Source organism: Arthrobacter sp. SW1, assembly GCF_001766675.1.
In the GTDB taxonomy this organism is placed as follows: Bacteria; Actinomycetota; Actinomycetes; order Actinomycetales; family Micrococcaceae; genus Arthrobacter.
In genome coordinates, this window is the sequence record NZ_MJLT01000001.1 from 1 (window position 1) to 55,081 (window position 55,081).

60 protein-coding genes, 1 tRNA gene and 1 pseudogene (1 of these 62 cut by a window edge) are annotated in these 55,081 nt (G+C 63.6%); 16 read left to right on the forward strand and 46 right to left on the reverse strand.

What is annotated here, in order from left to right; genetic code table 11:
* Positions 1 to 588: zinc-binding dehydrogenase (locus BIU82_RS00005; RefSeq protein ID WP_253182622.1), on the forward strand; the 588-nt coding region annotated here is incomplete at its 5' end.
* A 49-nt stretch (positions 589 to 637) separates the two neighbouring features.
* On the opposite strand, the gene BIU82_RS00010 is transcribed toward BIU82_RS00005, so the two are convergent.
* From BIU82_RS00010 to BIU82_RS00025, 4 genes are read right to left on the reverse strand one after another with little or no spacing between them, the layout of a single operon-like run.
* Positions 638 to 1,354 (reverse strand): thioredoxin domain-containing protein, encoded by a 717-nt coding sequence (locus BIU82_RS00010; protein WP_070347424.1) that lies wholly within the window; start codon positions 1,352 to 1,354, stop codon positions 638 to 640.
* Positions 1,351 to 2,586, reverse strand: coding sequence for an MFS transporter (locus BIU82_RS00015; RefSeq protein ID WP_253182623.1), 1,236 nt, complete (start codon positions 2,584 to 2,586; stop codon positions 1,351 to 1,353). The genes BIU82_RS00010 and BIU82_RS00015 overlap by 4 nt, the downstream gene beginning before the upstream one ends.
* A 22-nt stretch (positions 2,587 to 2,608) precedes the next feature.
* Positions 2,609 to 3,709 (reverse strand): NAD(P)/FAD-dependent oxidoreductase, encoded by a 1,101-nt coding sequence (locus BIU82_RS00020; protein WP_070347426.1) that lies wholly within the window; start codon positions 3,707 to 3,709, stop codon positions 2,609 to 2,611.
* Positions 3,706 to 4,734, reverse strand: coding sequence for an alcohol dehydrogenase catalytic domain-containing protein (locus BIU82_RS00025; RefSeq protein WP_216098981.1), 1,029 nt, complete (start codon positions 4,732 to 4,734; stop codon positions 3,706 to 3,708). Before BIU82_RS00025 ends, BIU82_RS00020 begins: the two co-directional genes overlap by 4 nt.
* A 128-nt stretch (positions 4,735 to 4,862) precedes the next feature.
* Here BIU82_RS00025 and BIU82_RS00030 point away from each other — a divergent pair, with 128 nt between their 5' ends.
* Positions 4,863 to 5,744, forward strand: coding sequence for a LysR family transcriptional regulator (locus BIU82_RS00030; protein WP_070347427.1), 882 nt, complete (start codon positions 4,863 to 4,865; stop codon positions 5,742 to 5,744).
* Positions 5,745 to 5,837: 93 nt separating this feature from the next.
* On the opposite strand, the gene BIU82_RS00035 is transcribed toward BIU82_RS00030, so the two are convergent.
* The 6 genes from BIU82_RS00035 to BIU82_RS00060 all read right to left on the reverse strand — a co-directional run bounded on the left by BIU82_RS00035 (position 5,838) and on the right by BIU82_RS00060 (position 11,298).
* Entirely contained in the window at positions 5,838 to 6,209 is a 372-nt protein-coding gene (locus tag BIU82_RS00035; RefSeq protein ID WP_070347428.1) for a carboxymuconolactone decarboxylase family protein, read from the reverse strand.
* Between the two features lie 22 nt (positions 6,210 to 6,231).
* Complete coding sequence (locus tag BIU82_RS00040; protein ID WP_070347429.1) at positions 6,232 to 6,519, reverse strand: hypothetical protein; 288 nt, start codon at positions 6,517 to 6,519, stop codon at positions 6,232 to 6,234.
* A gap of 134 nt (positions 6,520 to 6,653) precedes the next feature.
* Positions 6,654 to 7,739 (reverse strand): branched-chain amino acid aminotransferase, encoded by a 1,086-nt coding sequence (locus tag BIU82_RS00045; protein ID WP_070347430.1) that lies wholly within the window; start codon positions 7,737 to 7,739, stop codon positions 6,654 to 6,656.
* Positions 7,740 to 7,839: 100 nt separating this feature from the next.
* Entirely contained in the window at positions 7,840 to 9,330 is a 1,491-nt protein-coding gene (locus BIU82_RS00050; RefSeq protein ID WP_070347431.1) for an amino acid permease, read from the reverse strand.
* 251 nt (positions 9,331 to 9,581) lie between these two features.
* On the reverse strand, positions 9,582 to 10,046 hold the full coding sequence (locus tag BIU82_RS00055; protein WP_070347432.1) for a RidA family protein: 465 nt from the start codon (positions 10,044 to 10,046) through the stop codon (positions 9,582 to 9,584).
* Positions 10,047 to 10,059: 13 nt separating this feature from the next.
* Positions 10,060 to 11,298, reverse strand: a complete 1,239-nt coding sequence (locus tag BIU82_RS00060) for a MalY/PatB family protein (protein ID WP_070347433.1) — start codon at positions 11,296 to 11,298, stop codon at positions 10,060 to 10,062.
* Positions 11,299 to 11,412: 114 nt separating this feature from the next.
* Between BIU82_RS00060 and BIU82_RS00065 the strand changes: the two genes are divergently transcribed.
* The gene (locus BIU82_RS00065; RefSeq protein ID WP_070347434.1) at positions 11,413 to 11,916 is read left to right on the forward strand and encodes an Lrp/AsnC family transcriptional regulator; all 504 of its coding nucleotides are present in this window, start codon (positions 11,413 to 11,415) and stop codon (positions 11,914 to 11,916) included.
* Positions 11,917 to 12,007: 91 nt separating this feature from the next.
* Here the strand turns inward: BIU82_RS00065 and BIU82_RS00070 are convergent, their stop codons facing one another.
* From BIU82_RS00070 to BIU82_RS00085, 4 genes are read right to left on the reverse strand one after another with little or no spacing between them, the layout of a single operon-like run.
* Complete coding sequence (locus BIU82_RS00070; protein WP_070347435.1) at positions 12,008 to 12,922, reverse strand: LysR substrate-binding domain-containing protein; 915 nt, start codon at positions 12,920 to 12,922, stop codon at positions 12,008 to 12,010.
* Between the two features lie 46 nt (positions 12,923 to 12,968).
* Positions 12,969 to 13,457 carry a RidA family protein gene (locus BIU82_RS00075; protein WP_070347436.1) on the reverse strand — a complete coding sequence of 163 codons (489 nt, stop codon included), beginning with the start codon at positions 13,455 to 13,457 and terminating at the stop codon, positions 12,969 to 12,971.
* 9 nt (positions 13,458 to 13,466) lie between these two features.
* On the reverse strand, positions 13,467 to 14,642 hold the full coding sequence (locus BIU82_RS00080) for an ArgE/DapE family deacylase (RefSeq protein WP_070347437.1): 1,176 nt from the start codon (positions 14,640 to 14,642) through the stop codon (positions 13,467 to 13,469).
* Between the two features lie 13 nt (positions 14,643 to 14,655).
* Positions 14,656 to 15,792: a diaminopropionate ammonia-lyase gene (locus tag BIU82_RS00085; RefSeq protein WP_070347438.1), complete on the reverse strand. Its 1,137-nt coding sequence runs from the start codon at positions 15,790 to 15,792 to the stop codon at positions 14,656 to 14,658.
* A gap of 280 nt (positions 15,793 to 16,072) precedes the next feature.
* Here BIU82_RS00085 and BIU82_RS00090 point away from each other — a divergent pair, with 280 nt between their 5' ends.
* Entirely contained in the window at positions 16,073 to 17,539 is a 1,467-nt protein-coding gene (locus BIU82_RS00090) for an amino acid permease (protein WP_070347439.1), read from the forward strand.
* Positions 17,540 to 17,625: 86 nt separating this feature from the next.
* Here BIU82_RS00090 and BIU82_RS00095 read toward each other — a convergent pair whose 3' ends face one another.
* Positions 17,626 to 18,546, reverse strand: a complete 921-nt coding sequence (locus BIU82_RS00095) for a LysR family transcriptional regulator (RefSeq protein ID WP_070347440.1) — start codon at positions 18,544 to 18,546, stop codon at positions 17,626 to 17,628.
* Positions 18,547 to 18,671: 125 nt separating this feature from the next.
* Here BIU82_RS00095 and BIU82_RS00100 point away from each other — a divergent pair, with 125 nt between their 5' ends.
* The gene (locus BIU82_RS00100) at positions 18,672 to 19,952 is read left to right on the forward strand and encodes a M20 family metallo-hydrolase (protein ID WP_083292117.1); all 1,281 of its coding nucleotides are present in this window, start codon (positions 18,672 to 18,674) and stop codon (positions 19,950 to 19,952) included.
* A gap of 102 nt (positions 19,953 to 20,054) precedes the next feature.
* Here the strand turns inward: BIU82_RS00100 and BIU82_RS00105 are convergent, their stop codons facing one another.
* The 16 genes from BIU82_RS00105 to BIU82_RS00180 form a co-directional block, all read right to left on the reverse strand.
* Entirely contained in the window at positions 20,055 to 20,483 is a 429-nt protein-coding gene (locus BIU82_RS00105) for a universal stress protein (RefSeq protein WP_070347441.1), read from the reverse strand.
* 29 nt (positions 20,484 to 20,512) lie between these two features.
* Positions 20,513 to 20,758, reverse strand: coding sequence for a hypothetical protein (locus BIU82_RS00110; RefSeq protein ID WP_070347442.1), 246 nt, complete (start codon positions 20,756 to 20,758; stop codon positions 20,513 to 20,515).
* A gap of 26 nt (positions 20,759 to 20,784) precedes the next feature.
* Positions 20,785 to 21,534, reverse strand: a complete 750-nt coding sequence (locus BIU82_RS00115) for an SDR family oxidoreductase (protein ID WP_070347443.1) — start codon at positions 21,532 to 21,534, stop codon at positions 20,785 to 20,787.
* Entirely contained in the window at positions 21,531 to 22,316 is a 786-nt protein-coding gene (locus BIU82_RS00120; RefSeq protein WP_216098982.1) for an SDR family NAD(P)-dependent oxidoreductase, read from the reverse strand. The genes BIU82_RS00115 and BIU82_RS00120 overlap by 4 nt, the downstream gene beginning before the upstream one ends.
* The gene (locus tag BIU82_RS00125) at positions 22,313 to 23,809 is read right to left on the reverse strand and encodes a gamma-aminobutyraldehyde dehydrogenase (protein WP_216098983.1); all 1,497 of its coding nucleotides are present in this window, start codon (positions 23,807 to 23,809) and stop codon (positions 22,313 to 22,315) included. The genes BIU82_RS00120 and BIU82_RS00125 overlap by 4 nt, the downstream gene beginning before the upstream one ends.
* A gap of 98 nt (positions 23,810 to 23,907) precedes the next feature.
* On the reverse strand, positions 23,908 to 24,975 hold the full coding sequence (locus BIU82_RS00130; RefSeq protein ID WP_070347444.1) for a proline racemase family protein: 1,068 nt from the start codon (positions 24,973 to 24,975) through the stop codon (positions 23,908 to 23,910).
* 2 nt (positions 24,976 to 24,977) lie between these two features.
* Entirely contained in the window at positions 24,978 to 25,889 is a 912-nt protein-coding gene (locus BIU82_RS00135; RefSeq protein ID WP_070347445.1) for a dihydrodipicolinate synthase family protein, read from the reverse strand.
* 58 nt (positions 25,890 to 25,947) lie between these two features.
* Entirely contained in the window at positions 25,948 to 27,213 is a 1,266-nt protein-coding gene (locus BIU82_RS00140; protein WP_070347446.1) for an FAD-dependent oxidoreductase, read from the reverse strand.
* Between the two features lie 45 nt (positions 27,214 to 27,258).
* Positions 27,259 to 28,092 carry an amino acid ABC transporter ATP-binding protein gene (locus BIU82_RS00145; RefSeq protein WP_083292120.1) on the reverse strand — a complete coding sequence of 278 codons (834 nt, stop codon included), beginning with the start codon at positions 28,090 to 28,092 and terminating at the stop codon, positions 27,259 to 27,261.
* A complete protein-coding gene (locus BIU82_RS00150) occupies positions 28,089 to 28,826 on the reverse strand; it encodes an amino acid ABC transporter permease (protein WP_070347447.1) in 738 nt (245 codons plus the stop codon). Before BIU82_RS00150 ends, BIU82_RS00145 begins: the two co-directional genes overlap by 4 nt.
* Positions 28,827 to 28,846: 20 nt before the next feature.
* A complete protein-coding gene (locus BIU82_RS00155; protein ID WP_070347448.1) occupies positions 28,847 to 29,692 on the reverse strand; it encodes a transporter substrate-binding domain-containing protein in 846 nt (281 codons plus the stop codon).
* A gap of 230 nt (positions 29,693 to 29,922) precedes the next feature.
* Complete coding sequence (locus BIU82_RS00160; RefSeq protein WP_070347449.1) at positions 29,923 to 30,519, reverse strand: short chain dehydrogenase; 597 nt, start codon at positions 30,517 to 30,519, stop codon at positions 29,923 to 29,925.
* Entirely contained in the window at positions 30,516 to 31,220 is a 705-nt protein-coding gene (locus BIU82_RS00165) for a GntR family transcriptional regulator (RefSeq protein WP_070347450.1), read from the reverse strand. The genes BIU82_RS00160 and BIU82_RS00165 overlap by 4 nt, the downstream gene beginning before the upstream one ends.
* 484 nt (positions 31,221 to 31,704) lie before the next feature.
* Positions 31,705 to 32,265 (reverse strand): hypothetical protein, encoded by a 561-nt coding sequence (locus BIU82_RS00170; protein ID WP_139146444.1) that lies wholly within the window; start codon positions 32,263 to 32,265, stop codon positions 31,705 to 31,707.
* 35 nt (positions 32,266 to 32,300) lie between these two features.
* A complete protein-coding gene (locus tag BIU82_RS00175; protein ID WP_139146445.1) occupies positions 32,301 to 35,312 on the reverse strand; it encodes a type IV secretion system protein in 3,012 nt (1,003 codons plus the stop codon).
* 55 nt (positions 35,313 to 35,367) lie between these two features.
* Positions 35,368 to 36,345: a hypothetical protein gene (locus BIU82_RS00180; protein WP_070347453.1), complete on the reverse strand. Its 978-nt coding sequence runs from the start codon at positions 36,343 to 36,345 to the stop codon at positions 35,368 to 35,370.
* Between the two features lie 235 nt (positions 36,346 to 36,580).
* Here BIU82_RS00180 and BIU82_RS19195 point away from each other — a divergent pair, with 235 nt between their 5' ends.
* Entirely contained in the window at positions 36,581 to 36,805 is a 225-nt protein-coding gene (locus BIU82_RS19195) for a helix-turn-helix transcriptional regulator (protein WP_074466383.1), read from the forward strand.
* A 46-nt stretch (positions 36,806 to 36,851) separates the two neighbouring features.
* On the opposite strand, the gene BIU82_RS00185 is transcribed toward BIU82_RS19195, so the two are convergent.
* Positions 36,852 to 37,052 (reverse strand): hypothetical protein, encoded by a 201-nt coding sequence (locus tag BIU82_RS00185; protein WP_070347454.1) that lies wholly within the window; start codon positions 37,050 to 37,052, stop codon positions 36,852 to 36,854.
* Positions 37,053 to 37,059: 7 nt separating this feature from the next.
* Positions 37,060 to 37,227 (reverse strand): hypothetical protein, encoded by a 168-nt coding sequence (locus BIU82_RS19785; protein ID WP_171906456.1) that lies wholly within the window; start codon positions 37,225 to 37,227, stop codon positions 37,060 to 37,062.
* A 184-nt stretch (positions 37,228 to 37,411) separates the two neighbouring features.
* Between BIU82_RS19785 and BIU82_RS00190 the strand changes: the two genes are divergently transcribed.
* Positions 37,412 to 37,627, forward strand: a complete 216-nt coding sequence (locus BIU82_RS00190; RefSeq protein ID WP_070347455.1) for a helix-turn-helix transcriptional regulator — start codon at positions 37,412 to 37,414, stop codon at positions 37,625 to 37,627.
* Between the two features lie 49 nt (positions 37,628 to 37,676).
* On the opposite strand, the gene BIU82_RS00195 is transcribed toward BIU82_RS00190, so the two are convergent.
* The 5 genes from BIU82_RS00195 to BIU82_RS19545 all read right to left on the reverse strand — a co-directional run bounded on the left by BIU82_RS00195 (position 37,677) and on the right by BIU82_RS19545 (position 40,541).
* Complete coding sequence (locus tag BIU82_RS00195; RefSeq protein ID WP_070347456.1) at positions 37,677 to 38,144, reverse strand: hypothetical protein; 468 nt, start codon at positions 38,142 to 38,144, stop codon at positions 37,677 to 37,679.
* Positions 38,144 to 38,620, reverse strand: a complete 477-nt coding sequence (locus BIU82_RS19540; protein ID WP_139146446.1) for a hypothetical protein — start codon at positions 38,618 to 38,620, stop codon at positions 38,144 to 38,146. Before BIU82_RS19540 ends, BIU82_RS00195 begins: the two co-directional genes overlap by 1 nt.
* Before the next feature lie 206 nt (positions 38,621 to 38,826).
* Positions 38,827 to 39,165, reverse strand: a complete 339-nt coding sequence (locus tag BIU82_RS00200; protein ID WP_070347457.1) for an Lsr2 family protein — start codon at positions 39,163 to 39,165, stop codon at positions 38,827 to 38,829.
* A gap of 321 nt (positions 39,166 to 39,486) precedes the next feature.
* A complete protein-coding gene (locus BIU82_RS20280; RefSeq protein ID WP_074466384.1) occupies positions 39,487 to 39,810 on the reverse strand; it encodes a histone-like nucleoid-structuring protein Lsr2 in 324 nt (107 codons plus the stop codon).
* On the reverse strand, positions 39,708 to 40,541 hold the full coding sequence (locus BIU82_RS19545) for a hypothetical protein (RefSeq protein WP_070347458.1): 834 nt from the start codon (positions 40,539 to 40,541) through the stop codon (positions 39,708 to 39,710). The genes BIU82_RS20280 and BIU82_RS19545 overlap by 103 nt, the downstream gene beginning before the upstream one ends.
* Positions 40,542 to 40,643: 102 nt before the next feature.
* On the opposite strand from BIU82_RS19545, the gene BIU82_RS00210 reads away from it, so the two are divergent.
* From BIU82_RS00210 to BIU82_RS20285, 9 genes and pseudogenes are all read left to right on the forward strand, one after another.
* Positions 40,644 to 40,949, forward strand: coding sequence for a hypothetical protein (locus BIU82_RS00210; protein WP_070347459.1), 306 nt, complete (start codon positions 40,644 to 40,646; stop codon positions 40,947 to 40,949).
* Positions 40,950 to 41,013: 64 nt separating this feature from the next.
* The gene (locus BIU82_RS00215; RefSeq protein WP_070347460.1) at positions 41,014 to 41,217 is read left to right on the forward strand and encodes a hypothetical protein; all 204 of its coding nucleotides are present in this window, start codon (positions 41,014 to 41,016) and stop codon (positions 41,215 to 41,217) included.
* Positions 41,204 to 41,395: a hypothetical protein gene (locus BIU82_RS00220; RefSeq protein WP_070347461.1), complete on the forward strand. Its 192-nt coding sequence runs from the start codon at positions 41,204 to 41,206 to the stop codon at positions 41,393 to 41,395. Before BIU82_RS00215 ends, BIU82_RS00220 begins: the two co-directional genes overlap by 14 nt.
* Before the next feature lie 437 nt (positions 41,396 to 41,832).
* Positions 41,833 to 42,468, forward strand: coding sequence for an MT-A70 family methyltransferase (locus BIU82_RS00230; protein WP_070347463.1), 636 nt, complete (start codon positions 41,833 to 41,835; stop codon positions 42,466 to 42,468).
* Positions 42,469 to 43,631: 1,163 nt separating this feature from the next.
* Positions 43,632 to 45,032 carry a type IV secretory system conjugative DNA transfer family protein gene (locus BIU82_RS19790; protein WP_290439140.1) on the forward strand — a complete coding sequence of 467 codons (1,401 nt, stop codon included), beginning with the start codon at positions 43,632 to 43,634 and terminating at the stop codon, positions 45,030 to 45,032.
* A gap of 157 nt (positions 45,033 to 45,189) precedes the next feature.
* Entirely contained in the window at positions 45,190 to 46,002 is an 813-nt protein-coding gene (locus tag BIU82_RS00245) for a replication-relaxation family protein (RefSeq protein WP_070347466.1), read from the forward strand.
* A 63-nt stretch (positions 46,003 to 46,065) separates the two neighbouring features.
* Positions 46,066 to 46,854, forward strand: a complete 789-nt coding sequence (locus tag BIU82_RS00250) for a hypothetical protein (RefSeq protein ID WP_070347467.1) — start codon at positions 46,066 to 46,068, stop codon at positions 46,852 to 46,854.
* 15 nt (positions 46,855 to 46,869) lie between these two features.
* Positions 46,870 to 47,706 (forward strand): hypothetical protein, encoded by an 837-nt coding sequence (locus tag BIU82_RS00255; RefSeq protein WP_070347468.1) that lies wholly within the window; start codon positions 46,870 to 46,872, stop codon positions 47,704 to 47,706.
* A gap of 140 nt (positions 47,707 to 47,846) precedes the next feature.
* Positions 47,847 to 48,869, forward strand: a pseudogene (locus BIU82_RS20285) (recombinase family protein); the annotation flags it as partial.
* A gap of 303 nt (positions 48,870 to 49,172) precedes the next feature.
* Here BIU82_RS20285 and BIU82_RS00270 read toward each other — a convergent pair.
* From BIU82_RS00270 to proB, 8 genes are all read right to left on the reverse strand, one after another.
* Positions 49,173 to 49,415 carry a hypothetical protein gene (locus BIU82_RS00270; RefSeq protein ID WP_139146447.1) on the reverse strand — a complete coding sequence of 81 codons (243 nt, stop codon included), beginning with the start codon at positions 49,413 to 49,415 and terminating at the stop codon, positions 49,173 to 49,175.
* 115 nt (positions 49,416 to 49,530) lie between these two features.
* A tRNA-Ala gene (locus BIU82_RS00275) sits at positions 49,531 to 49,606 on the reverse strand.
* Positions 49,607 to 49,751: 145 nt separating this feature from the next.
* On the reverse strand, positions 49,752 to 50,150 hold the full coding sequence (rsfS, locus tag BIU82_RS00280) for a ribosome silencing factor (RefSeq protein WP_070347472.1): 399 nt from the start codon (positions 50,148 to 50,150) through the stop codon (positions 49,752 to 49,754).
* 57 nt (positions 50,151 to 50,207) lie between these two features.
* The gene (locus tag BIU82_RS00285) at positions 50,208 to 51,542 is read right to left on the reverse strand and encodes a hypothetical protein (protein ID WP_070347473.1); all 1,335 of its coding nucleotides are present in this window, start codon (positions 51,540 to 51,542) and stop codon (positions 50,208 to 50,210) included.
* 8 nt (positions 51,543 to 51,550) lie between these two features.
* Positions 51,551 to 52,222 carry a nicotinate-nucleotide adenylyltransferase gene (gene nadD, locus BIU82_RS00290; RefSeq protein WP_290439144.1) on the reverse strand — a complete coding sequence of 224 codons (672 nt, stop codon included), beginning with the start codon at positions 52,220 to 52,222 and terminating at the stop codon, positions 51,551 to 51,553.
* Position 52,223: 1 nt separating this feature from the next.
* Positions 52,224 to 52,463 carry a hypothetical protein gene (locus BIU82_RS00295; protein WP_070347475.1) on the reverse strand — a complete coding sequence of 80 codons (240 nt, stop codon included), beginning with the start codon at positions 52,461 to 52,463 and terminating at the stop codon, positions 52,224 to 52,226.
* A gap of 124 nt (positions 52,464 to 52,587) precedes the next feature.
* Positions 52,588 to 53,934 carry a glutamate-5-semialdehyde dehydrogenase gene (locus tag BIU82_RS00300; RefSeq protein WP_070347476.1) on the reverse strand — a complete coding sequence of 449 codons (1,347 nt, stop codon included), beginning with the start codon at positions 53,932 to 53,934 and terminating at the stop codon, positions 52,588 to 52,590.
* Positions 53,931 to 55,081, reverse strand: the 3' portion of a protein-coding gene (gene proB / locus BIU82_RS00305; RefSeq protein WP_070347477.1) for a glutamate 5-kinase. Its footprint extends 31 nt past the window's final position; 1,151 of the gene's 1,182 nt are visible here — the last part of the coding sequence; its start codon lies beyond the right edge, outside the window; the stop codon is at positions 53,931 to 53,933. Before proB ends, BIU82_RS00300 begins: the two co-directional genes overlap by 4 nt.

Consider the following 55,081-nt stretch of genomic DNA (forward strand, 5'->3'; position numbering starts at 1 on the left):
GCCGTCCTGAAACGCGCCGGCGCGGCGAAAATCACCGCCGTGGACATGCACGACAAACCGCTCGAAATCGCGCGCGCGGTCGGTGCGGACGAGGTCCTCAAGGGAGACGACGCCGAGGCGATCGCCGCCGTCGAGGCCGACGTCGTCATCGAATCCTCCGGCAGCCACTTCGGCCTGGCCTCGGCCATCAAAGGCGCGGTGCGCGGCGGCAAAGTGGTCATGGTCGGGCTGCTGCCCAGCGGACCCCAACCGGTGCTCATCTCTCTGGCCATCACCCGCGAACTGGAACTCCTGGGCTCCTTCCGCTTCAACGACGAAATCGACGACGTCATCGCGGCACTGGCCGACGGCTCACTGCGCGTCGATCCGGTCGTGACCCACGAATTCCCCCTGAACCGCGGCCTGGAAGCCTTCGAGGTAGCAAAGAACTCCGCACAATCCGGCAAAGTACTCCTGAACTTCACGCCATCACCAAGCGCAGAATTCCAGCGATGGACTCCCCATCAGAACGACCGGACGGGGGTGCGCCGCTTTCCGGCAGCACGCCCAAAGGCAACCGTATGGCCGAGCATGGAGAGAGCAGGCTGAGCACGCCACCTGCCAATACCCGGAGGTAGCCGATCCCCACGACTTACTTCTATTGCGTGCCGAGCTGCGCGTCGATGAGCTGCCGGAAAACGTCCACGCCCTGGGCACCTTGAACGACCTTCTCCCCGACAATGAAGGTCGGAGTGGACGTCACTCCCAATGCCTGCGATTCGGCGCCCTCCGCTCGGACGTCATCGAGCAGTCCGGGATCGTCCAGGTCCTTGGTGAACGCTTCGAGGTCCATGCCTTTGATCTTCTGCGCCAGGCGGACGAGGGTCTCCCGGCTGAAGTCCTTGGCTTTGTCGTAACCGTAGCGGTACACGGCGTCGTAGTACTCCCAGAAGCGGCCCTGGCGGGCTGCAGCGCGTGCCGCGACGGCGGTGGTGACTGACTTTTCACCGAGGATCGGGGCATCCCGCCATTCGATACGCACCTTGCCTGTGTCCACATAGTCCCGTTTCAGTTCAGACAGGGTTTCTACTGCAAAAACACCGCAGTACTTGCAGGTGAAGTCCGCAAATTCGATGATGACCAGCGGAGCATCGGCCTTCCCGACGGCGCGTGGATCGTCCGCCTTGCGGCGCGCCAGCTCGCTCAATGGCCGCGCGGCGTGGTCAGTTTCCTGCTCAGCAGCACCGCCCGGGTTTGCGCCCGGCCCGGCCTCTTTCGACGTTGCCCCGATCAAGGCGCCAATACCCAGCGCGCCCAGAACAAATACGGCAACGACAATGGCAATCCAAGGCCGCGACGAGGCCTTTTTCTTCACTCCGAAACTCGTTTGATCGATCGAACCCACAACAAGGCGGGAATCAGAAGCAAGGCAAGGACACCGCCCGCGAGCGCGAGCACGGCATAGCTGCTCCCTGCCACCACGGCGCCTGACAGTCCGCCCGCGGCTGCCCCGGCGAGGGCAACCAGCACGTCCAAGGCGCCTTGGACGCGCGCACGGTTGGCGGGAACCGTGTTGTCGACAACGAGGGCCGTTCCGGCAATCAGCCCGAAGTTCCAGCCCAATCCGAGAAGGGCCAGGGCCAGGATCAGCAGCGGCAGCGAGTCGCCGGGCGCGACGGCGGCTGTGACCCCGGCCAGCAGGAGCGTCACTCCGGAGGCGATGGCCATCGGAGTCCGCCCGATCCGGTCCACCAGTATGCCCGTCAGCAAGGACGGAAGGTACATGGCGCCGATGTGGATGCCGATCACCAGCCCCACTTCAGCCAGTCCGTGATGATGGGCGCGCATGTGCACGGGTGTCATGGTCATGATGGCGATCATCGCCATTTGGGTCAGTACCATCACCGTTCCGCCGAGGTAGGCGCCGGCACCAGGCTTCGGGGCCTTCGAAAAGGCGGCTTCCGAAGTTCCCGCGCGGACTCTTTCCAGTTGCTTTGCGAGGAGGAAAGGATCCGGGCGGAGCATCGCCAGGAGCACGGTCCCGGCGGCAAGATAGGCCGCCGCGGCAAGCAGGAACGGACCCGCCAGTGCCGGGATGCCGAGTCCTTCGGCCACGGCCCCGAGCGGCTGGACGAGGTTCGGGCCGGCCACTGCACCGAGGGTGGTGGAGACCATCGAAATGCTGATGGCCGTTCCCCGGCGTTCCGGTGCGGCGAGGTCGGTTCCGGCGTACCGGGCCTGCAGGTTGCTCGCGGTCCCGGCGCCGTACACGAGCAGCGACACCAGCAGGAGCGCGATGTTGCCGCCCACCGCGGCGAGGACAACGCCGGCCGCGCCCAGGCCACCGGCGGCGAACCCCAGCCCCAGGCCGATCCTACGCCCTGCCCTCTGGGTGGCCCGCCCGATAAGGTACGCCGCTAGCGCGGATCCGAGCGTGAACAGCGCGGTAGGAAGCCCGGACAAGCCTTCACCGCCAAACATCTGCTGCGCGAGCAACGCACCCACGGTCACGCCGGCGGCGAGGCCGGCACCGCCCAGCACCTGGCTCAGGACCACGACGCCGAGGATCCGGCGCTGCAGGCGGGCGCGGCCGGCGTCGTCGGTCATAGTCTCCCCGCCGAGCATTCCACTACTTCGCACCCAACTGCTCCTTCTCGTCCAGGCGCGCCACGTTCCGGGCGGCCCTCAGCCCTGCGGAGATGGCCCCTTCCAGGTGGCCGGCGAACTCATCCGCTGTTTCCGTGGACGCCCAGTGGAGCCGTCCACCGACGGCCTCGCGGAACACCGGATGGCCGTAGTTATAGGTGCCGGCGCCGGGCGACGGAGCGGCCGGCGTCGTATATTCCTCCCGGCTCCAGTCAGTGACATGGATGGACTGCGGAGTCGCGGCTTCCTCCCCGAAGAGGTGGACGAGCTGGTCCCGGAAGGCCTCGGCGATCCGGTCCATCGGCTCCCCTTGGAACCGGGCCGCCGGGGCGAACGCGAAAAGTGCGGCCGGGCTGCCACTGGGTCCGCTGTGGTCATGGAACTCGCGGAAGGGGCCGCGGTAGCTTATGGCGGAGCCGGAAAGCCCTGCCTCCAGCCAGAACGCACTACTGTATGTGGCGACCGCCTTCACGATGTTCCCCATCCAGACGGCTGTCCCGACGGCGGTCTCCCGCACCGGGTGCGGAAGCTCCGGGGTGAAGGAGATCGCGGCCTCTGCCAGCGACGGCGGGACCGCCATGACGACGTGTCCCGCACTGAAGGAAGCGTCCGCTGTTTCGACCGTGGCGCCGTGCTGTCCGTACCGGATGGCGAGCACCGGCTGGCTGAGCCGCAGGGTCCCGGGGGCAAGCCGCGCAGTGAGGGCCGAGGCGAGGCTCTGGGCACCCTCGGAGAAACGCCAGGCAGGCCCGTCGACGGGGTTGCCGTCCAGTCGCTGGGGATTGGGATCCTGGGCATCAAACAGGGCATCGCCAGCGGTGGACTGCCGGAAAGCGCCAAGCCCCAGGCCCGGCAGCAGCGACTGGATCAAGGCTTCGTTGTCCCAGAACCACGTGGCGCCCAGATCGACCGCGTGCGGACCTTCGGCAACACTGTGCGCCCGGCCGCCAACCCGCCCGCGGGCTTCGAGGCAGAGCACGCTCCGGCCCGCTTGCTGCAGCGCGTCCGCCGTCGTCAGGCCTGCGATTCCGGCCCCGACGACGACGGCGTCCCAGCCGTGTTCGCTTGCCTTGCCTGCAGTCATCGTGCGGCCGAGGGGTCGAGGACGATGCGGAACCGCGCCTTTCCACCGGCCAGACGCGCCACGGCGTCGTTTGCCGCTTCCAGCGGCATCTTCTCGATGACGGGACGGATGCCATGTGCGTGGGCGAAGGCCATGGTTTCCTCGGTGTCCAGGGCACTGCCGGTGAGGTGGCCGCTGATTTTGTGGCCGTTCATCACCATTTGCGCCACCGGAATGTCCAGGCGTCCGCCGTCGACGCCGATGAGAACCATGTGCCCGCGGATCCGTAGACCTTTCATCAGTTCTGTTCCCGCTTCGCTGCTGGCAGCGGTGTTCACGATGAGGTCGGCGCCGCCGAGCGCAGCCAGCGCGGCGCCGGGCGGTGTTGCGCTGCTGTCGATATACAGGCCGGCACCCAGTTCCAGGGCTGCCGCTTCCCGTTCGCTCCCCCGGGCAATGGCAATCGTCTGGTAGCCCATGGCATGTGCGAACTGGACCGCGAGGTGTCCCAGCCCGCCCACTCCGAAAACGGCGACCGTGGCGCCCACCGGCACACCGGCGTGCCGGATGGCGTTGAAGGTGGTCACTCCGGCGCAACCCATGGGGGCGGCGTCGAACATGTCCATCCCGTCGGGGATACGCGCGAGGGCATCCGCCGGGACCTGGACACTCTGTGTCCAGCCGCCCGGGTACGAGAGGCCGGGAATCTTGCGTTCGGGGCAGTGCACGGGATCGCCGGAGCGGCAGAATGCGCAATGCCCGCAGCTGCCGCCGAACCAGCCGACGGCGGCGCGGTCCCCGGGGCGCCAGCCGGCGACGCCTTCGGCGACGGCGGTGATGACGCCCGCGATTTCATGCCCGGGTGTGACGGGTTCCGCCTCGGAGGCTTTGGGCGCCTTTGCGGCACCAAGATCGGCGTAGCACACCCCACTGGCCTCCACGGCGATGCGTACCCACCCGTCCTTGAGCGGCCCGTGCTGCGCCGGCAGCGGGACGAGCGGCGTATTTGGGGCACAGCTGCCCATCATGATGGGGGCGTTCGGCACTGTCGGCTCCGGTTCCTTAGCTGATGCAATACAAGCTGATTATGGATGCGTTCTGGTCAAAGGCAGCTTACGCTTTATGGGGGTGCAGCCATGGGTAAGTTTTGTGAATGGAGCCATAAAGGATGGTTATGAGCGAGCGTTTGAGCCTCGAGGGACTGCGGTACGCCCAGGCGGTAGCGGAGACACAATCCTTCAGCGCCGCCGCCCGAGCCTACGGTGTCACGCAACCGGCATTGTCCAACGGTATTGCCAAGCTTGAGGAACGGCTCGGAGAGCGCCTCTTCGAGCGCTCCCCGCGGGGCGTCACCCAAACGGCATTCGGCTCCCGGCTCCTGCCGTTGATCGAACGTGCCCTGTCCGGAGTGGACGCAGTTTCCGCCGAAGCGCAGCGGCTCACCGCGCCCGCCGATGACCGCAGCATCCACATTGGTGTGTCACCGCTGATCAGTCCCGAGCTCGTGGCCCGGGCCTTTGAGGCCGTCCGGGAGCTCTCGCCGCCCAGGGACCTGGTCCTGCGCGAGGCCAACATGGGTGAACTCCGGCAGGGCCTGCTGGACTCCGAACTCGATATCGTGCTGATTCCCTCAGTGGAGCCCCTCCCCCGCTTCGAGCACCGCATCATCGATTCCGAACCCGTGGTGGTGCTGGACTCCGCGGCCGAGGAAGAATCCCCCATGGAGCTCGGCGACGTGGCCGGAAAGCAGTTCATCCTGGTGCCCGATACCTGCGGGCTCACCACCTTCACCTCGCAGCTGTTCGAGACCCAGGGAGTGCCGTGGAGCCCGTACCCGGGCCAGGCATCAAGCTACCGGGTCCTGGAGCACTGGGCTGATCTGGGCCTCGGGCTGGCGATCATTCCGCAGTCGAAGCTCACCTCCGCGGATGTCCAGTACCGCAGGCTGGTCGAAGACGGCCAGGACGTCGAGATCTTCTACGAAGCGGTATGGCACCCGCAGGCGTTCCTCGCCCCGGAACTGGCCGCCCTCGCCGAAAGCATCGCCAACAACTAAAAGCCGGCCGACCGGCGTCGGGGTATTGGCATCGGGGGTAACAGCGGTGCCGCCCCCGGCAGCAAACCGGAGGCGGCACTCGAACCCTGCGGCTCAGGCGTGGGCCGCGACAGCCTGGTGGCCGTTGTGGGCAGCGGCTCCCTGTTCGAAGAACTTCATGGCCATGAAACCGTGCGCCAGGCCACCGCCGGCGCGCAAAGCCGAGGTGATCATGACCGTCTCGGCCAGCTCTTCCTCCGTGGCGCCCTCTGCCTGCGCCGCCTTGACGTGGCTCTCGATGCAGTACGGGCACTGGGTGGTGAGGGCGACGGCGACGGCGATGAGTTCCGAATACTTACGTGAAATCACCTTGCTTTCGCCCTTCAGCGCGGCCTCGTCGAACGCAGCGAAGGCCTTGACGGCGTCCGGAGCGCCCTCGCGAAGCTTGCGCATGTAGGCGTAGTCGCCGTGGTCGTGGTAGCTCATGATGTTCCTCCTTGAAATGGGCTTAGAGAGCGGGCGTTTCGTAGATGCGGACCTCGGGGTCCGCCTTCAGCAGCGGAGAGAGGCCGGTAACGACGTCTTTCGTGAAGAGCTCCGAAGAAAGGTAGCTTTCCGCGTCCTGGACGGTGGCGAAACCGTGGAGTACCTGGACGTCTTCATCGCGGACGAGCAGTTCCTTGCTTGTGGCGCCGGCGACCGTGTCGAGGAACGGCTGCTTGTACTTCTGGTAGACGCCGGCTGCCGCCGGACGGTCGTCGCCGTCGATCTTCAGGGTGATTTCGAGATAAGCCATTCCTATAACTCCTCTTCGGGGAAATTCCGACGATGTGGACCCTCGTTCAGGGTTCATCTTGAAACTAATGGGACTTGGAAAAGGCGGGTAGGAGCGCCAACTGAATACACCCATAGGCCGCCGTTATGGTCCGGCTAGGCAACACGGCGCATCCATCCGTGGCTGTCCGGACGGGTACCGTACTGGATACCCAGGAGGTGCTCCCGCAGTTCGAGGGCGAGTTTTCCAGGCCGGCCGGACCCCACGGTGATGTCCGTTCCAGCGCTCTTGATGCTGATGATGGGGGTAATGACGGCGGCCGTGCCGGTGGCGAAGATTTCGGTGATGGTGCCGTCCTCGCAGCGCTGCTGTACCTCGCTCAGCCCGATCCGGCGTTCGACCGGCCTGAGGCCGTGCTCCGCGGCGAGGGCGAGGATGCTGTCCCTGGTAACGCCTTCCAGGATTGTTCCGAGGCCCGGGGTGAGCAGTTCGCCGTCTGAGGTCACCAGGCAAATGTTCATGGTGCCGGATTCCTCGATCCATTCATGTTCGGCGGCGTCGAGGTACAACACCTGCTCGCAGCCGTTGGCGCGCGCCTCTTCCTGTGCTGCCAGGCCCGTTGCATAGTTGCCGCCGCATTTCGCGGCTCCTGTTCCGCCCTCGGCCGCCCGGCTGAGGGAACGGCTGACCCACAGGCTGATACCCGTGGGGCCGTCAGGGAAATATGCCCCCGCAGGCGAGGCGATGATGCAGAAGGTTGCCTGGGCGGCGGCACGCACACCGAGGAAGGCTTCGGAAGCGAACATGAAGGGCCGGATGTACAGGCTGCCCTCGCCGCCGTGCGCGGGAACCCAGTCCTTGTCCGCCCTGACCAGTTCCTCAACGCCGGCCAGGAACAGCTTCTCGTCCAAAACGGGCAAGGCGAGCCGTTTGGCCGAACGGGCGAAGCGCGCGGCGTTGGCTTCCGGCCTGAACAGCCACACGCTTCCGTCACTGTGGCGGTAGGCCTTCAACCCCTCGAAGATCTCCTGCGCGTAGTGGAACACTGCGGTGGCCGGGTGCATCTGCAGTGGAGCAAGCCCACGCAGCTGTGCACTGTGCCAACCCGTTCCTTCAGTCCATTCAGCCGTCACCATGTGGTCCGTGAAGTACCTGCCGAAGCCGGGATTCTCCAAGGCCTTTTCCCGGTCCGGGGCCGGCAGGATTTCGTTTGACGGGGTGATCTGGAATGCGGTGCTCATCGGGGTTCCTTTCAAAGTCTGAGCCGGGGGTTTGGAAACAACGGATGGCCCCGCGGGACCGGAAGGTCTCCGAGGGGCCACCGAAGCGGGGAAATTGCTGTTACAGGGAGGCGCGCTGGTGGTGGGTTGCGGTTTCTTGGGCTGTGGATTCTTGTGCCACGGCCTGCCGCGCCTGGCGCCTGGTGTAGAACTTGTACGCCACGAAGACGACGGCGACCCAGCCGGCAGCGACGTAGAGTCCGGTGCGCATGTCCGGCAGGATGGCGATGCAGACGATCACGGCCGCAACGAAGACCAGCGAAATGTAGTTGCTGTAGGGATAGAACGGAGCCTTGTACTTGATGGCCCCCGCGTCCCCCTGGCGGATGCGGATACGGCGGAATTTCAAGTGGCTGATCACGATCGAGGACCATGCGCAGATCAGGCCGAACACCGTGACGGACGAGAAGATCTCGAACACATGCTCCGGCATGATCATGTTCAGCACAACGCTGCCGATCATGATTCCGAAGACGGTCTGGACGGACCGGGCCGGAACGAACTTGTTGTTGACCGTGCCGAGGTACTTGGGTGCGTTTCCCTGGAGGGAGAGGTTGTAGAGGGTGCGGCTGTTGGTGAAGACGGAGGCGTTGACGGCGGAGAGCACGGCCACGATCACCACCAGGTTGAGGATGGACGCTGCTGCGGGGATGCCCATCTTGGAAAGGACATCAACGAACGGGCTGCCCTTGCCCGTCAGGGAACTCCACGGGTAGATCGTGACGAGGACGGCAACGGCACCAACGTAGAAGATCATCAGGCGCCAGAACGTTGCATTGACTGCCTTGGGCATGCTCTTGTCGACGTCCTTGGCTTCACCGGCTGCAAGGCCCAGGTTTTCGATCCCGCCAAAGGAGAAGGCAACCATCACGATGGCAAGGATCGCTCCGCTGATTCCGGTGGGGAAGAAACCCCCGTGCTCCGTGAGGTTTGCGAAGCCCACGGGCTGGCCGCCGTTGCCCACTCCGAAGAAAATCATGGCGAGGCCGAAAACAATCAGGGCAACAATGGCCAGGACTTTGACCATGGCGAACCAGTATTCCGACTCGCCATAGAACTTCACGCCGATGATGTTGACCGTGAACATCACGAGCACAGCGATCGCCGCGGGGACCCAGATCGGCAGTCCCGGGAACCAGTACTGGGCGTAGCGGCCCAGGGCATTCAGCTCGGCCGCGCTTGTGGCCAGCAGGAAGATCAGCGCGTTCCAGCCGTTCAGGAAGCCGGCGAAGCGGTGGATGTACCGGTTGGCGTAGGAAATGTAGGCCCCTGAAACGGGCTCCTCCACTGACATTTCGCCGAGGGCGCGCATGACGAAGTAGATGGCGATCGAGCCCACCAGGTACGTGAGGATGATTGCCGGGCCGGCGGTCTGGATGGCCCAGGATGAGCCGTAGAAGAGCCCTGTGCCGATCGCTCCGCCCATGGCGATCATCTGGATGTGCCGGCTTTTCAGGTCCCGCCTGAGGTTTTCTTTCTCGGGGGTTTTGGCCCCGTTGGAGCCTTGTGCGGGGTGTTTTTGGGCAGCCTTGAGTGCAGGAATGTTGCTCATACCGCAGTCTTCTTCCTTGTATGGGAGGGCCTTCGCCGTTGAAGGGCAGGGGAAACAACGGCCCGGTGGATGGGCCATTCAGTGGGGAGATGCGTGACGGAAACCCAGCGTCGGTCAGAGTGCCGAAGAAGGCTGGGGGCCAGGGAGGGGCCGGCCGGAAAGGACCCGGTGTGGCGGTGTTCCCGCAGGGGCGGGGGCAATCCGGCCGGCCAGGGTGCTGCTGGGGAATGTGCAGTGTTCGGGTTACGGGATCAGAGCGTTTCGAAAATCGCTTCGACTTCGACTGCGGCGCCCAACGGGAGTGCGGCCACGCCGACGGCGGAGCGGGAGTGGCGTCCGGCGTCGCCGAGCGCTTCGAGGAAGAATTCGGAGGCGCCGTTCGCAACGAGGTGCTGTTCGGTGAACTCCGGATCGCTGGCGACGAAGACCGTGATCTTCACCAGGCGTGCCACGCGGTCCAGGCTGCCCAGCGCGTCCCGCGCCTGGGCCAGGACGTTGGCGGCGCACCACCGGGCGGCTTCCTGTCCGGCGGGAACGTCGACGCCGGCTCCGAGCCGTCCGCTTGCCACCAGCGCACCGTCCCGCAGGGGAAGCTGGCCGGAGGTGAACAGGAGGTTCCCGCTGTGGACGTAGGGCAGGTAGGCCGCAACGGATCGCGCCGGTTCCGGCAGTTCGATGCCGTTGTCAGCCAGCCGGGCCTCAAGGGAAATAGTCATGGATCGCCTTCTTTCAGGTGTTGTTGACCGCGGCGGTCAGCCGGCGGATCGCTTCATCGACGGTGCTCCGGGAACAGCCAAGGTTCACCCGCATGTAGCCGTGGCCTTCGATCCCGAACTTCTGGCCCTTGTCCAACCAGAGCCGCGCCTTGGTGAGCATGAACTTATCCAGCTCGGCTGCCTCCATGCCCAGGCCGCGGCAGTCCATCCAGGCCAGGTACAGGGAGTCGGCGGGAAGGACTTTGAGCTGCGGCAGTGCCTCGTTGACGCTCTGCGCAAAGTGGGAGTGGTTTCCGCGCAGGTAGCCGAGCATCTCTTCAAGCCAGGGTTCGCCGTGGGTGTAGGCGGCCTCGGCGGCGACCATGCCCAGAACATTCACCAAGGGGAACATGTTGCGTTCGTACTGCCGGGCAAGTTCCTCGCGGAGGCGCCGGTCGGGGACGAAGACATTCGCGCTTTGCAGGCCCGGAAGGTTGAAAGTCTTGCTCGGGGCGGTGCAGGTAACGCTGTTCCTGGCGAACTCCTCCCCCAGGGAAGCGAACGGAATGTGGCGCTTTGCGGGGTTGATGATGAGGTCCTGGTGGATCTCATCGGAAATCACCAGGACACCGTGGCGGGCACAGATCTCCCCCATGGTCCGGAGCTCCTCCTCGGACCACACGTTGCCGGTGGGGTTGTGGGGGTGGCTCAGGATGAAGATTTTGGTGTCGGGGCGGATTGCGGCTTCGAAGGTTGCCGCGTTGAAGCGGTACCCATCCTCGGTCCGCTCCAGCGGCGCCAAGGCAAGGTGGCGGCCGTTCATACGGACGTCGTCATGGAAGTGCGCGTAAACGGGTGGCTGGATCAGCACCGAGTCGCCTGGCGAGGAAAAGGCTTGCACCGCCGTCTTGAGCGTGGTGATGATGCCCGCGGTCTGCATGACCCATTCGGCCGGCACCTCCCATCCGAAGCGCTTGGCCTGCCAAGCTGTCACGGCATCGACATAGCTGGAGGTGGCACCGCCCGGGTACCCGAAGATGCCGTGGTCAACCGCCTCATGCAGCGCGTCGATCACCGCTTGGGGTGCCTTGAAGTCAGTGTCCGCCACCCACATGGGCAGGGGGTCCGCTGCGGCCTCGTCCGGTGCGAGGAGACGGTCCTTGTACGACCACTTCATGCAATTGGTGTTCCGGCGGTCCACCACTTCGTCGAAGAGGGAGGCGCCGGTTACGGAGTCCGGTCCGGCCGGGAGGATTGCTGAGACGCTTGTCATACCGTTCCTTGCTTGTGCTGCTTTTGGGGTTGCTGTAAATGCTAGGAAAGAAGGCGCGCAAGGTGTTCCTGAATTCTTGCTCATCTGATGCGCCAGAGCGCTAGAATCTCCTGCATGGACAGCATTGACCGGGAAATACTTGCGATCATGCAACCGGAGGGGCGAATTACTCTCACAGACTTGGCGAACCGGATCCGGCTGAGCCTCTCCCGCTGCCAGCGCCGTGTGCGCGACTTGGAGGCCAATGGCACCATCCAGGGCTACCGCACGCTGGTGGACCCGGTGGCTGCCGGGTTCGGTTTTGAGGTCTTCTGTTTCGCCACGTTGAAAAGCCCGGACACCGTCACCGAGTTCGACGCCGCCCTCGCCACCGTTCCCGAAGTCATCGAGGCACAGCGGCTGTTCGGCGAACCCGACTACCTGATCCGCGTCGTCGCGGCTGACCGCGAGGCCTACCAAAAGCTCTACGACGGCGTACTCGCCAAGCTGCCGGGCGTGCAGAGCCTGAACTCCACCATCGTGATGAAACAGGTAGTGGCACCGCGTCCGCTGCCCCTGCTGCGCAAGTCCAGTCAAAATACGGTGCGGAGTTCCGGCGCACGGACGGCGCCTTCCTGACTTCTCCAGGGAGGCCGTTGGCGACGCGCCCTGATCTGCCGGGTACCACCGTCGCGGACCGGCCATGGGAGGTCGGTGTCCGCTCGCGGCATTATTTCGATAGGTAGGGGACGCTGGCCCGCCGGAGCGCCTGGACCGTGACTTCGATCGCCGGGCGGTCCCGCGAGGCCTTGCGCGCTGCAAGGATGACTTCGCGGCTTTGAATTCCGCGTGCCGCAGGAAATTTCCGGACATGCGAGGCGGCATTCTCAAGAGCGAGGCCCGGCAAAACCGCAACAGCAATTCCTGCTTCCACGAAGCGCAACTGGGCGGCGAGATCTTCGGAGGAGCAAACAATCCTGGGTTCGAAGCCCGACTTGCGGCATTCGTTGATGACCCAGGTGCGCGGGGCGGATTCTTCGGCTTCAACCGCCCAGCCGGCATCGGATAACTGGGCGATGAGGTTGTTTCCTGGTGTCAGGTTCGCGGCCTTGGCCTGGTCCATGGCCAGCCACAGGGGATCTTCAAACAGAGTTTCGAAGTGAATGCCGGGAACGGAAGGAACGGGCAGCCCGGGATAGGACTCGACTATTGCCAGGTCGTATTCCGCGGATTGAAGTGCCGGGAGGGTTTCCTCTGGTTCGCCTTGGTGGAACTCGACTGTGACTTTCGGGTGCAGGTCCTGCAGTTCCCGGATCATCTTCGGGAGGAAGGTCATGGCGGCCGACTGGAATGCCGCAATGCGGACTGTTCCCGTTGGTTCCTGGAGGGACGTTGAAAGATCCGCCTCCGCCCGTTCGAGCATGTCAAGGATCTTTTCGGCGTGCGTGACGAGGATGAGACCCTGCGGCGTGAGCTGGAGGCGGCGCCCCACGGGCTCCACCAGGCGGACGCCCACCTCCTTCTCAAGAAGGCGCACCTGCTGGGATACCGATGACGTGCTGTAAGCAAGAGCCGCGGCTACGGCCGACAGGGTCTTGCGGTGATGAAGTTCCCGCAAGACCCTTAGCCGGCCGATGTTCAGCACATCCAGTCCCTACTGTGTTCGGCGTATCTACGCAATGCAGCTTGTATCAGGAAAACTCTAGGACAAGTTCGACTTCCACCGGCGCATCCAAGGGCAGCTCGGCGACGCCGACGGCGGAGCGGGCGTGCTGCCCCCTCTCGCCGAAGACTTGAAGCAGCAGCTCGCTTGCCCCGTTGACGACGGCGGGTTGACCGCTGAAGCCGGGAGCGGACGCCACGAATCCGACCACTTTGAGGATCCTCGCGCTATCGAGGTCGCCTTGGGTGCCCGCAGCTGCGAGGGCGTTGAGGACGCACGTCGCTGCCAAACCGGCTGCCTGGTCCGCGGTGATGCCATCTCCGACTTTTCCCGTAGCCGCGAGAACGCCGTTTTCAGCGGGGAGCTGCCCCGAGGTATACACGATGCTCCCGGCCCGCACAGCGGGCACGTAGCTCGCAACCGGAGCCGCGCCTGCTGGCAGCTCGAAGCCAAGTTCTGCCAGGCGTTCACGGGTGGAGGCGTGTTCGGTGGAGGCCTGTTGGGTGGTGGTAGTCATTTTCTTCTCTCAGTTGCAGAAATCGATGGTGGCGCGGGTCAGGGCAGTGGTGACGCGTACAAGGGATTGCAGATCGATCCACTCAGTGGCCGCATGGGCACCGCCGCCATCGATTCCGAACAGCAAGCCAGGTATTCCGGCGGCCTGCATCAATGCAGCGTCCGTCCAGAACGGCTCCCCACGAAGCACCAGGTCCTTGCCGATGGTCTCCTTGGCCGCAGCGAGCAGCGTCTGCACGATGGCCTCATCGGCGCCGACTTCGAAGGGCTGCCTTTCCAGGCCGCGTTTGATGGTGTAGCGGAAGTCAGGGTCGCTTGCAGCAATACAGTCCAGGATGGAGCGCAGCTCAGCCTCCACCGTGTCGGCGTTCTCGCCCGGGATGGTCCGGCGCTCTATGGAGATTTCACAGAGCGCGGGGTAGCTGGAGATTTCCTCGCCTCCACGGATCATCGATGCGTGAATGTTCCCGGTGCCCAAGGACTCGTGGCGTGGTCCGCTGGCGAGCCTCTTGCCGAGGTCATCCAGGCCGGCGAGGAAGCGGCCGGCTTTGGCAATGGCATCGACGCCGAGGTCGGGGCGTGAACCGTGCGCTGCGGTGCCATGGATGGCGACTTCAAACCACGCGAATCCGCGATGGGCAGTCACGACGTCTTCGTGAGTGGGTTCGGAAACGATGGCAGCATCCGCGCTGAAGTGCCGGAGAACTTCTTCGGTGCCGGCGCTTGCGTATTCCTCGTCGGCCACGAGGGCGACGATGATGTCCCCGCGGTGGGGTCGCGTTGCCGCCGAGGCGGCGGCGACAAGGATCGCGGCGATGCCTGCTTTCATGTCGAACGTGCCGCGCCCAAACATCTTCCCGTCTTCGACCCGCGGTTCGAGCGGGTCACCGTCGTATCCGGACAAGGTGACAGTGTCGAGATGCCCATTGAACATCAGGCTGCGACCACTTCCGCTTCCCTTCGCGACCCCGACGATGGATGGGCGCCCAGGGACATCTTCCAGCCGGCTGACCACGAAACCGTGGTCCTCAAGCCACGAGGCAGTAAAGTCTGCGATCGCCGACTCTCCCGGTGCCCCGGCCACGAGGCCCGGATTCACTGAGTTGATGCGAACGAGCTCCTTAAGGAGTTCCGCCGGATCAGCGAGCAATGGAAGTGCCGTGGAAGGTTGTGTTTGCTGTGTCATGTCGGAAATCCGTTCATCGGAGGGGGTTGGCGGCGAGGCCTTCGGTGCTGACCAGGACGACAACGGAGTCCGGTCCGATTCCAAGCTGGCGGCGGCGCCCCTCGTCGGCCAGGGCATTCCGCACCCCTGCCAGCGTCGCCGCTCCGCAAGGACCGGCGTCCTGGCCCAGGGCGGAAAGGTCCAGGACCGCCTGCCGGCATTCTTCTTCCGTGACGCTGACCGCCGCATCCAGGCCGGACCTCAGCGAAGGCCAGCCGAGCTCGGAGGGCGTTCCGCAGTTCAGTCCGGACATGATGCTGGGAAAGCTCGTGTCCACAGTCACCGGCTCGCCGGCAAGCAGGGACTGCACGATGCATGCCGCGGTCTGCGGTTCCACGCTGAGCAGGGACGGGCTCCCCAGGGCGGCCGGGCTCCGGTAGTGGTCCACCAGCGCGAGGGCAAGGGAACCCACTCCGACGGGGCATGCCACGAGGGACGGGCGCTCCGAGCCAAGGGCGGCCAAGGCGTCATCCACTTCGGCAAACAAGGTGGTGTAACCGTCCACAATCCAGCGCGGGATGTCGGTGTACCCAGGCCATGAGGTGTCCTGCACAAGCAGGTCCGTTTCGCTGTCAGCAACGGACACCGAGGCCGCTTCGACAACCTCGTCATAGGTGGCGTCGAGCGGGACAAGCTCGGCGCCTTCACCCTTGATCCCGTCGATTGCCGCGGCGCTCAGGCCGTTGGGGATATAAATCCTTGAACGAATGCCAAGGAGCCGCGCCATGCGGGACACAGCGCGGCCGTGGTTTCCGTCGGTCGCAGTCACCAGGACGGGCCGCGCACTGGCTTCCAAGGTCGCCAGGAAGTCCTGGAGCTGGTCCACAGTCACGGAAGCGATGTCGAGTCCGAAGCGTTCGCACAGGACTCGGCACGTAGCCCAGGACGCACCGAGAATCTTGAACGCAGGCAGGCCGAGACGGTCGGATTCGTTCTTCAGGAAGACCTTTCCTACACCAAGCTCAGCTGCGATTGAGGGCAAGGAGGTCAGAGGCGTCGGCGCATACCCCTCCAGCGTTTGGTGGAAGGACAGGGCGGACGCCGGAGCAGGCGTTTGCCACTGCCGGGCTGCGGGGTTTGCGTACCAAAAGGCGGTGTTTGTGGAAGGCATGAATCCATGATCCGGCAGAGGAAGATAAAGAAAAAGCGAATCTTTTTGGAAATGACCATCCATTTTTACTTCAACCTCAACGGGCTCCGGCACCGCTATTTCCAGTTCTCCTTCACAACATGGGCCACGAATCTGCGCTTTTTCTTTCCGGATCAGCCCGGCAGGATGGGTCGCACAGTGACCGGCACCACAAATCAGCGCCGCCCGCGGCTGCACCGGTTGCCATCCCCTCCCGAAAGCAGGTTCCCCCATGCCCTCACCACTCAATTCAGGGGCCACCATGGCCCCGGTCTCCCAACCCCGTCCCGACGTCGGGACGGCGGTCTTCCGCGACGAGGAACAGGGTTATCACAAGGGGCTCAGCGCCCGGCAGATCCAAATGATCGGCATCGGCGGGGCAATCGGCACAGGTTTGTTCATGGGTGCGGGCGGCCGCCTCGCCGCGGCGGGCCCCGGCCTCCTCATCGTCTATGCCGTATGTGGCTTCTTCGCATTCCTGATCCTCCGGGCACTCGGGGAACTCGTCCTGCACCGGCCGTCGTCCGGATCCTTCGTTTCATACGCCCGCGAGTTCTTCGGCGAAAAAGCTGCCTTCGCTGTCGGCTGGCTCTACTGGCTGAACTGGTCCATGATCGCCATCGTCGACATCACCGCCGTAGCCCTCTACATCAGCTTCTTCAAGAAATACGTCCCGGCAATCGCCGATATCCCCCAATGGGTCTTTGCCTTGGGCGCCTTGGTCCTGGTGCTCGGCCTGAATTTGCTGTCGGTCAAAGTTTTCGGCGAACTTGAGTTCTGGTTCTCCCTCATCAAGGTCCTGGCCCTCGTTACCTTCCTCGTCATCGGCATCTGTTTCGTGGCCTTCGGAACCCCGGTTGCCGGCCAGCCTGCCGGTTTCACCATGATCCCGGAAAACGGAGGAATGTTCCCGAACGGAGTGCTGCCCGCATTGATCGTCATTCAAGGTGTCATCTTTGCCTACGGCGCCATCGAGCTCGTTGGCACGGCAGCAGGCGAAACCGAGAATCCGCACAAGGTCATGCCCAAGGCAATCAACGCCGTCGTCTTCCGGATCGGCATCTTCTACGTGGGGTCCGTCCTTCTTCTGTCCTGCCTGCTCCCCTACACCGCCTATAAGGCCGGAGAAAGCCCGTTTGTCACCTTCTTCGGCGCCATAGGGATCGCCGGCGGAGACACTGTCATGAATCTGATTGTGCTCACCGCGGCCCTGTCTTCGCTCAATGCCGGCCTGTATTCGACGGGGCGGATCATGCGCTCCCTGTCAGCGGCCGGGTCCGCCCCCAAATTCGCAGGCCGCATGAGCAAGAATGGTGTGCCGTACGGCGGAATCATGATGACCGGAACCGTAGCGCTCCTTGGCGTTGGCCTCAACGCCATCGTGCCGGAAGCGGCCTTCGAGATCGTCCTGAACGTTTCATCGCTGTGCCTGATCGTGGCGTGGGCAACCATCGTCCTTTGCCAGCTTCGTCTCTGGTCCTGGGCCCGCAAAGGCAAGGTCAGCCGTCCGTCCTTCCGCATGTTCGGGGCGCCGTGGACCGGGATCATCACCTTGGTGTTCCTCCTGGCGGTCCTCGTGCTGATGGGTATGGATTACCCGGTTGGCACCTACACCATCGGCTCCATCGCACTGATCGTCCCACTGCTCATCGCTGGTTGGTTCCTGGCTCGCAACAACATCCGCGCGGCGGCAGTTTCAAGGCAGCCTGAGGACGCGCAGCGCTCCTGAGGCGGGTCCTGGACCCCTGACACCTGCGGCGGTGACCGCCGGCCCTTCGCATCATGCGAGAGTCGGCGGTCACCGCCGTCGGCGTTTCAGCCTACGGAAGTGCCCCGGTCTTCTTCAGCAAGCTGCCCGGCAAGCTCTTTCATGATGGCCTGCTTTACGGCAGCGATGGCAGGCGCCTGGCTACTCCCGCGTCGGGTCGCAATTGCTATGCGCCGCGCCGGTTCACCAGGGAGGGCGTGAACCTTGACCCCGTGTCCCCCGGCGGCGGCAAGTGCGAGACCTGGAACAAGCGCGGCGCCGAGGCCTGCCCCGACCAGGCGCACATGAAGCAAGACATCCGAAGACTCATATGCCGCCCGCGGTTCGAAACCTGCATTCCTGCACATCCCGGTGCTCCATCGCCTGGCGAGAGTCCCCGGGGGCTCCATGATCCAGTTCGCGTCCGATAAATCGGCAAGGTTCCCACGACCCTCATCCGCGGGCGTGATCAACCACAGACGGTCCATGCCGGCGGCGACGATGTCTGCACCTTCCAGGGCGACTTGGGGGTGCCCTGGAAAATCCTCCTGAAGGACAACATCAAAATCCCTGGCCAAGAGGGCCGGTAAAGCATCCTCCACCGGAATGTGGGCAACCTTCACAGTGAGGTCCGGATGCTGCGAGCGGAGAGCCAGGACCGCCCGGGGCAGGACTGTATGCGCTGCCGTTTGAAAGCACGCCACACGGACAGTCCCCCGAACGGTCCGGCTGGCCAACGCGATGTCGGCTTCGGCCGCTTCCAGATGCCGGATGATGCCTTCGGCGTGCCCAACGAGGATCATGGCCTCGTCCGTGAGCCGGACCTTCCGGCCTGATGGCTCCAACAGCGGAACTCCGGCCTCCTGCTCCAGCAGCTTCAGTTGATGGGAAACCGACGAAGGGTTGTACCCCAGCGCTTCTGCCGCCGCCGCAAGGGTCCCACGCACCTTCACTTCCCGGAGCAGCCGCATCCGGTTGACGTTGTACATTCGCGCCCCTCAATACATGCAAAATATTCAGCATTACTGCTTTGGATCATCTTATCGACGCCATCAATGATGCGCTCGTACTGTCGTATGGACCGCTTGGTTTACCTAATTCAAGGAGCACTCCCATGACGACTGAGACCATCACCACCGAGGAATCCACGCTCACCATCAATGGCGAGCGGCTCTGGCAATCCTTGATGGAACTGGCGAAGATCGGCGCCTACGATGACGCAGCAACCGGCCTGGTCGGCATCAACCGGCAGTCCCTCACGGACGAAGACCGCGAGGGGCGCCGGCTGGTGATGAGCTGGATGGAAGAAGCCGGCCTTGACGTTACCGTCGACCAGATGGGCAATATCTTCGGCCGCCGCGAGGGTACCGAGCCGTCAGCAGCCCCCGTCATGGCCGGCTCACATATCGACACCGTGGCAACGGCTGGCGCGTTCGACGGTTGCCTTGGCGTCCTAGGTGCGCTGGAGCTCGTCCGCTCGCTTAATGACGCAGGACTTCAGACCCGGCGTCCGCTCGTCATCGCCGCTTGGACAGAAGAAGAAGGCGTGCGCTTCGGGACGGACATGCTCGGTTCCGCTGTCGCCGCCGGGCGCCTGAGCCTCGACTACGCCTACGACTTGGTGGACGAAGCAGGGCTGCGCTTCGGCGATGAACTCGAGCGGATTGGCTTCATGGGTGAGCGTCCCGTGCGCCTGGACGCACCTCATGCCTACGTGGAAGCCCACATCGAGCAGGGTCCCGTGCTACAGCAGAAGGGCCTCGCCGTCGGCGTGGTGACCGGCGTTCAGGCCATCTCGTGGCAGAAGGTGACCCTGCACGGCCGTGCCGCGCATGCAGGCACGACTCCCACCGAGTTGAGGGTCGACGCCGGCCTCGCCGCCGCCCAGGTCATCGTCCAGGTCCGCGCCATGGTCGACTCCGGCCTCTACGGCCAGTTGCGCGCCACCGTTGGACATGTCCGCACTTCCCCGGGACTTCCCAGCGTCGTTCCCGACCTCGCTGAAATCACCGTCGACCTTCGCAACCCGGACGACGCCCTGATGGCAAAAGCCGAAGCAGACCTCGAAGCCTTCCTGCTGGAACTGCCGCACAAGCAGCCGGGCCTGCGGGTGGAAACAAAGCGCATGGCGAAGACCACTGCTGTTCCGTTCAGCGAAGAGATCCAGTCCGCAATCGCAACAGCCGCACAGGATCTGGGCCATGAGACCATGCGACTGATGTCCGGCGCCGGCCATGACGCACAGGAAATGGCAGCCATCGCACCCACTGCGATGATTTTTGTCCGCGGCCAGTACGACGGCATCAGCCACAACCCGCGGGAGTATTCCACTCCGGAAGACTGCGCTGCGGGAATCAACGTCCTGGCAAAGGCGATCCTGCAGCTCTGCGTCTAAGTCGGCCCCAGCACTCGACACGAGAGGCGCGGGGTGCGGACGAATGATCCGTACCCCGCCCCCCCTTTTTTCGACTATCTTCCGGAACCGCCAGCCGGACCGCTAAACGTCGTCCGTCTTCACCACGTACACATCGCAAGGCGCATTGTGGGCCACGCCGGTGGCGATGCTCCCCAGGACGCGCCCCAAACCGCGCATGCCTTTGCTGCCCACCACAATCAGCCGCGCATTGTGCGTCTCCGCCTGCTTGACCAGGGCCTGGGGCGGGCTCCCATGGATCGCGAAAGGAATGACCTCCAACGGAGCCTGGCCAAGCTCCGCAGCCACCTTCTCCGCCACATCCTTGGCCTTGCTCGCCTCGGACACCACCATGCGGTCGCTGCCGCTTCCCACGGTTTCCCCGCGTTCGCTGCCAAACGCCGTCACCACATGCAGGCTGGCCCCCAAGGCCTGCGCCAACCTGGCCGCGGTGTGCGCGGCTTTGCGTGCTGTCGGGCTGTCATCCACGCCGACGACGACCACTCCGGTCATGTTCGTTCCTTTCGTTTCTGTTGCACTCGCTATGCGGCGCTGCCGCCCGCGGACACGCGGTAGTGGAAGCCCACCCGCGCTTCGGCGGCCCATGCCTCATGGAACCCGGCCTTCTCGTAGAGCTTCCGGCCGACCCCTGGAACCTGCAGCCACAGAACTGCGCCGTCAAAGGTGACGGCGTCAACCGTGCCGCAGGCGAGCGTCCTGCCCTGCTGGCGGATCTCGATGATGGCCCCGGTGAGGGTGGTCCAGTCGGTGATGCGTCTGAGGTCCATTGAGGAACCGTCCTTTCGCAAGAATGTCAGCGGACGTAGTCGGCGCCGGTGATGTCCAAGGTGGAACCCGTCGAATGCCGCGAACGTCCGGAAGCGAGGAAAGCGATGGCTTCCGCCACGTCCTCCGGAGGGGTCACTTCACCGAGCGGCAGGCCGGCGAGCAGGGACTCGTCGATGCCTCCGGCCGCGGCAATATCAGTTGCCACCCACCCGGGGGCGACGGCGTACGCAAGGATTCCGTCGCGGCCGTAGCCGCGCGCGATGCCCTTGGTGAGAGCGAGCAGTCCGCCTTTCGCGGCGCCGTAGGCGAGGTGGCCGGCGTCGTCCCCGCGGTGCGCGGAACGGCTGGCGACGTTCACGACGACGCCCCCTCCGCGGGCGCGGAAGTGCAGGATCGCTTCGCGGCAAAGATCCGCAGGGGCCTGGAGGTTCAACTGCAGGTTCGCGTCCCAGCCTTCCGCCCAGGCGGCAGTATCCGTCACCTCTGAGGCGATCCACGCACCGGCGTTGTTCACGAGCACCTCCACCGAGCCACGCCAGGCGACGGCCTCGGCCCACAGCCGTGCGGGCGCAGCCGGATCCGCCAGATCGGCCTGCACCGTCAGCACCCGATCCCCCAGCTCTGCCGCAAGCGACTCCGCCGCGGCAGCGTCCCTGCCGTAGTGGGCCACTACGTAAGCACCTTCCCGGTGCAGCACGCGCGCCGTCGCACGCCCGATGCCGCGGGAGGCGCCGGTCACCAGGACGGTGCGCCCGTCCAGCATGCCGGCGCTCATCCGGCTGCCTGTGCCCCGGTGATTTCCACGACGGCGCCGCAGAGGTACGGGGCTTCATCCGAAGCCAGGAAGGCCACGAGCGCGGCGATTTCCGCTGTCTCCCCGATCCGCCCGTACGGAACCAGGGCATCCAGGTCCGCGACCGTGCGACCCGTGCGCTCCAGGTTCGATTCGAGCATGGGCGTGCGCACCTCACCGGGCGCAACGGCGTTGACCCGGACACCCTGCGGTGCATGGTCCCGGGCCAGGTTCTTGGTCAGGGCGACGACGGCGGCCTTGGTGACGTTGTACGCCAGATGACCAGGCACGGGGTACAAGCCCCATTGGGATGCGGTGTTCACAATGGCTCCCCCGCCGGCGTCGATCATGTGCGGTACGGCGGCGCGGCACAAATGGAAAATGGCATCCACGTTGACCGCGAAGCTGAGGTCCCAGTCATCCTCGCGGAGGGCCAGCAGGTCGCCGCGCCTGTTGACGCCGGCGTTGTTGACCAAGACGTCCAGCCGCCCGCGGCGCGCCACGACATCGTTGACTGCGGCGGCGCAGGCCGCAGGATCCAAAAGGTCGAAGGCGAGTGCCTCCGCCGAATGCCCTGCGGCGGCCAGCCGGTCCGTGACCTCAGTGGCAGCATCTTCGCGCACGTCGCAGACCACGACGTGTGCCCCTTCGGCGGCCAAGCGCTCGGCTATGGCGGAGCCGATGCCGCCGCCGGCTCCCGTCACGAAGGCCGTCCGGCCGGCGAACCGCTGCACACCGTCCGGGACTTCAGGCAGCCTGATCATGCAGCACCACCTTCATGGCCGGCATCCAGCGAGAACACCGTGCGGTGCCAGCCTTTGGCCTGTTCGCCGGTGAGGTCGAACATGACGTGCTTGACCACCGTGTACTCGTCCAGGGAGTAGGTGGACATGTCCTTCCCGAAACCGGACTGCTTCATGCCGCCGTGGGGCATTTCGCTGATGATCGGGATGTGGTCGTTGACCCACACGGCACCTGCGCGGATTTCGCGGGTGGCACGGTTGGCCCGGTACACGTCCCGGGTCCAGGCCGAGGCGGCCAGGCCATACGGGGTGTCGTTGGCGAGGGCGATTGCTTCGTCGTCGGTGTCGAAGGGGGTCACCGCCAGGACCGGGCCGAAGACTTCGTCGCGGAAGATCTCGCTGTCCGGCGTCGCATCCGCCACCAGGGTGGGCAGGTAGTAGGAGCCGTTGGCCAGCTCGCCACCGGGAATTCCGCCGCCGATCACCCGGGCGTAGCCGCGGGCGCGCTCCACCATCTCGGCCACCTTGTCCCGGTGCACCTGAGAAACCAGCGGACCCATGTCCGTGGCCGGGTCCAGGGTGGGGCCGAGCTTCACGTGCGCGTACAGCTCCGCAACGCCGGCAATGAAGTCCTCGTACAGGGAACGGTGGACGATCGCACGGGTGGCAGCGGTGCAGTCCTGGCCACCGTTGATCAGGCTTCCGGCCACGGCGCCGTGGATCGCGGCCTCGAGGTCGGCGTCGTCGAACACCACGAACGGCGCCTTGCCGCCGAGCTCCAGGTGGACCCGCTTGGCGGTAGTGGCAGCAGCTTCGAGGACGGTCCGTCCGACGCCGGTGGAACCGGTGAAGGAGAGCATGTCCACATCGGGGTGGCGGAGCAGTTCCGCGCCGACAGTGGAGCCACGGCCGGTGAGGACGTTGATGACCCCGGCAGGCACGCCCGCCTCGGTGGCGACCTCGGCGAAGAGCAGGGTGGTGAGCGGGGTGATCTCGGCAGGTTTGAGGACGATCGTGTTGCCGGCGGCGATGGCGGGCAGGATCTTCCACGCCGCCATCTGCAGCGGGTAGTTCCACGGTGAAATGGAGCCGATCACGCCGATCGCCTCGCGGCGGATGGAAGAGGTGTGGTCCGCCGAGTACTCGCCGGTGGCCTTGCCTTCCAGGTTGCGGGCCGCGCCGGCAAAGAACGCGATGTTGTCGATGGTTCCCGGAACATCGAACTCGCGGGTGAGCCGGATCGGTTTGCCGGCCTGCCGGCTTTCGAGCTGCGCGAATTCCTCGGCGCGTTCCTCCATGAGCGCCGCGAACTTCACCAGCACCGCCGAGCGCTCGGCAGGGGTTGCCCGCGACCACGCCGGGAAGGCGTCCCGGGCGGCCTGCACGGCAAGCTTCACGTCGTCGCTGCCCGCAAGGCTGATGGTTTCCACGACTGTCCCGTTGGAGGGATCGATAACGTCCACGGTCTGCCCGGACGTGCCGTCGACGAGCTTGCCGTTGATGAATTGGCTCACAACTCCTGCTTTCTTTCGTTTCTTGTGCGCGAGTTGGCAGTTGGCGGCAATGTTTCGCGGCAACACTGCCTCCAACTGCCAACTCGCGGGAGAGAGTCTCAGGCGCCGGGCGCCCAGATGTCGCCCACGGTGTATCCGGCGGGGAACGGATCGTCCGGGTCCAGCGCCCATTGGCTGCGTCCGGTGATCCAGCCGCGTCCGGTGATGGTGGGCAGGACGGCTTCCCGGCCGCCCGCCGTCGTCGTCCCGCTCAGCCGCCCGATGAATTCACTGCCGATGATGCTGTGGTGCGAAAAGTCCTCCGCGATGGCCAGCTGGCCGCGGGCGTGCAGTGCCGCCATCCTGGCGCTTGTCCCGGTGCCGCAGGGCGAACGGTCCAGGGCGCCGGTCCAGGTTTCCGGGTCCTCACGCAGGAGCTTTCCGTTGGAGAGCACCACCGTGTTGCGGTCCTGCTTGCCGGGGGCCCGGTCGCCGCTGTGCAGCATGACCAGGTTGACCCCGGAAATCAGGGGATTGTCAGGATGGGCAACCTGGATCTGTTCCAGGGCGGCCAGCTTGATGAGGGCGCCGGCCCTCGCCAGTTCCTTCCCTTTGTCCGGGTCCAGCTCAAGGCCGAGGTCCGCCACGCGCGCCTGGGCGAAGAACTGCCCGCCGAACACGATGTCCACCGGAACGGTGCCGAACTCAGGCACCTCCAGCGGGAAGTCGAGTTCGACGACGAACGCCGGCACGTTCGCGACTGTCACCGAGGTGACCTTGCCGTCGTCGCGCACATGCGCCACCGCCTGGACGGTACCGACGGCGGTGTCGATCGTGACCGTCGTTTCCGGTCCGCGGACCGGAACGATGCCGGTTTCCACCGCGGCGGTCACGGCGCAGATGGTGTTGGACCCTGACATCGGGGTGAATCCGCCCTGTTCGAGCACCACGATGCCGAAGTCCGAGCCCTCGTTGACCGGCGGCAGCAGGATGACCGAGCACAGGCCCGGGTAGCCGCGCGGTTCGTGGAGCATCAGGGTGCGCAGCCAGTCCAGGTTTTCGCGGCAGTACTGCAGGCGTTCGGCCATGGTGGCGCCTTGGACGAGCCCGGCGGCGGAGGTAAGGATCCGGCCGGGCTCGCCCTCGGCGTGTACCTCGATGGCGTCGAGGAGGAGTTTTTCGGTCATTGTCAGACGGTAACCGGAAGGACGCCCGCTGCGGAGAGGATCTGCGCGAAACGTTCACGTTCCTCGGCGGGAAGGGGCTGGACCGGCAGCCGGGCAGGGCCGACGGGTTGCCCGATCAGTTCCAGTCCGGCCTTGATGCCGGCCACGTAGCTGACGGACTCGAGGAAGTCGCTGATGGCCCACAGGTGCTTCCACAGTTCGCGAGCGCGGTCCAGGTCTTTCTTCTCGGCCAGGGCTTCCCAGAATTCGACGGCGAGCTCGGGCACCACGCCCGCGGTACCCCACACGGATGCCTCTGCACCGCTCGCGATGCCGAAGAAGGTCAGGGTGTCCCAGCCGTTGAAGGCCTTGATCTTGTCGCTCGGGTTCGCCAGCATCTGGGCCAGGCCCACGGCGTCGTCGGAGGTGTTCTTGATGTAGTTGATGCCGTCGATTTCGCCGAGTTCGAAGAGTTCGTCGGCGGACAGCTGGATGCCGGTGCAGCCGGGAACGTTGTAGTAGACGATCGGCAGGCTGATGGACCCGGCGACGTCGGACAGGAACGCTTTGAGGGACTCGAAGCTGAGCGGGTCGTAGAACGGCGGAACCAGCATGATGGCGTCCGCCCCGACCTTTTCCGCGTGCTGGGCCAGTTCGATGGCACCCTGTGTGGACAGTGCGCCGATGCCGGCGATCACCGGGATGCGGCCGGCTGCGGCGTCAACGTAAACCTCGATGACGCGGCGGTATTCTTCCGGGCTGAGCGTCATGAACTCGCCCGTGGTTCCCGTGGGCACCAGGCCGTGGATGCCGGCGGCGACGAGGCGTTCCACCTGGCTGCGCAATGTGGCTTCGTCGACGGCGGAGGCGTCGGCCGTGAACGGGGTGGTGACGGCGGCGAGGATGCCGCGGAGCTCTACCGTGGTGCGTGACATGTGTTGTCCTTTCGGAGGTTTGGCCCGCGCGGTTACCGCGCAGGAAGCGTGATGTGGGTCAGGGCGCGGGGACCGGTTCGAGGCGTTGTACGCCCCGGAAACGGTCGGCCCTGAACGGCTGGAGGGTGGGGGCCATGCGGCCGCGCACCATCAAGTCCGTCAGTGCGGCCGCGGTGCCCGGGGCAAGGGTGACGCCCATCATTCCGTGGCCTGTGGAGACAAAGGTGTTCTGGAGATGGCCGAGGTGACCGATGACCGGGAGCCCGTCCGGCGTCATGGGCCGCATGCCTGCCATCGGCGCCGGCTTGGTAGCGGGCGGCTCCCAGCCACGGAAGTACTTCGCGGGTGCCCGCAGGATCGCGTCGACCCGCACTTGATTGATGTTCTCGTCGAGGCCGCCGAACTCCATGGTGCCGGCGAGCCGCAGGCGTTCGTTGAAGGGGGTCACAGCGACCTTCGCGTCCCAGAGGTTGACCGCGCTGCGCAGTCCCAGCGGGGCGACTTCCACGCTGTACCCCTTGCCCGGGCGCACCGGCAGCGCCACCCCGAACTGCTTCGACAGGTTCCCGCTCCAGGCGCCTGCGGCGAGGACGAAGTTGTCCGCGGCGTACCGGTTTCCACCGCTGTGTACTGCGGTGACCCGGTCCCCGTTGCGCTCTACCGCATCGATTGGCGAGTTCTCCACGATCTTCACGCCCATGGCCTGGAGCTTGCGGTGCAGGGCCGTGGCCATTGCGCCCGGATCGACGTGCCGTTCCTGGGGGAAGTAGATTCCGCCGAGGACTCCGTCGGTCAGCAGCGGCTCCTGTTCGTGCACGGCGTCCCGGTCCAGGACCTTCGGCTGGCGTCCGTACTGTGAGGCCAGGTCCAGGTTGTCGATGTGGTGGTCGAAGTTGTCCTGTTCCATGAACGCCATGAGCAGCCCGTCGGTGTGCATCTCGAAGTCCATGCCGTCGGCCCGGTACTCATCGAAGATGCGGAGCGTGTCATCGGCGAGGCGCAGATGGCCTTCGAAGCCCGCCCGCTGGTCGCGGGCGTTGGACTTGCGCCACATGCCGAACATGAACTGCAGGAAGGCCGGGTCCAGGGACGGCCGGATGTACAGCGGGCTGTCCGGCCGGAGCATCCACTTCATGGATTTGAGGACGACGCCGGGTCCCGGCACGGGTGCCGACTCAGCCGGGCATATCCACCCGGCGTTGACCTTGGAAGCACCCAGCCCGGTGGCCCGGGCATCGATGACGGTGACGCCGACGCCCTCGCGGGCGAGATGGTAGGCCTGCGTCAGGCCGATGACGCCCCCGCCGATCACAACGGTGTGCACTGTGTTTCCTTTCTCAGGGTTTGCCTGCGGACGGTCCTGGAGGTCCTAGAACCGGACCGCGTCAACGAACTTCTGCAGTTCAGCGTTGCTGCAGTTCTCAAAGGCTTCGTCCGGGGTGGTGTTGACCGCGATCTCGCCGTTGAGGAAGAACACCAGCCGGTCCGCTGCCTTGGACGCGAAGGCCATGTCATGGGTGACAAGGGCCACGGCGATGTTGTCTTCTTCCTTCAGCCGGCGCAGGACGTCCAGCACTTCGGCCGCGACGGGCGGGTCGAGGGCCGAGGTGATCTCGTCGCAAAGCAGCAGCTTCGGCTTCATCATCAGTGCCCTGGCGATCGCCACCCGCTGGCGTTCACCGCCGGACAGCTGGGTGGAGCGGCTGAGGATGTGATGCTTCATGCCGACCTCGTCCAGTGCCGCTTCCGCCCGGTCCCGGGCCTCGGACGCAGCCATGCCCCGGGTCTTGCGCGGCGCGAGCGTAAGGTTGTCCAGCACGTTCATGTGCGGCCACAGCGTGTAGGTCTGGAAGATCATCCCGACGTCACCGCTGAGGGTGTCCCATTCCTTGGTCCGCGCGCCGTCGGCGAACACAGTCTGGCCTTCGATCCGGATCTCGCCGGCGTCAGGCTCGGTCAGGCCTGCCAGCGCGCGCAGGAGGGTGGACTTGCCGGAACCGGACTTGCCGATGATGACCGTGATGTCGCCCCGGTGCATGTCGAAGTCGACATTCTTCAGGATCGGCCGGTCGTGGAAGCTCTTCTGGAGCCCACGGGCCGAGACGAGCACCTGGCTGGTGCCGGTCAATGCCGGGGAAGGAAGCGGATCGGACACCGTGGTCCCTTTCTGCAGTTCGACTGTTTCCATGCTGCGCCTGCTCATGCCGTTGCCACCTTCGTTCCGGGCATCATACGGGCGAGGAGGCCCGGGCCGGGCTTGAAGCCGGGGCCTGCCATGTTCTGCATGCGCCGTTCGATGGCGCTGGTGATCAGCGACACCGGGAAAGCGATGGCGAAGTAGATCAGGGCGGCGAGGGTAAAGATTTCCAAGGCACGGTAGTTCTGGGCCGAGATGGTGTTCGAGATGAACATCAGGTCCGAGACCGCGATGGTGGACACCAGTGCGGTGTCCTTGAACAGTGAGATGTTCAAGGACAGAATCACCGGCAGCTGCTGCCGCATGGCCTGCGGAACGATGATGTAGCGCAGCTGCTGGAAGCGGTTGAGCTGCAGCATCCGCCCCGCTTCGACCTGCTCGACAGGAACGGACTGGAAACCGCTGCGGTAGGTCTCGGCCATGAAGGCCGTCAGGTTGGCGGTCAGGGCGATCAGCGCCGAGACGTAACCAGGCAGGGTCACACCTGTCAGTGCCGGGAGGGCGTAGAAGATCCAGAACAGCTGGACGAGCAACGGGGTGCAGCGGAACAGCTCGATGTAGCCCTGGGCGGTCCAGCGGATGACTTCGATCTTGGACATGCGGCCCACCGCTACGGGGATGGCCAGGACCATGCTGAGCACGATGGTGATCACCGTGATCTGAAGGGTGAGGCCCAGGCCTTCGAGCATGCTGGGCAGGGCTCTTGCGACCACATCCCAGTCAAAGGTGTATCCATTCATTGACGTACTCCTCGTGGAGGCTACTTCTTGCGAAGGTCACCCAGGTTGTCGGCTTCGACGTAGTTGACCTTGGCGTACGCCTGGGCCAACTGGCCACTCTTCTGGGCCCGCTCGATGGCGATGTTCACGATCTGGAGCGAGCGCGGGTCGATGGTGGCGGGAACGCCGTACGCCGCGGATGCCGAATAGATCTCAGGGTCCGGGACCACGATCTTCAACGCCTTGTTGGCCAAGGCCTGGGATTCCGCGGTGGGAAGGTCGGTGAATTCGGCAATGGCACGGTTGGCCTGGACCGAGGAAATGGCGTTCGAGTAGCTGTCCACGGACATCAGCTTGCTGGTGTGGCCCTGCAGTGCCTTTTCCGGCGCGGAACCTTGGGCCGTAGCGATCTGGCCGCCATGCTTGATGATCTCTTCCGCGGTGGTGAACGGGGAATCGGCCTTCACCACGAACACGCCCTGGTACTGGTAGACGGGGTCCGTGAATCCGATGGCAAGGGAACGTTCCACCGTGTAGTCGAGGTTCGCGGCGAAGTCGTAGCGCCCGGCCTGCAGGCCCGCCACGATGTTCTTCCACTCTGCGGCCACCGGAACGAGCTTGACCCCGAGCTGCTTGGCGAGGTCCTGCAGCGGAATCAGGTTGGGGCCGCCGAGGCTGCCGTCCGGCTGCTGGGTGGTCATGGGCGGCGCGATGGCCACACCAACCCGCAGCTCACCGCGCTTCTTGATTTCATCAATGAATGTTCCCTGGGCAGCGGACGCCGCAGAGGCGGAGCTCCCCCGGAAACCTGAGCCGATGTAGCCGCCGGCGATGGAAACCAGGATGACGGCCAGGATCGCCAAGACGATCTTGCTTGTTTTGGTCATGATGCGCTCTCTTCTGGGGTAAAGGAGGTCAAAGGCCTGGGCAGAAGCCGGACGACGCTGTCGGAAGCTCCGCTCCGTCAGACTGTTTTACTGTCTGACAATCTGGCAATAACAAAACTCTAGACTGTGATGCCCGACACGTCCAGTCCCCCGGGCAAGGAATTTCGCGCAACGAAAAAGGAGCCCCGCCAGTTTTTCCTGGCGAAGGCTCCTCCACAGGCCTACCCGGCCTACCCCAGCGCGAAAATGCGCCCCGTCTGGATTCCGGCCGCAGACTTTACATAGACCCGGCCGAGCGCATCCGACGGAACCTGCTCGAAGCCCGGGAAGAAAGGATGGTAGCCGGGGGCGTCCTCAAGGACACCCGGGCTCACAGCGTTGATCCGAAGACCCCGCGGCAGTTCGGCCGCAGCTGCCATGACAAACGCCTCGAGCGCCCCGTTCGCCAAGGACGCCGCAGCGCCGGTGGGGATTGGTTCGCGCGCCAGGACGCCCGTGGTAAAGGTGAAGGACCCGCCGTCGGACACGTGGTCCAAGCCGAGCCGCAACAGGTTTACCTGCCCCAGGACCTTATCTTCGAAGCCGGCGCGATAGTCGCCGGCTTTGAGTTCGGACAGCGGCTTGAAGGGGACGGAGCCGGTACAGGAAACCACCGCGTCCACCTTGCCCGAGCGGCGATACATTTCCGCGATCGAGGCCTCGTCCCGGAGGTCCACGGGCAGCTCTCCGCTGCGCGAGGCCTCAATGACTTCGTGTCCTTGCGCGGCGAAGGCAGCCGCGGCAGCTTTGCCGACGTGCCCGCCGGCTCCAATCACGAGGACCCTCATGCGTTTTCTCCGTTCTTGTCCAGGAGTTCGATCAGCTCCCTGGCGCTGTCAATGGTGTGGGCGGACATCGCCGTCCGGATGACGCCCAGGTCCTTGGTCCGCAGGGCCTCCACCAGCCGCTCGTGAACGTTGTGGGCACGGACCGGATCGTCACGGGTTGCCTGGTCCTGGGCCAGGAGGATGGTCAGATGGGCCTCCGTCACAGGCCAGAGCCGGAGCAGCATGGCGTTATCGGCGGCTGCCCAAATGGCACGATGGAAGGCCACGTGGGCCTCGTGCTTGACCACGGGATCCGGATGGAATTCCAGGTCCTCGTAGCGCAGCCAGGCTTCTTCCACCTTTGCCAGCCGGGCACCTGAGGCGTCCTCGCAAATACACTCGGCAGCGAGTATGTCCAAGGCGAGCCGGGTCCGGGCCAGGTCCATGATGGCTTCCGCGGAGAGGCTCGCAACCCGGAGACCGCGGTATGGTTCCTGCACGAGGAGCCCCTCCTGGGAAAGTTGGCTGAGGGCTTCCCGGACCGTGGGACGGCTGACGTTGAGCCATTCGGCGAGCTGGGCCTCGGTCAACTTGTCCCCGGGTTTGATGTTCCCGAGGACCACGGCACGTCTGATCTCGTTGAGGACTCCGTCCCGCCGGGAGACAGAGGCCACCGGAGAGAAGGCCCGTCCACTGGGCTGGGCGGAAGATACAGATGTCATGGAAACCTCGTAGCGCGCTCGGATGCTGATTGTCTGACAAACAATACCTTCCCGCGGCGATCCCGGGAAGCGCCGCAGGAATGCGGAAGGGTCCTACCAGGCGAGGGCCGAACTGGGCGGCACCACTAACCAATCCATCAACTGCCCAGAGGTCATGCAGCACCGCGCCTGCCCCACCATGAATAGGCAAGACCACAGAACCAACAAGCACTAGCGAAAGCGAGGCACCCGCCAACGAAAAAGGCCCCCGAAGGGGCCTTGGCCTCCGAACGGGGAAAACACGTGCCCGAGGTGGGACTCGAACCGGATTCCCGGCCTCCTGACTTCCGCCTCCCGGAAATCATCGGCAATCCGGACCAGCCCGGTCGACCCACGACTCAGCCCGATGGGCAACGCGCGGACAGTTTGCCTGTTATCTCACTTCTTGCCGCCGGACGGCAGCAGACAAGATATCGTCGACAACGGGCTTGCAGTCATCTTCGACTCAAACAATTCTCAACCATCTCGCCAAGCGATTCAGTACCCTGTTCACCTGGTCAATGACGCCATCGTTCGTCATTATCAAACGTGTCGGCAGCGCCTCGATGATCGCTTCAGCATCCTCCAGCCTATTCGGCAAGTAGATCGTCCGCCCAAGCCCGAAGTACCGCTCGGGCACTAGGATTAGAGCAGCCGAGAGGTGGTCCTCAGTGTTGTCGGGGAGTTCCTGAAGCTCGAAGCCCTTGAATACGGTTAGATCGATGGTTTTGCCGTCTTCCTGGAGAGCACTCCCCCGCAGCCGGTAGCTGTGGTGTTCGTCCTGGCGCTGCCGGGTGACGAAATAGGCAGTGAAGCCGAGCAGGAGGACGGCGGCGAAGCCGTACTGCTGAAGGAGAATCAGTAGCGTGGCGAACCATAGCAGGACGAGCACCTGCACCGCGGTGGCCCGCCAGCGGCGCCGAGGTGCCGGTAGCGTGACATCCCATCTCAATGCCTTTGGGGCGCCGCGCCTCTTGCTCGGCGTTGGCATCTCTCCTGTGTTAATGACTGTTGGCTTCTTGGTCATCACCGTCCTTTCGTTTAGCGGGTCATGTTGTCGTGCTAGTCGTCTGTAGTGCCGCCCGGCGTTTGGCGACCTTGCTGGTCTGTTGTGGAGCCGCCGGCTTCCTGCTCGTGCCAGCGGCTCCAAGCGACATCGTCGCCCCGTTCGCGGTTGGCCTTCTCCACCGCTTCCCGTGCTACTCGCTGTGACGGCGACTCAGAGCGGGGCGGCTGCGGCGCGGCCGCAGACCTGGCTGGCTGGCCCGATGGCGTCTCGCCACTTGGCCACCATGGCTGGAATCCTTCGCCGCCGGCAGCGTCCCAGATCGGCTGATCCGGGACCTGCACCCCGGCAGTCTTGCGCTGCAGCGCAGCGCGTTGACTTGGTTTGATGTCCTTTTGGATCTGTGGGTCATCCAAAATGCGTTGCGCACGGCTTGCGTCTAGCAAACCGGCGTCGATCGAATCAGGTGTCTGGGACGCAATCTCGGCATCAGTCAGACCAGCAAGATGGCCGGCGCCGCTCAGGGCTGCTGCGTTGCCGGTTGAGGCCCAATCCATCATGCGGTTGTCGCGCTTCTTGACATCGCCGTGCTTGGTGAGAATGTAGTTGCGAAGGGCTTGAGCGGCACCGGAGTTGGGATTCGCGGCCAGCGCCACGCGTGCGGCCTCGATGCCGCCGGCACCTTGGTTGAGTAGTGTCGCATACGCGGCGCGGGCCTGGACGCTGTCGCCTATACGGAGCGCCTGCACAAAGGCGCCGGAGACATGCGCGGTTGCCTCCGGGCTGGCAACGGCGCTGCGTTCCAGTGCTTTGGTAGCCATGTCGATGTCTTCTTGCTCGGCCTTATCACTGAGGTTCACGCCAGCGGCCTCCATACGCATACCGAACTTTCCGGAGGCGGAGTTGACCATGGAGTTTGCACTCGACGCCCAGTTGCGTGGGTTCCATCGACCGCCACGGCCCTGGTAGACACCAGCCCGGATCAGGGCCCTGCGCTTGGCTGCTTCGCCCTCGCGGAACTTCTTGTACTGGCCAAGCTTCGAGTTGTCGTACCGCTTCTCGGTAGCTTTGCCGGCAGCAGACTGCGCCGCACCCCCAAGTTTGTTGATGTTGTTGCCTATCGCACCGACGGCGTTGAGAGAACCGCGCAGCAGCGTGATGGTGGCGAGCAGCGGCGCGACCAAGGCGATGTAGGCGAAGATGCGCATGATCGTGTCATCGCCTGATGCTTGCCGCAGGATGGTGTGAGCCAGCAAGCCGGATCCGTAAACCAGGCCGATCACCGGAAACAGCAGTAGTAGGGCGGTTAGCGTTTTACGCCATTTCTCGAACCACGACTGGGTGTTGGGCAGCAGGAAGGCGACGAACGCAAGCGGCGAGATCACGATCAGCAGCACGATGATGACCTGGCGCAGCGCCAGCAGAATGAAGATCACTGCGAGGATGACGACGGCGCCGGTGATCGCCACCATCAGGGCGCCTATGTTGATCCAGACCAAAGTGCCGGCCGCAATGACCGTCAGGACGATGCCCGCAAGATTGGAGTCGTTCTGGCTAGTGATTGCCGTACCGCTCGCCCCGTTGATCCGAGCAGCCACACCCTCCATGAACTCCTTCAGGGACACTCCGATGATGTTCGAGAGATCCACCGCGACTTGGCAGATGAAGAACGAGATGTTGACCAGGATGGCCGCGGCGACGATACGCGGCAGCATCTTCTTGATGCCGTAGTTGGAGATCCCTACTCCGGTGAGCTGGGAGAAGATGATCAGAATGAAGCCAATGACCAAGCCGACGTTGGCGAAGTCGCGCATAACCCGCCAGGCATCGTAGGTGCCGGTGCCGATCTTCTTGCCGCTGCCATCCGTTGCTGCCGGGCTCGTATTGACCAGGCTCGAGCGAAACTCAAGGAAGTTGCTCGCCAGAAAGCCGTAAGCGCTGTCGGCCAGGCTGGCGCCGATTGTCAACGCCGGGCAGAGGATCCAGCCCAATTGCGGAATGGTGCAGTTCGAGCTGTCTGACGGCGAACAAGCGGCGCTCGTGTCGTCCTCGCAACCAGGTATAGACTCTTGATCCGCCGGCTCGCCTCCGTTCTTTTGGATAAACCCTCGATAGGCATTGGCATACGCAGAACCCTGTTTAGTGGCGTCCGCTAACTGCCCGCAGCTTCGTTCGTTGTTCGGGTTTGTCCATAGCCACCGGCTAACGTCGGAGCCTTTGTCGCCGATATAGAACTCGCTTGAGGCTGTCACCATTGGGGATTTTCCAGGCTCTGTAGCAGGCGTGGTTGTGAATTTCGCGATCTCGTACACGTTGGCCCCCGTTGGCCGCGTCGTAAGCGGTTGGGCACCATAGGCGCAGCCCTTGAGCAGCGTCTGCTTGTACAGCACAAACTGCATAGCGTCGCTCAGCTGCGGCTCCTGGCCGCCGTAAACCTTGTCCCGGATGTAGTTGCGGAAGGAAACCGCCCGGGCTCCCATGTCCTTCTGCCACGCCAGGTTGCCATTACCCTGACGGCAGTCGGTGTCATTCTGACGCTTCACCATGCCGCTGTCGCAGGCCAGTTCAAACCCGCTGATCCCCCAGAACTGCAAGGCCTTCTGGGTTAGCTCGTTGCCGCCCTCCCAACAGTCAATCCGCCCATCGTCGCCGATACCGCCCAAGGTGTCGCGCATAAGGAACCCAGCCGGCGCATCACCGGTATCACCGGGATAGATTGCCACCACCGGAGGATCCGGGAACCACTTCCCGGCTGCCAAGTCTGTTTGGCTGATCGTGATCGCCGTCGACTTGGTGGAGATACATTGGCTAACGGCTTGACGGTACCAGTTCGACTGCACCTGCCATTCGAGAGACTTTCCGCTAGCGGAGGTCACCGCCAGCGCGGTGTCAGCTCCGCCAAGCGGCCCCAACACGATACCTGCCAGGACAGCAACGATCAGGATGCCGAAGCGTAAAGGGCGAAGGTAGGCCCCGTCACTAAACAAAGAAAGGCAAGGCCGCGTCGGCCTTGCCTTTACCAGTACTGGTAAGCGATATCGATGGTGCGTTCGAAAAAGCTTGCGCATATCCTACGCCTATTTATAGCACAAGCGGCTCCGTTGATAAATAGGAACGAGATGTCTATTGACCTCGCACGATGTCCTCAATGAGCTCACGGCCATCAAGCACATGTGTGTTGACAGTCCATGCGCCAGTATTGCCGTCGAGGGCAGCCGTCTTGGGTGACTTAATACCAATCGAGTTCATCTTGGCGTTGTTGTGTTCCATGAGATGAATTTTCAGGCGACGTTCCGTATCCCAAGAACTCATGACCTCCACACGGATTACACTCAGCGATTCAAAATACGGCTCACGATCAGTCATTGGGTCTTGGCTCTTGTAGGTCAGAATCCAGTTCCTTAGGTTGGACGCGTTATCCTTCCTAATGAAGTTGAAGTGGCTGACCAGCCGCGGCTGACTCTGCCAGTCAGGGACGAACAGGGCTTTCGCCGCTACCTGCGCATTCTCGTCGGCAATCTCATCAACCATGGCGTCGTCCCCGGCGAGCCAGGCGTCGTTCAGCTGATCCGACCTCCCAGCCATCCCCCACCGTGTGTACCCGCCCTCAATGAGGCGTTTCGCGAACTCCTCAGGCGTGAGCCCTGCGGGAATCTGCAGCGATTCAACAGTGAAAGGTTCTTGTTCCAGCTGGGCACCTGCTTCCTGAGGGCCCGGAGTGACAGGTGCTTCCGTCGTTGGGTCCAGGCTCGGTTCCGGGGAAGCACTCCCCTGCTGTTCGCCGCCGGCCTTTACGCCAATGGCGACACCGGCCGCTAGCAAACCAGCCGCAACCGCAGCGCTGGCACCGACAACGAGGCCGCGACGCCTCTTAGGAGCCGGCGCAGGAGTGAGCGGACGCTCGACGAAGTTGGCGTTATCAGGAGACGCTATTTGGATAACGTCGTGGGCATGGTCGGGCACCTGGTTATTCACGAGACCCTCCGCGTGCGCTTGCGGCAGCGAGGTGTTGTCGAAGGCTTCGTCGACTCGCTCGACGTGATCCGGCAAGTCGGCCGGGCTGATGTTGGTCCTGTGGAGCTCTGGATGTTCGATGCTCATGGGAATGGGTTCCTTGCGCGCTTACATGGGCGCATGAGAGTTGGTGATCGCCACGATCCGCGGGAGGCTCAGGCCTGCGACCGACGACATCGGGCAATAGCTTATATATGCCACAATCGGCATATTTTGTAAAGATTCTCACGCTTTCTCCCCCACCCCTTTAGGCGGCGCACCATGGATGCTACTCATAAGTCTGTAGACCTTCAAGTAGCATTTCGGAAAAGTCGTCTTTGTTATGGAAGGCGATCTGCAGCGAACACTCGGCAAGAACATCCGCCGGATTCGCGATGCCCGAGGCATGAGCCAAGAGGCCTTCGCCGATTACATCGGAGTTCACCGCACCTACATGGGTGGGGTCGAACGTGGCGAGCGGAATCTGACTCTGAAATCAGTCGAACGCTTCGCCGAAATCCTGCGAGTCGACCCGTTAGACCTGCTTCGCAAACCACCAGTCCGATAGGCCGGCGAGCAGCGCCCACCCCATTAGAGCGGGCGCCACACGCGGGCTACTCGCGCAGTTCCTTCTCGCGCCGGAAAGTCGCGAGTATTCCCTCGGCCTCGGCCAGCTCAGCTTCCCAATGGCTGAGCACGTGAGCTCGCACAACCTCCGAGGCTCCCGAGACCTGAATCGCAGCTTCTTTCAGCTTTTCCCTCGCCTTTTCAACACGCTCTTCGCCATCACGGATCAACTGATCTAGATTGAACATGGCTTCCCTATACATAGTTGATATTGAGGCTGTCGAGCGCGCGCTGCAGCTCAGGGAATTGCTTCGCCTTGCTTTGCAACTTCTGGAGAATGGCATTGTTGCTGTCCAATGCGTGCTTCGCCGACTTCTCCTGAAGATACGCCAGATCCTTGCGGTAATCCTGGGGAATTGCCATAGTCACTCCTGCCTCGTTTGGTGATGGAAGGCCGGGAGGGTAGGGCGTTGCCCTATTGAGGGGACCGGCAACCGCTCCCCCAGTAAATCTGCACCTCAATGCTCGATTCACCCTCGCCGATAGCAGGATGCTACTCATAAGTCTGTAGACCTACAAGTAGCATTTCGGCAGAGTCGACTTTGTTATGGAAGGCGATCTGCAGCGGACACTTGGAGATAATCTCCGGCGCATCCGAAAGCAGATGGGCATGAGCCAGGAAGAGTTTGCCGACTACCTGAACGTTCACCGGACCTATGCCGGCGGCGTTGAGCGGGGCGAGCGAAATTTGACCCTCAGATCCGTGGAGGCACTCGCAAAGGTTCTGCAGGTCGAAGCGATCAGTCTGCTTCAGGAGCAGTGATCTTCTGACAGGCGCGGGCGATCATCAGGGGCAAAAATGGTTAGCGTGCCTACTGCTGGTGGCCCGCCGATGGGTAGGAAGGCGGAACTGCCATCGCATCAGTTGGCGTTCTTCCTTCATAGGTTGCTCGAGCGCCAGCTTGTCGAGCGACATAGTCAAACCCGCTGGCATCCAAAGTCATTATGCCAAGGATCTTTGAGGGGTATCCTCGAACATACTCGTGGAAGTGCGCCTGCTGACCACCAAGCTCTCTGATATATCGGATGAGCAATTGGGCCGAGTCCGGCGCCCCCGGATGGATCAGCGGAGCGAGACGCGTGTGGAGGGCCTGCACTTCGCGAAAGGCTTCCGCGCTCAGCTCGAGTAAGTCGATGTCCTCACCGATCTCACGTACTTGGCGCCGAACGGCGGCGTTGCTGCGGCTAGCTTCGAACACGTCCTTCTCAAGGTAGGCATGCGCTTCCGACTCTTTTGCATCGGACCCGTCGATGAGCCTTGCCGTCGCTTTCAGCGACATCAGACCTCGCACCCCGTGTTGGAAGGCGTTCCGTAAGGAATAGACCAGTCGATACGCGAAGCTGCGATCGTATAGTTCGGAAAACTCGCTCTCACCACGACTGCGAGTTGGTCGTTACCTGTACGGTTCACCTGGGCCGAGACGTGCTCATCGTAAAGCTTCAAGGCAGTACTGAAGTTGAGGATCCGATATTCAATTAGCTGGGGCAACCAATCATCAAGCGATGGACGCTCAAGCACTTGCCTGAGCAATTCATCACGCACGTTTCGTAGGTCTCCCCAAGCGAAGCACACGAATCCGTCTAATCCTCGGGTAAAGGAGTACACCTCGCGGTGAGCTGCAGTCACCGCTTCCCATTCCTCAACAGTCAGCTCACGGACTTCATTCCAGAGCCACTCTCCGGCTTTTTTCTGCTCATGTCGGAAGAGTGCACGTACAGTATCTCCCTGAATCTCGTCTTGCCCGTCGCCGTTCATGCATCCAGCGTGCCAGACGGCACGCGAAATGACCGAACCAGCACGGATCTCCGGACAATTCCTGGATTCCGCGGCCAAACTTGGAGTCCCGAAGCAAGCCTTCCTCATTCCTTGAACTGATATCGGAATATCAGCGCAAGGAACAGCGATGCCTTGGCGTCAGCTTTGAACGCCAAGGCATCTCGGTACAAGTTCGATCACGAAAGTTAGTTTGCCGCCTCGTACGCGTCGACGATGGATTGAGCGATCCGACCACGCGAGTTGACGCTGTAGCCATTGGCTGCCGCCCAGGCACGAATCTCCACAAGACGCTCCCTATCCGAGGACTTCTTTGCAGGAGCTTGCCGCACGGGAGCGACCGCAATCTTCCGGCCAGCTTTGGCATACTTGCCAAGTAGCTCGTGAAACTCGGTGGCATTCTCGGCGGATAGATCGATCTCATAGTTTGATCCGTTGTAGGTGAAGTGTAGCGTCTCCCCTTCACCCTCTGGGATTGTCTCGCCGGTGAGGTCGTCAACAAGCCTGTAAATTACTTCCTTAGCCAAATCATCTCCATTGTCTAGAGTTAGTCAGATATCGTGCCCCCACCGAGACTCGACTCTACCCCTACTAGCTGGATGAAGCACTCAACCTCCGCCGGAGACGTGCTTGGAACTACCGAATTGACAAGGTCTTCGAATTAGTCCAAGGCAATGACAAGGCCAGAAAATGTGTGCACGGAATTCTCATGTGTCCGCCCAATAGACGGGTGCAGATGCACGTACGGAGGATCAGTGGGCTGCCCCATACGCCTCGATAATGGGCAGGCAATACGCCCAAGGGAATTGGCCTTGTGGCCGTTCTGCACAGCCCAGGCGAATGCTGGCCTACGTTCCTTGCTTGATCCGCCCCTTAGTCAGCATTGCCCGCTGGCGGCTTGGAACCTTTCGGCCGACACTGGCGTACCTGCCCAACAAGTCGTGGAACTCCGCTGCATTAGCGGACGAGAGATCGATTTCGTACGCCGATCCACCATGCGTGAGCTGAAGCGATTCACCTGCGCCATCTGGAATCGACTCACCGGTGAGGTCGTCGACCAGGCGGCAGGCTACTTCTCTTGCCGTTGGAGCTCCATTCCTCTTTGCCGTTGCGCCCAGACACCGTGGTCTCGCTCTAGCTCCGTGCCTGCTGCCGGTGTGTGGCCCCACCATTGAAGGGATACGTCTATGGCCCGTTCTCTGAAGGTACGCATTACGGTCATGATGCGAGGTTCGGCTGTCCAGCTCATGACCCGCCAGACAGGCCAGACCGGCATGTTCCAGAGCACACGGAGGGTTGCCATGGACTCACCGAATTCTGCCGTGAGGTCGAGCGGTGATTCTGGAAGGATAATCCGGCTTGTGTAGCGTGTCTTGGTTCCGGTTTCTCCGTGGACGTGGAAATCGACGGGAACCTGATCGCCGTTCATGAAAACGCCGGGCTTCTGGAATGACTCGTATCCAAGGTTGAAGTCAAGGAACGGCTGAAACTTGTCTCCGCTTTGGAAGAGTGAGACCACGGCCCATGGCCGGGACGTCTCGTCGCGGTCGCGGATGAGGGTGGTGAGGTCTTTGATCCCGCGCTCCGCTCGACGCCAGGCCGTTGAGATGTCTGCGTAATAGGTCTCGTGGTACCGAACCCTGCGTTGGTCCACAGAGTCCAGACCAATCTCCCAGCCTGAGAGGTAGAAAAACGCTCCCACCGGGGTTAGCGGGTCCTGTCCGTGTCTTTCGTAGAGCCGTTCCAGTTCTTCGAAGGCTCTCTCCGGAACACCATTGCCGAGGATTTCCGTGAGGTAGAAAAGACCAGTCAAGCGGGTCGAATCCGGGTAACCACTTCCTCGCCGAAAGTTCCTGAGTTCCCGAATGAGTTCGTCCCTTATCGGATCCTTCATGTCCACCATGTCGCCAATTTTGTGCCAATGACGGCACCACGGGCTAGAGGCGAAGCTGGGTGTACGGATTCCTCAAACAGCGAGGGACACTTTTCTTCAAGGAGGACATAAATGACCAGCCTCACTCCTCGCCCTGCGTCTCAGGGTGTTTCCCGGATCCCAGAGGGTTTCAGCCGCTCTGAAGGCAAGGGTCTGCAGCGCGCACAGAACGCCGAAATCGCTCGCGGCCTGGTGAGCGGCGCACGCGTTGCCGCGGCCGGCTACGTGGCCGCCACCGGCATGCATCTAACCGCCATGCTTTCCCGCGAGGCCGAGTTCCAGTCCAACGGTGACCCGCAGGCCAAGGCTCGCCTGGATTTCATCGCGGACAGCTTCGCTGAGGGGGCGGCCTTCGAAGTGCGCCGCTTGCTCCGCTGAGGTCGCGACGATGAAGCCTTTTCGTTTTCCGCGCCTCGTGAACACAAGTCCTCCAGCACCGACGATGCTTGAACATGATGAGCTCGCTCGGCACTTCATCGAACAAATTGCGGGGCTGGTGAACGGCCTCGAACAGCTTGCCAGCGCCACTGAGACAACGCACCCGGCAACTTCGCGCCACCTCCGGATGCTCTCGCAGCAGTACGCCGCCATAGCACTTACCGCCGTGGAGACCTGGCCCCAGGTGGTGAGCAATGAACGCGGATAGCATCTTCTGGTTCGTCGTCCTGGTGGTTACCCTCATTGCGCTGGGCTATGCGCTCGCTCGCCTGGTCGAGACCTACCAGGACGAAGCCACCGCCGCACGAGATGCCCAGGCCGCGACCGACCGTCTCCACGCGAAACACCGTGAGGCGCTGCGGCAGATGCGCCAGCACTCCGAGTAGTCGGATCGACTAATCCGACATCTTATGTGGGAGCCCTTCTCCCGCATTCCGGTCATTCACGCCTGCCTCTAGAACGAGGTTACTTGTCGTGCCCGGAACACCGTGAGGTGAAGGAGAGGTTGCCGCACGAGTTGAGCCAATAGGCCGAGCATCTTCAAAGCTCGCGATCGAAGAACCCGGCCACCCATCCAAGTTTCGCCACGGGCCGGACGGCAACCCTGTTGTGAAAAAAAACAGCATCGTTCAGCGACGGCCCTCCAGCCCCCATCAGGAGTGGCGTTCTGCCCCAGGACAACATCAAGGTCCTGTCCGTCGAATCGCGGAGAAAGCCGGGGTCTTCGGCCATTGACGGTTATGCCTTGATGCTTCATAACCCTCCTCAGTAACCCGCAGTCCAAGAGCCGATCTTGTGCTGCCTAAAAAGAAAGGACGCAGCTATGAACGACCCCATCACCAATCTTCACAACCCAGCGGAAGACCCTTTTGACGTTATTCTGGCGGACCCACCCTGGGACGCGGAACAGAAGGGGCGACTTGGCGCCGCACGTCACTACGACCTGATGACCTTGGAAAAGATCAAGGGCATGGGCCCAGCCATCCAGGCTCTAACGAAGCCGGATGCCCATTGCTGGCTATGGGTAACCAACGCGACCCTTCGAGCCGGCTACGACGTCTTGGAAGCCTGGGGATTTACTGCGCGAAGCCCGTTGACGTGGGTGAAGCCGGTCTTCGGGCTGGGCAACTACCTGAGAAACGCCTCAGAGCATGTCCTACTCGGCACACGAGGAAAGGCCCCCGTGCGATACAAGTCACAGCCCACCTGGATGTTCCTGCCCCGCATGGAGCACTCCCGTAAGCCGGATGAGCTCTACAGCGTGATCGACCGTGTCAGTGGCCCCGACACAAGAAAGCTCGAGCTCTTCGCCCGACGCCGCCCACCTGCCCCGAACTGGTCGGTATGGGGGAACGAAGTCGACTCCGACGTTTCCCTCGCAGCGTATGGTTACGCAGTTCCGTCGGATCTTGACGAGCGGCTCCTGCCACAGACCGCCCCGGAGGGTCGTGATGCGTGATGTCGGACTCGAGGACGCCGCTGCCTACGAGCCTATGGGGATTCGCTATGTCCCTCATCGCTTGCGCCGTCGCGCTTTCGGTTTTGGTCGACGTAATCGCGAGTACCTGGAGGTGGCTGTTGCTCATCGTCGGAGCGGTCGGCCTCGTCGCCCTCGCCATCATGGCCGCCCGTTGGTGGTGGCACCGGAATCGCTGGTAATCCGCCGGGATGGAGCTCATCGATGACCCGGCGGGGTCGTCCCCGGGAACTGCCGAGCAGGACGTCAGCGTCGTCCAGGGTCCGTCTTGTGCCCATACGGCGCAAGCAGCTTGACGCCGCACTAGTCGCAAAAGCCCTCATCGCCGCACAGCTCCTGAAAGAGTCCACAGACAGCCCGGCAGAGACTCAACAAACCAAAACCCGAAAGGAGGACGAATGAAGAAAATCCCCAGCATTGTCTGGCGTGAAGTGCACTGGCCGTCACCCTTTACGGTCGAGCAAGCAATAGGCCTACTCACCCGACTGGCAACGGATCCGGAAAGCGGAACCGTCACCTTCGAAGCTCGCGGGCACGCTGGACGCGTGCGTTCCCTGGTTGGAATAAATAGCCGTCACACCCGTACCGTCTCACGCCTGATTCGTAGCCAAGTAGACGGCACAAGGTTGGTCACACCGCCGGCCGAGAGGCGTCCCACGGGGTGGGCCCAGTCCTTGACTATGGCACACCCTCGCCTGTCTCTCTCGACCGAACGAATCGAAGGAACCATCCGCTCCGTGTTCGCAGCTCTTGCCAGCGCCGGCGAAAACGATGAGGTCGTTCTTCAGGTTCTCCTCGGTGAGCGTCTTGGACCTTCATTGCTCCCCCGCACCGTGGCCGATCCCCGGGATGGTTGGCTGAGCCACTTGCTCGGCCAACCGGAGCCTGCGAGCGCTGAGCTCCGAGCAAGTCTCCGTGCCCGTGCTGCCCAGCACGGATTCCGGTGCGTTGTCCGGGTTGGAGCCAGTGCTCCTACACCCACCCAGACGCAAGCTCTTGCCCGGGCGCTCTTTGGTGGTCTTCGCGTTGCCGAAGCCGCGGGTACTCGTCTCCATGCCCACGTTGAGCGCACCGTCAGGTTGGACGCTGCCTCACGGCCGTGCCAGTACCCTTTGAAGCTATCGGTCAGCGAGCTTGCAGGACTAATGGGCTGGCCGGCGGGCACGGCTCCTCTGCGTGGTGTGCCTGCAGCGCACCCGCGGAAGATCGTTCCGCCGAAGCACGCCAAGGTCACAGACCGTGTCATCGCCGTATCTGATGCACCGGGTGTGGACATGACGCTCGGCATCTCGGCGGACGGCGCTCCATTCCACACGGTCTTAACCGCCCCGACGGGCGCCGGCAAGTCAGAAACTCTCCTGCGGCTGATTACAGCAGACATCCGGGCGGGGCGCGGCGTGCTGGTCATTGATCCGAAGAACGACCTCGTCCGGGCTGTATTGGCCCGTATCCCTGAGAGCCGACGCGATGATGTCGTGGTCATTGACCCGACCGACCCGCAGCCGGTCGGGGTGAATCCGCTCATCGACGAGGCACAGAATCCGGAACTCCTCGCGGAATCCTTGCTCGCGGCCATGAAGAGCATCTGGGAGGCCTCATGGGGTGTCCGCTCCGAAGAAGTCCTCAGCGCCGCGCTCCTCGCTCTCACCCGAACCAAAGGCGCCAATCTGCTTTGGTTACCAACCTTGCTATCGGATCGGCCCTTCCGGCAGAGAACCCTCCAGAACATCGATGACCCGTTCGGTGTCGAAGCCTTCTTTGCCCGCTACGACCAGATGACGCCCCAAGCCCAAGCGCAAATCATCGGACCAGCGCTCACGAAACTACGCCAGTTCCTTATCCGGCCCGGCCTCCGTGCCGTACTCGGACAATCCGCACCCAAGTTCACCTTTTCCGAGTTGTTCACCAAGCAACGCATCGTGCTCGTCAGTCTCTCCAAGGGCACCGTCGGCGCCGAGTCAGCCCGACTGCTTGGCTCTGTTATTACCGGGATGCTGATGCCGCTCATCCTGCAACGCAGCTCCTTGCCTCCAGAAAAGCGCTCGCTAGTTGGCATCTACATCGATGAAGTCCAGGATTATCTGGCACTACCCGGGGACCTCGCAGCCGCCTACGCGCAGGCAAGAGGCATGAATGTTGCCTTCACCGCCGCCCACCAGTTCCGCGCCCAAATCCCTGCCCCTATGCTCGCTGCCTTCGATGCCAACGCTCGAAACAAGATTGCCTGGGGCATGAACGCCTCTGACGCCTCAGACATCGCCAAGATGGCCCCTGGCCTTGTTATCGAAGACCTCATGCTCCTCCCCCGGTTCCACGCCTACATGACAAGCGTGGCCAACGGAGAATCCACAGGCTGGATCAGCGCCCGCATGCTTGCTGCCGACCCTGAGTGCAGTAACCCGGCCGAAATCAAGGCAGCCTCGGCTCAACGCTATGGCGTCCCAGCCACGGCGACCGACGCACAGGTACGCCGGATGTTGCAGTTCCGTACGCCGCGTGCTGACGCGCTCGATACGCCAGGACCGATCGGCAGGAGGCCGCGATGAGGCGACAGACATGTGTGGAAGCGAGACCAGTCGGTCGACGAATCGCAGCAGTGAACTGCCTGGCCGCACCCCGGCCGTCCGGCACCATCTTGCCAAAGCAGCCAGTGACTCATCCACCGTACCGGTGGATGAGCGGCAGAACAGTTGAGGGCGCGTAATGGTCGGCAAGCAGAAACTCACCGTACTGGCCGAAGCCTTGTCCGATCGCGATCTCGCCCTGCTCCGATTCCTTGGTTTCTCCCGCTTTGCCACCACCCGGCAGCTCGCGCGTTTCGCGCGACACAGGCACATCAGCTGGCAATCCGCACTCCGGCAAACCAGCCGGGCCATGAACGCGCTCACTGGCCTGAAGCTTACGACCAAGTTTCAGCGGCGCGTGGGCGGGAAGCGCGCCGGCAGCACCGGCATCGTTTGGGTGCTGACGCCCATGGGCCGTCGGCTGATCGACGCCGCCGGCGCCGAAGCGCCAGCCCGGCGCCATCGGCCTGAGACTGAACCTTCCACTACCTTCCTGAAGCACACTCTGGCGATCACCGAAACTCACTTGACGCTCAAGGAACTCGACAGCGCCGGCCAGATCGAACTACTTGGCTTCGAGCGTGAGCCCGCCTGCTGGCGCCGCTACCTCGCCTCAACCGGTGCAACCAGCGTGCTCAAGCCTGATGCCTTCATCATCATCGGATTGAGCAACTTTGAAGACCGGTACTTTCTGGAGATCGACTGCGACAGCGAAGCGCTGGCCGTTATTGTGCGCAAGGCAATCCAGTACCAGACCTACCAGCGCAGCAATACTGAACAGAAGACACACGGCGTCTTCCCAGCGGTCCTTTGGATTACCCCGACCGAGCGTCGTGCCACCAAGATCAACCAGCGTCTGGCACACGAAGAAGACATCATTCCCGGATTGTTTTCTGCCATCAGTTTCGAGCACTTTGCCGATTCCGTCTTGGCGGGACCGATCCCACCTTGACAGCCGCCAATTCCCCGAGAGCGCCCCGTTCGACAAGGCACCAACACCCAGAAAGGAGGGACCATGAACAAGAACCCCGAACAAAGCAATCCCCGTAAGAACCCGGAGCACAGTGCACGAATCCGGCAGCCGGCGAACTTTGCCGACGACCTATGGCTCGCGGAAAGGGCCCGGACGGACATTTCCCGGGAAGTAGCCCAGCAGATCGCAAGCCTTATCGCTCCGTCGCGGCGCAGTGCACTCGCCCGCTTCGCCCACGGAGAACCTCTGAAGAATGCCGACCTTCGAGCCGAGTACCTCGAAATCCTGGATGCACCTGACCTCCCGGCCGAAGTACACGACTGGATCCACTGGCTCGGAAGCCATCTTATTCATGCGGAGAACCCGCAACCGCAGCGTAAGGACCGGACTTTGCCCGTTCCCCGTCTAGACCAAATCTTGTGGCGGACATGGCTCTTCCACGATCAGGATGAAACACGCCAGGGAGCGCAAGGATATGTACGCGGCACCGCCAGCCCCGAGGAAATCGCAGCCGTCGAACAACAGATCCGCGACCTGGTCACAAGCTACGGAGACCCCTTCCTGGCGTTCTTATCGATGAACGACGTTGACGCCCTGGCACCCAACCTCGAGGAAACATTCAATGACTTCTTCGAAGGCACATATGAGTCACGCGAGGACCTGCTTTACGCCATGACCGAGCTTCAAGAAGTCGAGGAAGCCATCCGCGGGTTCCAAGACCGCATCGGCGGCGAAGCCGTCTACATCGACTATGACGAAATCTGGGAACGCCTGCAGGACGCCTACACCATAGTCCCAATGCGCGGCAGCTTCTACGTCTTCACCAAGTAACGAAAGGAGGCAATTATGGAACAGCACCCACACTATGAACCCAATGACCCAGAGGAATCCCTGCGTTCCTTCATCCGGAATGGACTTATCGAACACGCACCGTCGACCGATCACGAATTCGACGAGTCCTTGACCCTCCTGAACGCCCTCCTGCAATCCGACTGCGCTCGTGCCCACGAGGCCTGCACGCCGCTCGCACCGGACACCGCCCGCGGCATCGCAGCCGTCCTGGCCTGCGCTCTCCCGCCCCACTCCGCGCTCATCGATTTCGCCGACGGCGCCGAACCCGACTATCCAAAGCTCTGGGACGAAGTCGGGCAACTCCGGCGCCGCAGCCTCCGCCCAAAAGCCAGCGAGTATCTCACCTGGCTCACCGGCCACCTCATCGCCTCCCAGCTCCCGGAACTAGCCCCGTCGCGGCCACCACGGCCCGACACAGGCGGAACACACTTCATCGCGGCCGACAACGCGCTCGGCCTGATCCTCGCCCTACACAGCCCCACCTGCCGTGACAGCAGGCCGACACGAGACAAACTCTTCGAAGCCGGCGTGAATCTCGCTTTGAACTACGGCACGCCCGCGGTCGCATTCCTGCGTATTCCGACCGTGGATGCAGCCCAACCGGACCTCGAAGAGGCCTTCAACAAGGCCCACTACGGCAGCTTCGATTCTCTCGAAGACATCTTCGACACCTTCTTCCAAGTCATTACCGTCGACACCGACCAACAGCACCGGCACCCCTACTGCGCCGTGAACGACGAGGAACGCCAAAGCATGCACCGCAAACTCGGCACAAGATTCCAGATCGTCGAGGCCGGCGGACACTTCCATCTGTTCCTGAGGGACGTCTAGCCTTGCTGGAAAACGACCCCCGGCGACCACGCCCGGCACCACAGAATCCTCTTGACTCTTCGGTCGGAAGAAGCGTCAATCAGGAGGACATGACATACAGCGCACCCTTCACGAAATCACAGCAACCGGCCGCCGCCGGCATGGGATTCCTCGGAGGACTCGAGCAAGGCTTCACCCCGAAGCGCGCCATCTCATACATCCGCGTCTCCACCAAAGAACAAGCCAAACGCGGCGGCCGTGAAGAAGGCTTCTCCATCCCAGCCCAACGCGAAGCCAACAAACGCAAAGCCCAATCAATGGGCGCCATGATCATCAAAGAATTCGTCGACGCTGGCGAGACCGGCACGAACATGAAACGCGAAGGTCTCCAGGCCATGCTGAAGTACCTGGCCGAAGATCCCAACGTCGACTTCGTCATCGTCCATAAGCTCGACCGTCTCGCCCGCGACCGGGAACTCGACGCCCAGATCTCTCGCGTGATCCGCTCGCACAACACCCAGCTCATCTCCACCGTGGAGGCCATCGATGACACGCCCTCCGGCATGCTTATGCACGGCATCCTGGCATCCATCTCAGAGTTCTACTCCCGGAACCTGGCCAGCGAAGTAATGAAGGGGCTCGTCCAGAAAGCGGAAACCGGAGGCACCCCCGGACGCGCGCCACTTGGCTACCTCAACAAGCGCTACGTCGACAACATGGGACGCGAATACCGCACCGTCGAGACCGACCCCCAACGCGCGCCGCTCATGAAACACGCTTTCGAGCTTTACGCCACCGGAGAATGGTCACTCCGCAACCTCGCAGGCCACCTCGAAGCCCAAGGCCTCACCACCCGCGCTACCCCAGGACGTCCCGCGAAACCGGTCAGCGACAAAGTCCTCCTCCGCCTCTTCCGGAACCCGTACTACCGCGGCGTCATCCTCTACCAAAACATCGAGTACGCCGGTACCCACGAATTACTCATCGACCCCAGTACCTGGTTCAGAGTCCAAGCCGTTCTTGACGGCCATCGCAACGGCGAACGGACCCGTGTCCATGCCCATTACCTCAAAAGCACCGTCCGCTGCGGACGCTGCGGCTCCCGCATGATCGTCCACAACGCCAAAGGCAGTAACGGTGACATCTACCCTTACTTCATCTGCATCGCCAAACGCCAGAAAACCACCGACTGCAGCATCCGAGCCGTCCTCATCGACGCCGTCGAAGACAAAGTCGCCGATCTCTACCAATCGATCACCCTCAGCACTGCCGACCGTGAACGCATCGAAACCGCAATCCTGGACCAAATCGCCGCGAGCAGCCGCGACAGCATCGAGCACCGGAAGAACCTCAAGCAACACAAGGACCAACTCGAGCGAGAACGCCAGCGCCTCATCCAAGCCCACTATGCAGACGCAATTCCCCTCGAACTCCTCAAGACGGAGCAAGACCGCATCGCCAAAACCCTCGCTAGCATCGAGACGGAACTAGCCAGCCTCACCGACCAAGCCACCACAGCGAAAGCCAACCTGGCCAAGATCCTCGATCTCCTCGAAAACTGCCACCAAACCTACGTGGCCCTCCCCGACCACCTCCGCAGGCTCCTGAACCTCGCCATCTTCGAGGAAATCCTCATCGACACCGATGACGAGCACAACGTCCGCCCGACCGGCAGACTGGCGAAGCCGCTCGATACGCTCACCGACCGGTTCCACGTCATTGCCCAGCAAACACGTCAACAAAAAAGCACGAGCCCCGTCCCGAAGGACGAAGCTCGTGCTAATTCATGCTCTACGTACCGAAGCGAGGCCATGCACAATGCCATTATTTCGCATACGGTACCAATGGTGGAGGTAAGGGGATTCGAACCCCTGACCTTCTGCATGCCATGCAGACGCGCTACCAACTGCGCCATACCCCCGTATTTTCGCCGCTCCACAGGCAAAGAAACAATCTCTTCCGCCCTGCCTTGCGGCGAAGCAACTCCAATATCTTAGAACAGGCACTCCGAAAATTCCAAATCGGGCATATGTGCCTGTTGTGCCATGTCAGGCCGGACTTTCGCCTCAGGCGCCTTCCTGGATGGCAGGCTTGGCGCCGTCTTCGCCGTCCAGCTGAAGGTCCACCACGGGGCAGTCCTTCCAGAGCCGCTCCAGGGCGTAGAAGACCCTGTCCTCGCTGTGCTGGATGTGCACCACGATGTCCGCGTAGTCCAGCAGGACCCAGCGGCCTTCGGAGCGGCCTTCACGGCGCACGGGACGAAGGTCCTGCTTCAGCAGTTCCTCTTCGATGCTGTCCACGATGGCGTTGACCTGGCGTTCGGTGGGTGCCGAAGCAATCAGGAAGACGTCAGTGAGGGCAAGCCGTTCGCTGACGTCCAGGGCGACGATGTCCTCCGCAAGCTTGTCGGCTGCGGCGCGCGCTGCGTGGCGGGCCAGGACGATGGATGATTCATGTGCAGTCACGGGACTCCTTGTGTGGTGATCTTGGGGTGCAGGCTGAACGCCTGCCAATGGTTACGCTCAGCGGCCGGTGCCGCCGGCAATGAAAACGATGCCGGCAATGACGGCTGCGGCCGCAATGACGGCAAGGCACAACAGCAACAACTGCTGGCGGCGGGCACGGGCCAGCCCGGCGGTAGCGGCATCGAGCGGTTCCAACCCGTAGGCGGCGCGCGCGGCAATGGGCTGCGCGGCCGGCGGAACTGCTTCGGAGTCGACGACGGCGCCAGCCGCCGTCCGCTTGCGGCCCGCCTTGGCAGCGGCCTCCGCACGGGCCAGGACAGCCGCACGGCCGCGCTTGCTGCGCTGCTTCGCGGCATCCGGCTCTTTGCCGAGCTTCGGTCCCGGTGAGGTCACCAGCGGCACGAAGGACGTTGCCGGCGGCTTCATCATGGGCCGGTCGACGCCTGGCACCTTGACGAATTCAAGCGGCGTCACCATGGCCAGGTTATTGGCCGTGGCGGGTCCGGTCTTGACGGAGCCTGCCTGGGTGGCAGCTGCCGGGGCCGGCCGTCCGGCCTTCTCAGCGAGTTTCTGCTTTGCCTCGGCACGCTTGTTCAGGATCGCTTCGCGTTCTGCCTGGGCGATCTGGCGCGCGAGGTCCTGAGGATCTTCGGCAGCCTCATCCGTTTCACGGTCCGCCGCAGCCTTCGCCGGCGCGGAAGCCGGACGGGCATCCGCGTCCAGGGTTGCGATGTGCTCCAGTTTGTTCGCCTGGTTACGGGCCTGCGCGGTCAGCAGTTCCCGCGCGGCGAGAGCCTGCTCAACAGACATCTCCGCCGGCTGCGGGGACGCCCCTCCCCCGGACGCCGGCGGTCCGGCAGTAACCCGGATGGCGCCGTCAGGAGCCGTCCGGTAGGGAGCCCCCGGGCTCTGCGTACCCGATCCGGCACCTCCGCCCGGGGAAGCCCCGGGCACGCTGGAGATAGGAGCGGCAGGCGGCGCCGGTGCAACCGGAGGAACAAGCGGAATATTGGACGTACCCGGTGCCAGCTCTTCCTGAAGCTGCTGGAGCCTGAGCTGCCGGCGGGTGGGAGGCCCGCCCTTGGCCAACTGGCCCTCTTTGTCCGCGAGTTCCTTGATGGCCCTGAGCGCGGCGCGGTCCCTGGCCCGGATCTGGGAGGAACGTTCGGTGGCCGGCTTGGCATCCACCGGGGTGTCGGCCACCCGCCGGACCCGCCTGGTTTCAGGGCCGGCGGTCTTCGCCGTTTCGCCGGGGGCAGCCTGCACGGAGGCGGCATCCGCAGCGGAAGCGGCTTCTGCGGCCGCCTGGTCCTGCGAAGTCTGTTCCAGGTGCTGTTCCCGGGCTCGCCGAAGCTCACGCCGGCTGCGGATGGGGGGCTGTTCCTGGCTCATTCAAAAACTCACTCAGTAAGTGCTGGGTCTTCGGATCCGGTCAAGGACGGCTCGGACTGCGGCGACGGCTGCGCCGCGTACAGTCCGTACTTGGCGATGTACTGCACCACGCCGTCGGGAACGAGGTACCACACGGGATTGCCTTCGGCCACGCGTGCACGGCAGTCGGTCGAGGAGATCGCCATGGCCGGCACCTCAAGAAGGCTGACGTCCTCGCGCCCCATGTCGTCCAGCTCGTGGCCGGGCCGTGTGACGCCCACGAAGTGCGCGAGCTTCCACAGTTCGTCCACGTCTTTCCAGGACAGGATCTGTGCCAGGGCGTCCGCGCCCGTGATGAAGAAGAGGTCGGCATCCGGGCGCTGCGCACGCAGGTCGCGGAGGGTGTCGATGGTGAACGTGGGACCGGGGCGGTCCACGTCCACGCGGCTGACCGTGAAGTTCGGGTTGGACGCGGTGGCGATCACCGTCATGAGGTAGCGGTGCTCAGGCTCGCTGACCTTCTTGCTGGATTTCTGCCAGGGCTGGCCGGTGGGCACGAAGACCACTTCGTCCAGCTTGAACTTGGCGGCCACCTCGCTCGCGGCAACCAAGTGTCCGTGATGGATAGGATCGAACGTCCCACCCATCACGCCAAGGCGTATCCTGCGCCCCGTATCCTCGAAGGGTTTTGCGGCGGAAATCTTAGTGGCCAAACCCTGAGTGCTTGGCGGGGTGCTGGCGGTGCGGATCCGAGTGCTCTTCGACCGGTTCGTGGCGGTTGCCCAGGTTGGTGTAGGAGAGGGTCACGAACAGCAGCACGCACATGATGGCGAACATAACCACGCCGAAAACCCACGGTTCAGCCCACAGCGGAGCCAGTTCCTCGTGGCCACCTTCGCCGCCCTGCGCGGCAATGGAAACGGCGATCTGTTGAAACTGCATGTTCTCCCCTATGGTTCAAAAGGATTTCGACGGCGGATCCTCCCGCCGTTCCGGACTTCTGTTCTATGTTACAGCGTTGGTGTTGGAGCGTTGGCCTGCGCGTGCCGCCCCGCCCCGGCTTGCCTCAGGCGCGGACCTGGCCCTCGCCCTGGACAATCCACTTGGTGGTGGTCAGTTCCGTCAGGCCCATGGGACCGCGGGCGTGCAGCTTCTGGGTGGAGATGCCCACCTCCGCGCCCAAGCCGAGCTCGCCGCCGTCGGTGAAACGAGTGGACGCGTTGACGATCACGGCTGCGGAGTCGATCTCGGCAATGAACTTTTCGGCGTTGGCGAGGTTGTTGGTCAGGATGGCCTCGGTGTGGCCGGTGGTCCACTTACGGATGTGGCCCACAGCGGCGTCCACGCTGTCCACCATGGCAACCGCGAGGTCCAGGTCCATGTACTCGGTGGCCCAGTCATCGTCGTCGGCAGGCACGGTGTCAACCTTGCCCTCAAGGGCTTGCGCCACGCGGTCGTCGACGTGCAGCGTCACGCCGGCGGAGCGCAAAGCGGAGGCAACGGCGGGAAGCACCGTGGAACCCGAGTGCACCAGCAGGGTTTCCACCGTGTTGCAGACGCTGGGGCGCTGGGTCTTGGCGTTGAGCAGGATCTCCACGGCCATGTCTTCCCCGGCGGATTCGTCGATGAAGATGTGCACATTGCCTTCGCCGGTTTCGATGACCGGCACGGAGGAGTTGTTGACGACCGTCTGGATGAGGTCACGGCCACCGCGCGGAATGAGGACGTCCACCCGGCCGCGGGCACGCATGAGGACGTTGGCGCCTTCGCGGCCGAACTGGTCCACGGTCTGCACGGCGTCGGCAGGCAGGCCCACCGATTCGAGGGCTTCGCGCAGGATCACCACGAGCGCTGCGTTGGTGTGCGCGGCTGCCGAGCCGCCGCGGAGGATCACTGCGTTGCCGCTCTTCAGGGCGAGGCCGGCAATGTCCACGGTGACGTTGGGGCGGGCTTCGTAGATCGCCGCGACCACGCCCATGGGGACGTTGACCTGGCGCAGGCGCAGCCCATTGGGCAGCGTCTGGCCACGGACCACATTGCCCACGGGATCGGGAAGCCCGGCCAGGTTCTCCAGGGCAGCCACGAGGCCTTCGATGCGCGCAGGGGTCAGGGTGAGGCGGTCCAGCAGCGCCTTGGACGTTCCGTTGGCGCGGCCCGCTTCGACGTCCTTGGCGTTGGCGGCAAGGATGGCGTCCTGGCGGTCCACCAGCGAGCCGGCGATGGCGTGCAGGGCACGGTCCTTCCAGGCGCGGTTGGCCTGGGCCATGCGGCGGGCAGCCTTGCGCGAGCGGTCGGCGATGGCGTGGACCGCAGCCTCAAGCGACTCCGGGGTTTCCGCCGGCGGAACGGCACCGGAGAGGGCTCCGGTGGTTACGGCGTCGGAAACGGCATGGGGAGTCAGTGCTTCAGTCATGCTCCAAGTTTAGTGGAGGCAGTGGAGGGGACGAGAACGAGGTCGTCAACATGAACAACCACGCGGTCATATCCGCTGCCCAGCTCCCTGGCGAGTTCCTTGGTGGACCGGCCAAGCATCTTCGGCAGCTCTTCCGCTGAGTAGTTGACCAGGCCGCGGGCGATCACCGTACCGTCCCCGGCAACCATCTCCACGGGGTCGCCGGCTTCGAAGTCGCCGGCCACGGAAGAGACTCCGGCGGGCAGCAGCGAAGTGTGGCGGTCGCGGACGGCCCGCACTGCGCCGTCGTCGAGCACCAGGCGCCCGCGCACGGACGCGAGGTGCGCCAGCCACAACAGGCGCACCGGCTTCCGGCCGCCGTTCACGGCGAACCAGGTACCGACGTCCTCCCCTGCCAGCGCCGCGGCGGCGTTCGCCGTCGAGGTGACCAGGGCGTGGATCCCGGAGCCCGCGGCGATGCTGGCCGCTTCGACCTTCGTCATCATGCCGCCGGTTCCGACGCCGGCCTTGCCCGCCTTGCCGATGGTCACGCCTTCGAGGTCGGCCGGGCCGGTGACCAGCGGGATGCGCTTGGCGCCCTTGGCGGGCGGGCCGTCATAGAGGGCGTCGACGTCGGACAACAGGACGAGCGCGTCCGCGCGCACCAGGTGCGCCACCAAGGCGGCCAGGCGGTCGTTGTCGCCGAAACGGATTTCGTGGGTGGCCACGGTGTCGTTTTCGTTCACGACCGGCACCACGCCCAGGTTCAGCAGCCGGTCCAGGGCACGGTAGGCGTTGCTGTGCTGGGTGCGGCGCATGAGGTCGTCGGCGGTCAGCAGGACCTGGCTCACCGTGACGCCGTGCGCCGAAAATGCCTGCGTGTAGCGCGCCATCAGCAAGCCCTGGCCCACGCTGGCCGCGGCCTGCTGGGTGGCGAGGTCCTTGGGTCGCTTGGCCAGCCCCAGCGGTGCGAGCCCGGCAGCGATCGCGCCGGATGACACCAGGATGATCTCGCTGCCCGCGTTGCGTTTGCGCGCGAGGGCGTCAACCAGCGCCGTCAGCGAACGCTCGGAGATGCCGCCCTTGATGCTCGTAAGCGAGGAGGAACCAACCTTGACCACGATCCGCCTGGCCGTGGCCAGCGCCTCGCGGCCGGCAACAGCCGAGC

Coding starts and splice junctions, on each gene's coding strand:
- BIU82_RS00105 (WP_070347441.1), bottom strand. CDS start 20,483: ATGACCGGAGTGGTCGTCGTCGGCGTGGATGACAGCCCGACAGCACGC.
- BIU82_RS00155 (WP_070347448.1), bottom strand. CDS start 29,692: ATGACCAAAACAAGCAAGATCGTCTTGGCGATCCTGGCCGTCATCCTG.
- BIU82_RS00285 (WP_070347473.1), bottom strand. CDS start 51,542: ATGAGCCAGGAACAGCCCCCCATCCGCAGCCGGCGTGAGCTTCGGCGA.
- BIU82_RS00255 (WP_070347468.1), top strand. CDS start 46,870: ATGGAACAGCACCCACACTATGAACCCAATGACCCAGAGGAATCCCTG.
- BIU82_RS00100 (WP_083292117.1), top strand. CDS start 18,672: ATGACGACTGAGACCATCACCACCGAGGAATCCACGCTCACCATCAAT.
- BIU82_RS00180 (WP_070347453.1), bottom strand. CDS start 36,345: ATGAGCATCGAACATCCAGAGCTCCACAGGACCAACATCAGCCCGGCC.
- BIU82_RS00095 (WP_070347440.1), bottom strand. CDS start 18,546: ATGTACAACGTCAACCGGATGCGGCTGCTCCGGGAAGTGAAGGTGCGT.
- BIU82_RS00135 (WP_070347445.1), bottom strand. CDS start 25,889: ATGTCACGCACCACGGTAGAGCTCCGCGGCATCCTCGCCGCCGTCACC.
- BIU82_RS00045 (WP_070347430.1), bottom strand. CDS start 7,739: ATGAGCACCGCATTCCAGATCACCCCGTCAAACGAAATCCTGCCGGCC.
- BIU82_RS20280 (WP_074466384.1), bottom strand. CDS start 39,810: ATGGTGGGGCCACACACCGGCAGCAGGCACGGAGCTAGAGCGAGACCA.
- BIU82_RS00250 (WP_070347467.1), top strand. CDS start 46,066: ATGAACAAGAACCCCGAACAAAGCAATCCCCGTAAGAACCCGGAGCAC.
- BIU82_RS00195 (WP_070347456.1), bottom strand. CDS start 38,144: ATGTCGCTGAAAGCGACGGCAAGGCTCATCGACGGGTCCGATGCAAAA.
- BIU82_RS00075 (WP_070347436.1), bottom strand. CDS start 13,457: ATGACTACCACCACCCAACAGGCCTCCACCGAACACGCCTCCACCCGT.
- BIU82_RS00230 (WP_070347463.1), top strand. CDS start 41,833: ATGAACGACCCCATCACCAATCTTCACAACCCAGCGGAAGACCCTTTT.
- BIU82_RS00150 (WP_070347447.1), bottom strand. CDS start 28,826: ATGAATGGATACACCTTTGACTGGGATGTGGTCGCAAGAGCCCTGCCC.
- BIU82_RS00080 (WP_070347437.1), bottom strand. CDS start 14,642: ATGACACAGCAAACACAACCTTCCACGGCACTTCCATTGCTCGCTGAT.
- BIU82_RS00185 (WP_070347454.1), bottom strand. CDS start 37,052: ATGTTCAATCTAGATCAGTTGATCCGTGATGGCGAAGAGCGTGTTGAA.
- BIU82_RS00245 (WP_070347466.1), top strand. CDS start 45,190: ATGGTCGGCAAGCAGAAACTCACCGTACTGGCCGAAGCCTTGTCCGAT.
- BIU82_RS00210 (WP_070347459.1), top strand. CDS start 40,644: ATGACCAGCCTCACTCCTCGCCCTGCGTCTCAGGGTGTTTCCCGGATC.
- BIU82_RS00060 (WP_070347433.1), bottom strand. CDS start 11,298: ATGACAAGCGTCTCAGCAATCCTCCCGGCCGGACCGGACTCCGTAACC.
- BIU82_RS00055 (WP_070347432.1), bottom strand. CDS start 10,046: ATGACTATTTCCCTTGAGGCCCGGCTGGCTGACAACGGCATCGAACTG.
- BIU82_RS19790 (WP_290439140.1), top strand. CDS start 43,632: ATGGGCTGGCCGGCGGGCACGGCTCCTCTGCGTGGTGTGCCTGCAGCG.
- BIU82_RS00020 (WP_070347426.1), bottom strand. CDS start 3,709: ATGACTGCAGGCAAGGCAAGCGAACACGGCTGGGACGCCGTCGTCGTC.
- BIU82_RS00030 (WP_070347427.1), top strand. CDS start 4,863: ATGAGCGAGCGTTTGAGCCTCGAGGGACTGCGGTACGCCCAGGCGGTA.
- BIU82_RS00090 (WP_070347439.1), top strand. CDS start 16,073: ATGGCCCCGGTCTCCCAACCCCGTCCCGACGTCGGGACGGCGGTCTTC.
- BIU82_RS19540 (WP_139146446.1), bottom strand. CDS start 38,620: ATGAACGGCGACGGGCAAGACGAGATTCAGGGAGATACTGTACGTGCA.
- BIU82_RS00295 (WP_070347475.1), bottom strand. CDS start 52,463: ATGCAGTTTCAACAGATCGCCGTTTCCATTGCCGCGCAGGGCGGCGAA.
- BIU82_RS00120 (WP_216098982.1), bottom strand. CDS start 22,316: ATGATCAGGCTGCCTGAAGTCCCGGACGGTGTGCAGCGGTTCGCCGGC.
- BIU82_RS00110 (WP_070347442.1), bottom strand. CDS start 20,758: ATGGACCTCAGACGCATCACCGACTGGACCACCCTCACCGGGGCCATC.
- BIU82_RS00115 (WP_070347443.1), bottom strand. CDS start 21,534: ATGAGCGCCGGCATGCTGGACGGGCGCACCGTCCTGGTGACCGGCGCC.
- BIU82_RS19545 (WP_070347458.1), bottom strand. CDS start 40,541: ATGGTGGACATGAAGGATCCGATAAGGGACGAACTCATTCGGGAACTC.
- BIU82_RS00085 (WP_070347438.1), bottom strand. CDS start 15,792: ATGCCTTCCACAAACACCGCCTTTTGGTACGCAAACCCCGCAGCCCGG.
- BIU82_RS00190 (WP_070347455.1), top strand. CDS start 37,412: ATGGAAGGCGATCTGCAGCGGACACTTGGAGATAATCTCCGGCGCATC.
- BIU82_RS00300 (WP_070347476.1), bottom strand. CDS start 53,934: ATGACTGAAGCACTGACTCCCCATGCCGTTTCCGACGCCGTAACCACC.
- BIU82_RS00065 (WP_070347434.1), top strand. CDS start 11,413: ATGGACAGCATTGACCGGGAAATACTTGCGATCATGCAACCGGAGGGG.
- BIU82_RS19195 (WP_074466383.1), top strand. CDS start 36,581: ATGGAAGGCGATCTGCAGCGAACACTCGGCAAGAACATCCGCCGGATT.
- BIU82_RS19785 (WP_171906456.1), bottom strand. CDS start 37,227: ATGGCAATTCCCCAGGATTACCGCAAGGATCTGGCGTATCTTCAGGAG.
- BIU82_RS00170 (WP_139146444.1), bottom strand. CDS start 32,265: ATGACCAAGAAGCCAACAGTCATTAACACAGGAGAGATGCCAACGCCG.
- BIU82_RS00145 (WP_083292120.1), bottom strand. CDS start 28,092: ATGAGCAGGCGCAGCATGGAAACAGTCGAACTGCAGAAAGGGACCACG.
- BIU82_RS00215 (WP_070347460.1), top strand. CDS start 41,014: ATGCTTGAACATGATGAGCTCGCTCGGCACTTCATCGAACAAATTGCG.
- BIU82_RS00015 (WP_253182623.1), bottom strand. CDS start 2,586: ATGACCGACGACGCCGGCCGCGCCCGCCTGCAGCGCCGGATCCTCGGC.
- BIU82_RS00165 (WP_070347450.1), bottom strand. CDS start 31,220: ATGACATCTGTATCTTCCGCCCAGCCCAGTGGACGGGCCTTCTCTCCG.
- BIU82_RS00175 (WP_139146445.1), bottom strand. CDS start 35,312: ATGCGCAAGCTTTTTCGAACGCACCATCGATATCGCTTACCAGTACTG.
- BIU82_RS00035 (WP_070347428.1), bottom strand. CDS start 6,209: ATGAGCTACCACGACCACGGCGACTACGCCTACATGCGCAAGCTTCGC.
- BIU82_RS00160 (WP_070347449.1), bottom strand. CDS start 30,519: ATGAGGGTCCTCGTGATTGGAGCCGGCGGGCACGTCGGCAAAGCTGCC.
- BIU82_RS00040 (WP_070347429.1), bottom strand. CDS start 6,519: ATGGCTTATCTCGAAATCACCCTGAAGATCGACGGCGACGACCGTCCG.
- BIU82_RS00130 (WP_070347444.1), bottom strand. CDS start 24,975: ATGACCGAAAAACTCCTCCTCGACGCCATCGAGGTACACGCCGAGGGC.
- BIU82_RS00220 (WP_070347461.1), top strand. CDS start 41,204: ATGAACGCGGATAGCATCTTCTGGTTCGTCGTCCTGGTGGTTACCCTC.
- BIU82_RS00050 (WP_070347431.1), bottom strand. CDS start 9,330: ATGAGCAACATTCCTGCACTCAAGGCTGCCCAAAAACACCCCGCACAA.